We start from the raw sequence: 55,369 nt of genomic DNA, 5'->3' as shown, positions 1-55,369 counted from the left end.
CCGCGCGGCCCCGGGGTTTGGGGGGGGGGGGGGGTTCGGGCGGGGGGGGGGGGGGCCCCCCGCGGGGCCCCCCCCCCCGGGGGGGCCCCCCCCCCCGGCGGGCTATGAGCGGCTGCCACGGTTGTGGCAGCATCGGCACCGCGGCTGCCGCTCCGGGGGCAGCGCCTCCCCGCGCGTGCCGGGGTGCTCCGTCCTGCCGCGACTTCGGGAGACCAGCCGGTGACAGCAGCCTTCTCCGCATCCGCCGCGACCGCCCCGCAACCGGCCGACTCCGCCGAGCGGATCGCCGACCTGGGGGCCAAGCTCGGCCGGAGCCGCGAAGAGGTGCTGGTCCCGCAGGAGCTGCACCTCGCCTCCGGGGTCCCGCTCGACGTCGTACGGGCCCTCCTCCAGGGGCGCCCGGCCGGCGAGCCGGACATCCACGAGCGGTTCCGGCAGCGGCTGGACCTCCTCCACGGGACCTTCCTCAAGGACAACGGCCGCCGGTTCTCGCACGGCGAGATCGCCCGGCAGAGCGGCATCTCCCGGCAGCAGGTGCAGGCCCTGCTCGGCGGGGACCGCCGCCCGACGATGGACCACTGCGCCCGGCTGGAGCGCTTCTTCGGGCGGCCGGCGGGCTTCCTCCAGTCCGAGGACACCGAGGCACTGGGCTGTGCGCTGGCCGCCGTCGAGAAGGCGCTGCTCCAGGAGTACCAGGAGCACAGCGAACGCGGCCTGGCGAAGGGCCTGGCCGGCGCCGGCCGGCCGAGCCTGTACGAGCGGCACGGCGTCGACGGCATCGCCCTGCGCGCGGCCCTGCTGCCCGACCAGGGGCGCACCAGGCTGCTGGAGTGGCTCGACAACTACATGGACGAGCGTGCGGCCGAGGCGGAGCAGGGCCCGGCCGGCGACGCGCGCTGACCGGGCGCGGGCCGATGGGGCATGAGGAAACAGGGGCATTGGGGAGAAGCGTGTTCAAGCAGCGGGACGTCGTCCGGCAGTCCGTCGGCGCCCTCGTGGTACGCGAGGACGCGACCGGAGACCACCAGCCGGAGCCCGGGCACCGCCGCCGGTCCGCGGGGGAGTCGAGATGAACAACGTCTACTACTACTTCCCCGCCGCACTCCTGCTCGTCTCCTTCGCGATGAGGCTGCCGGGCCTCGTACGCCACTGGCGCGACCCCCTGGTCCGCTCGGTGGGCGTCGTGATCCCCGTCGGCGCCGTGGTGTTCTTCTGCGCCGCACCGCTGACGGTCTCCCAGGTGAACCGGCTCACCGGCGTCGCCAACTTCTCGGCACCGCTGGTCTTCGCGCTGGTCACGGCCGGGAGCGCCAGCGTGATCATCCTGATGCTGACGTGGCGGGGCGGACCGGAGCAACAGCGCCGCAGGGCCACCCGCTGGTGCGCCGGTGTCTACGGGGCGGTCATCGTCGCGCTGCTCACGCTGTTCGCGCTCGGGGACGCCCCCGACGAACGCCTGCTGGACTTCGACACGTACTACGCCACCGCGCCGTTCCTGCGCGAGATGATCGTCCTCTACGTCCTGGGGCACGCGGTGGCGACCGTCGTGCTGTCGGTGCTGTGCCGGCGCTGGGCGCGCGAGGTCGGCGGCCTGCTGCGCGCCGGGCTCGTCCTCATCGTCGCCGGGGGAGTCCTGAACCTGGGCTACGCCGTGCTCAAGCTCCTCGCGGTCGGCGCCCGCTGGACGGGCCACGACTGGGACGCCGTCAGCACCACCGTCGCCCCTTCCCTGGCCGCCCTCGCCTCCCTGCTCCAGTGCGTCGGGTTCGCCCTGCCCGCCGTCGGCCAGGGCCTCGTGGGGTGGTGGCGCCGGAGGGACCGCTACCGGCGGCTCGGCCCGCTGTGGGAGGCCATGCGCGAGGTCATCCCGTACGAGCTGGTGCGCATACCGTGGTGGTCCTCGCTGAGCAGGCGCCACCTGCGGCGCACCTGCGACATCCGGGACGGCCTGCGGCTCCTGGCCCCCTACCTGGAACTGGGCGCGGGGCCGGACGGCCGGACGCCGGAGAAGGGCCCCGGCGCGCTCACGCCGCAGGCGGCGGCCCGGGCGGCGCTGGTCATCGCCGCGTTCGACTCCCTGCGCACCCAACAGGGCGGCGGCAGCCTCAAGTCCCTGACCGAGAGCGACGAGGGGCTCGCGCGGTTCTCCGACGCGGTGCACGCCGCATCGCTGCTCGACGGAGCCGACCGGCGGCGGTCGGCGCAGCCCGCGCAGGTGCCGCCGGTCCCTGTCGTCCCGCAGGTCCCGCCCGTGGTCCCCGCCCCCGGGGACGTGCCGCCGGCCCGCTCCGGCCGGGCCGAGTGACCCGCCCCTCCCGGCGGGCCGGGGCGCGCGCCGTCGTCATCGGCGGCGGCCTCGCCGGGATGCTCGCCGCCGCCGCCCTGCGCGGCGCGGTCGACGAGGTCCTCGTCGTCGAGAACGACCGCTTGCCCGACGGGCCGCTGCCCCGCAAGGGGCTCCCCCAGGCCCGGCACGCCCACATGCTCTGGAGCGGTGGAGCCCGCGCCGCCGAGGCCCTGCTGCCCGGGATCACCGAGCGCTGGCTGGCCGCCGGGGCCAACCGCATCCCGGTCCCGACCGGCATGGTCGCGCTCAGCGGGCAGGGCTGGTTCAGGCGCTGGGACCGCGAGACCCACATGCACGCACAACTCCCGCCGCTACTACGAGCGGGTGCGGGACTGGCCCGAGCGCTTCGTCGTCCTGGGCGACGCCCTCGCCGCGTTCAACCCCGTGTACGGGCACGGCATGTCGGTCGCCGCGCAGTCCGCCGCCGTGCTGCGGACGGGGGCCCGGACCCGCGGCGTGGACGCCCCCCACCTCGCCCGGCAGGTCCAGCGGGCCATGGCGAAGCGGGTCGACGCCGCCTGGGACCTGGCCACGGGGCAGGACATCTTCTACCCCGGGGTGCGGGGCGGCACCCCGAACCGCCGGGACCGGGTCCTGGCCCGCTACGTGGACCGCCTGGTGGCGACCAGCTGCGGCAGCTTCTCCATGGTCGAGGACCTCACCGACGTCACCTCCCTCCAGACCCCGCTCGCCACGCTGGCCAGGCCGCGCGTCCTGCTGGGAGCCGTACGGGGCCCCCGCCGCCCGCCCCTGACCGGCCCGCCGCTGACGGCCCGCGAACTGGCCCTCGTCCACGCCCCGGAGCGGGGGTGAGGGCGGAGAAGCCCGTTGCGGCCCGGCGGCGGAGGGTGTTGGCTCTGGATCATGGTCGGCGACCGTGCCGGCCACGTGACCAGGGGGGAACCACCACATGCGCAAGCACCGAGTCCGCATCACCGCGGCGGCCGTCGCGGCGTCGGGCCTGATCGCCGGGATCGCGCTCGCGACCGGCATGGCCCAGGCCGACCCCACGACGCCGGACCCGATACCGAGCCAGAGCCCCGGTCCCGGCCCCAGCCCCACGTGCGCGTCACCGACTTCGGCCCCGACCCCGCCTCCGACCCTCGCGCCGACCCCGACCTCGGCCCCGAGCACCGCTCCGACCCGCACGCCGGCCCCGTCGTACGCGCCGACTCCGGCCGCCTCGGTTCCGACCCCCACGGCGGTCCCGACGTACGCGCCCGCGCCGGCCTCGGTCCCGGCGTACGCGCCGACCCCGGCCCCGACGCCTCCGCCCACGGCGGCCCCCGCCTCCGCACCGGCCCCGACGTCGGTACCGCCTTTGTCCCCAGCCCCCACGTGCACGCCGGCCCCGGCCTCCACCCCCGCGCCGACGGCGAGCCCGTCCGCCTCCGCGCCGACCCGCGGGCCGGTTCCGACGCAGGCCCCCACCCGCGTACCGCCGACGTCCGCCCCTCCGTCAGCGGGGTAGCGCGGGCCGCGCAAGCCCCTGATCGGGTGCCGGGCGGCGCCGACCACTCGAACGTGTGGGTTCAAAAGCGGGCGGGCAGGCGGCTGCTGACCGGCACGCCGGGTCCGCATTCACGTTCGAGGGGTTCGCCCGTCCGGGGCCGTTACGGGCGCGGAACCGGGGCGTTCTTGGAGCACCAGTGCCAACCGGCCGCCCAGATGGAGGACACCGTGCATCCCGGACCCGCACCCGCCCCCTGCCGCCCCGGATTCGAACAGCGGCGGCGGACCTCCCCCGCCGCCCGCCCCGCCCGTCCGCAGCCGTCCGGCATCCGCGCGCACCGCGCCGTACGAGCGGACACGAGGTGGGCGGCATGACCGAGCCCACCGTCCCGGGCCCGCGGTCCGCACCGCCGTCCCCGCCCCCGTCCCTGCCGCTGCCTCCCGCGACGGTGCCCGCCGGGCCCGAGGACGGCGACGTGACCGACGGCCTGGAGGAGGCGTACTGGTCCGTCCACGACGGCGCCGCCGCGAGCGCCACCGTGCGCCAGGTGCTCGCCCGCCTCCCCCGGATCACCGCCCTCATCGGCCGCCTCGCCTGGGGGGCGGACCGCCGGGCCACCCTCGCGGCCGTCCTCTGCCAACTGGCCTCCGCGGCCATGACGGCCTTCGGCCTGATCGCCTCCGTCCGGGTCCTCCAGCAGCTGTTCGCGGAAGGCCCGACCCCCGACCGGGTCCGCGCCGCCGTCCCCGAGATCCTCCTCGTGGCGGGCTTCCTCTCCGCCCGCGCGCTGCTGGAAGCGGCCGTGGCGGTGGCCCAGGCACGCGTCACGCCGAAGATCCGCACCGCGCTGGAATGCGAGTTCCTCCACCTCACCGCGCACGTGCGCCTCGAAGCCGTCGAGGACGCCGACTGGCACGACGAGGTCCACCGCGCCAACGACCGCGGGCTGTTCTACGCCCGCATGATCGTGGGCCAGGTCGTCTCCCTCGCCGCCGCGGCCCTCTCCCTCCTCGGCACCGCCGGCGTGCTCGGCGTCCTCCACCCGCTCCTCCTGCCCCTGTTGCTGCTGTCCGTCCTGCCCGTGGGCTTCGCCGCCGTGAGCAGCGCACGGGCCCGGTTCCGCTCCTTCAAGCGGTGGAACGCCCTGCAACGCCGCGTCCGCGTCTTCTCGTGGCTGCTGCTCGACGTGGACGCGGCCGCGGAGCTGCGCTCCGACACCGCCCAGGGCGCCCTGCTCGCCGAACACCGCCGCCTCACCACGAGGATCGCCGAGGAGGACACCCGCCTCGGCGTGAGCTCCGCCCTGCTGGGCCTCGCCGGGCGGGCCGTGGGCGGGACCGGCACCGGCATCACCTACGCGGCCCTGGCCGCCATGCTGGTCGCCGGCTGGCTGCCCCTGGCCGCGGGCGCCGGCGCGGTCCTGGCCATCCAGGCCGGGCAGTCCTCCCTCACCCGGCTCATCGAGGTCGCCCACCTCGTCTACGAACACGCCCTCTGGGTCGACGACCTGCTCGCCGTCCAGGAACGCAGCCGCCGCCTCCTGCCCCGCACCTCCGACGTGCGGGCACCGGACCGGGTGGCGGAGATCGCCGTCCGGGACGTCCACTTCACCTACCCCGGCAAGGACGCGCCCGCCCTGAACGGCGTCTCCTTCACCCTCCGGGCCGGGGAGACGGTGGCGTTCGTCGGCCTCAACGGGTCCGGGAAGTCCACCTGCGCCAAGCTCCTGGCCGGCCTGTACGAGGCCCAGTGCGGCAGCGTGAGCTGGGACGGCGTCGACGTGCGCGAGATGGACGCCCGGTCCGTCCACGAGCGGGTCGCCTGCGTGCTCCAGGACCCCGTCCGGTTCCCCTTCAGCGCCCTGTCGAACATCACCGCCGGCGCCGGCACCCTCACCGAGGCCGACCCCCGGCGCGCCATGGCCGCCGCCCGGGCCGCGGGCGCGGACGTCGTCGTCGCCGCGCTGCCGGGCCAGTGGAAGGCGCTGCTGTCGAAGCGGTTCAAGGGCGGTCAGCAGCTCTCGGGCGGGCAGTGGGCGAAGATCGCGGTGGGGCGGGGCCTCTACCAGGAGGCGGTGCTGCTGCTCCTGGACGAGCCGACGGCGAGCATGGACCCGCCGTCCGAGCACGCCGTGTACGAGGCGGTGCTGCGCGGCCGGCTGCACCCGGACCAGATCACGGTGCTGATCTCCCACCGCCTGGCCAGCGTCGTCGACTGCGACCGGATCCTCGTCTTCGACGCGGGCCGCATCACCGAGTCTGGTTCCCACGAGGAGCTGATGGCCCTGGACGGCGAGTACGCCGCCATGTTCACCCTCCAGGCCAGCGGCTACCGCACCACGGAAACGGGGGCCTGACCGACCCCGGCCGGCCGACCGCTCCCGGTCGGCCGGCCGCTGACCGCACGCTCCTGCACGGATACCCTGGCCGGAGCCCTACCGGGAGGACACCGTGATCACACGAGACTGGCCGCAGATGAGCCGCGAGGCCTTCGAAGCCATCGCGGAAGCCGCCGCACGGCACGACGTCAAGCTCGAACTCGTCAACGGAGAACTGGGAGTCAAGCCCGTGCCCGACGGCGACCACGGCGAGATCATCATGTGGCTGCTGGAACACTGCCTGCGGCAGCGCCCCGACCTGCGCCTGTACCCGGAGCAGGGCCTGCGCGTGGAGGCGTACGGGAACGGCAACGCCCGCCCGGACGGCGTCCTCGCCCCCAAGGGCTACTTCGCGGGCCAGGGGGAGTGGGCGGCCGCGGACGGCGTCGTCATGGTCCTCGAAGTCACCTCGTACGACGCGAGGACCGACCGGCGCGACCGCCAGGACAAGCCGCGCGCGTACGCGGAACAGGAGATCCCGGTCTACCTCCTCGTCGACCGCGACAACGGCTCCCTGGTCCTGCACGCCGACCCGGTCAACGGCAGGTACCACACCCAGACGTTCTTCTTCGGCGACACCGTCCGCATCCCCGCACCGGTGGACATCACCCTGGACGACACGGACATCCTCAAGAACCACGTCCGCTGAGCCCGGCCGGGTCCCTAGGGTTCGAACTTCGTGACGGTGAGGCTGATCATGCTGTCCCCCTCCTGGAGGGCGGAGATGGCGTCCGAGCCCATGGCGGCGAGGAGCAGTTTCCAGTCGCCTTTCTGGTACCGCAGGACGCTGTCGCTCGCGGGGACCTTCTGCCACCCGAGGCGTTCCAGCTCCGGGCCGACGGCGGCCAGGGCCGGCCCGGCCTCCGGGGTCTTGACGGTCCCCATCCAGTCGAACATGTCCGGCCGCTTCGTCCCGTTGCGGGTCGTGGTGGACCCGCCCGACGACGGGTCGATGCCGGCCTTGCGGAGTGCGGCCACGACGTCCGCCTCGACGGTGTCACGCGTCGCCCCGGCGGCCGGGGGCGTGTGCGGGGCGGATGCGGAGGGGGCGGCGCCGGCAGGGGAGTCGTCCTTCGGTCCGGCGGATCCGCAACCGGTCAGGACGGCGGCCGCCGTGAGCACCGCCAGGCCGTGCCTGGTCAGCAGTCCGGTGCCTCTGTGCATGGTGTGCTCCCCCCGAAAATGATCAACACGAGAGTGTCGCACCGGGAGCGGCGGGGGGCACGTGTTTTTCAGCCGCCCTCAGGCCCGGCCCGGCGGCCGCTCCGCGTCGCCGAGGAGCCGTGTCGCGGCGGCTTCGAGTGCGGCGCGGGCCACCCGTCGGCATTCCAGCGGTGCGCACACCTCGAAGGGAAGCCCGCGGACCTCGCCGGACAGGAGCACCTGGAGGTACTCGGGCCCGCCCGTTTCCGCACGGCCCAACAGCACTTCCACGGTGAGCAGGGTTCCGTCCGCGAACCGCTGCGACCCGCTCTGCGGTTCACCGTCGAGCAGCAGGAACTCCTCCTCGTACCGCCCTGCGGGCGCGGGCGCCAGCAGCCACCGCGCGAACCCGGCGGCCAGTGGCGCGCCGCCGGGCAGGGGCGTGCGCCCGATGAAGCAGGCGTCGAGGGACCAGCCGCCGTCCGGATCCCGGCCGACCGCGAGCCACATGTCGTCGGCGGGCACGCCCGGGTGGTGGCTCCCGCGCCAGCCGAACCGGAACCCGGCCTCCTCGCGCCCCGCGGACACCATCGCCCGACCCCTTCCTGCGCCTATGCGGCGGTCGCCCTCTCCGCGTCCACTTCGGCGAAGAAGGCTTCGGCGACGGCCCGGCCGCGCTCGCCGTCCGTGAGCGGCTCGCCCAGGATACGGCCGGCCAGTTCGGTGGCCAGGCCGAGCACATCCTCGCGGAGTTCGGCCTCGGCGACGGTCCGGTCCGCCGCGAGCCGTACGGAGGCGCCCCCGACCAGTTCCTCACGCGCCCGCTGCCCTTCCGCGCGGACGGCGGCGAGCAGCGCCGCACCCTCTTCCAGGGCGGTCTGGCGGATCCGGGCGGCTTCGTGCCGGGCGGCGGTCAACTCGGCCTGGTACACGGCCAGTACGCGCTGAGCTTCCAGTGTCGTCTCCTCGGCCAGCCCCAGCATGCCCTCGGTGGCCTCCTCACGCGCTGCGAGCGTCTTCGCGATGCGGGGGAGGAGGACCTTCAGCATGACGGTGAAGACCGCCAGGAAACAGATCAGGGCGAACAAGAGGTCGATGAGGTTCGGCTTCAAGGGTCCCATGATCGGATCATATGTGCGCAACTGGCTTTCTGTGCGGGCATTTTGCCAGCGGCCCGTTCCGGCGGCCCGTTCCGGCCGGCCGTCGATGCCGAGCGGTGCGGGCCGCTGTCGGTGCTGGGTGAGAGGATCCGTCCATGCCGCTGCCCCAGCCCGATGACCTGACCTCACTGGTCGTACGTACCCACTTCGGCGACGAGGGGGCCTGGGACGCCGTCCGGGCCGCGCTCGACGCCGCCGGTGGCGCGTACTCCAACGCCACCTACGTCAGCGACCCCCGCTTCACCGACGTGGACGTCCCGGTGCTGCTGGCCGAGGAGGCCGCTGCGGAGGAGGACGAGCTGGTCGTCCACCTGTTCCTGGCGGACGCGACGACGATGGCGGATCCGGCGCGCCCGCTCCTGGCCGTGGACCTCTGGGAGGAGCCCGGGCGGACGTTCAGGGTGCCGGCCCGGTGGTTCCCCGACGTGTCCGCGAACCTCAGCATCGCGAACATGGACTTCGCGGAGTTCGCGGACGCCGCCGACGGGTCGGGGACCTTCCGCGGCTTCGGCGAGGAGTGATGCCCGGTCCGGCCGTGCCCGCGCCCCTGCCCGCCGGATGGACGGTCGAGCGGCTCCGCGCGCTGTCGGGGGACCGGACCGCCGCCCCGCTCACCCTCGACCGGCTCGTGGTCGTCGAGGAACACGGCCGGGACGACTACGAGGTCCTCCGGCCGGAGGCGATCCTCGGGTTCCACGACCTGTGCCTCGTGCTCGACGGCGGCGAGTGGTTCATGGGGCAGCTCGACACCGACGGATCGGTCGTCTGCTGGGCCTCCTACGGCAGCGACCTGGGCGAGGCCGTCCGCGGTCTGTGAGCCGCCCGCCCGTCAGCTCCGCACGGCACCGGTCAGCGGGGACAGCAGCTGCCAGCCCATCGTCTCGTACAGGGCCCGGCCCTCCGGGGTCGCGACCAGTACGCCCTCCGTGGCGCCCTCGGCGGCAGCGGCGTCGGCGAGGGCGCGCATCATGACGCGGCCCAGGCCGCGGCGCTGGTGGGCGGGGTCGGTCTCCACCTGGTCGACGACGAAGGCGCTGCCGGTGAGGCCGGCCTGGCCGCGGGCGGCGAAGGCGCCGTCGGCGGTGCGGACCAGGACGCGGGCGACGCCGCCCCGGGTCCAGGTGTCCAGCCGGTAGCCGTCGGCGATCCGCGGGGCGGGCCCGGTCCGGGCGGTGTGCGGCGGGGCGGCCATCAGGAAGCCGGCGCCGCCGGCCAGGGACCAGCCGGGGCCGAGCCAGGAGGCGAACTGCTCCGGCTCCGCGGGCGCCTTGAGCCAGGTGCCGGGTGCGGCCGGGCCCCCGGTGATCCGGCGGACGGCCGCCTCGTCGGCGGCCGGCAGCACGTGGCGCACGACGTGCCCGGGGAGCCCGACGTCGATGCTGAAGCCGCCGGGCGTCGGGACGGGCTCGGCCGCGCCGCGGGACACGGTCCAGCCGTGGATCCACGTCCGTACGGCCCCGGCCGTGTCGTGGTCGTGGGTGCTCATCAGGTGCGTCCCCTCGTGGAGCGGGTGATCGTTCCGGCGCAGCCCAGCCTGCCCTTGTTGCGAGCGATGTGCAATAAGGGCGAGGGCTGGAGGTGCTGTGTGTCAGGCCACCTCCACGCCGTCCAGTTCGGCGAAGTACGCGCCCTTGGAGAGGCGGAGCGTGTTCCAGCCCTCCCGCAGGGCGACGGTGGTCTCCGTCGTCGCCCACTCGTCCCAGCCGGTGTGCCGGTAGTGGACGGTGCCCGCGGGGCTGCCGTTGACCGTCAGGCCGTGCGTGGCCTCCGCCGGGGATCCCGTGCCGTCCCGGGAGCCGTTGCCGAACCACACCGACAGCCGGTGTTCCCCCGCCGAGGCGGCGAAGACCGTGAACTCCACGTGGCTGTCGGCGTGGTCGATGCCGCCGACCGCCCTGCCGTCCGAGGCGGACGGTGCGTCGCGGACCGCGGCGTGGTGCACGAGGGCGTGCTCCGCCTGGTAGACGACCTTGCTGCCGCGCACCACGGGGTAGCCGTTCGCGAAGCCCAGGTCGGCGGCGTACATCACCCGCCGGCGCGGGTCGTCGCGCCAGCCGTGGAAGACGATGCGGTCGCGGCCGTCGGGGCCGGTCACCACGTCCTGCCCGCCGGGGCCGCGGACCGTCCCCGAGAGGGTCTCCGTCGTCATCAGCGGCCTGGCCGCCTTGGTGTACGGGCCGGTCAGGGCCGGCGCCACCGCGTAGCTCGTGCGGTACCGGTCGCCGCCGTAGTCGTCGGCCGAGTAGAACAGCACGTAGTGGCCCGCGCGCCTGACCAGGGTGGGGGCTTCGACCAGGTCGCCGTCCTGGAGGGGGTCCTGCCTGATCAGCCCGACCGGGTCGCCGGTGGTACGGGTGCCGTCCCACGAGACGGGCTGCAGGTACAGCCAGGTGTCCCGGCCGCAGCAGTTGCCGTCGTTCTTCCACAGCAGGTAGCGCTGTCCGCCCTCGGTGTAGGAGGAGGCGTCGATGGCGCCGCCCTGCTCGGCCGGGCACACCAGCGGGCCGTCCCCGACCGGCCGGAACGGTCCGTCCGGCGACGGCGACAGCGCGACGCCGATGCACTGCCGGTCGCTCGCCCGGTCGCGCGCGGTGTAGTGCAGGGTGAAGCCGTCGCCGTTGTCGTACACCTCCGGCGCCCACACCAGGTCGCGCCGGGGCACCGCCCACGCGCCGAGGACGGGCAGGACGTCGCCGGTGTCGGCCTTCCACCGTGTGAGGTCGCGGGAGGTGGCGTGCTGGACGTTCTTGCCGTCGCCGTTGGTGGCGTACGCGTGGTACGTGCCGCCGACCTTCACGACGTCCGGGTCGGCGAACTCCCGGTCGAGCACCGGGGCGGCCACGGCCTGGCCGAGGGCCAGGGCCAGGGCGGCGGCGACCGCGCCGAGTGCGAGGCAGCGGAGGGGGCGGAGGGGGCGGGGCGGCGGCACGGGGGCTCCGATCCCGCGCGACCGGGTCCGTAACGGCCGGGTCCGTACGGCCGGCCGGTCGCGCGGCGTCGTCGATGTCGGGTGGTTCCGACTGCCCAACGCGTCAGAGAGCTCCGGGTTGCACCCGCCGGCCCGCTAGCGGGCCGTCAGGCCCAGGAACTTCGCCGGAGCCAGGTCGAGGAACTTCGACATCCCGGTGGCGAGGGCGGCCGCCTCCGGGCCGTCGGGGTCGCCCGCCAGGCTGCGGAACGTCAGCTCCAGGGCCCGGTCGCCGTGCCGCACCAGCAGGGTCGTGATCCGGGCCTGCTGCCCGGGCGCACCGGCCAGCATCGTGCGCATCAGGGCCTCGTCGCCGAACCGCTGCTCCACCTTGAGCGGCTCGCCCGGGTCGTCGGCCGGGTCCACCACCTGGATGGTGATCTCCTCGTCGCCGATGCTCATCGTCCACGAGGCGCACTCGGTGTACACGCGCCGCATGTCGGCCATCCAGGCCGCGGCCGCACCGGGCACCCGCTCCGAGACGCCCTCGTCGACGACTATCGAGGAGTCGGCGTTCATGAACGAGGTCCTGGCCTCCCGAGCGGCCTTGTCGCCGAAGGCCCGGTTCAGCACGGCCGTGAGTTCCGGCGTCGCGGCGGTCATCGGCGGCGGGTCCTCGTCGGACGAGGGGGATGCCAGCTCGGTGAAGTCGTCGAGGCCGGCCGCGGGCAGTTCCGCCGCCGCGACCAGCAGCTGCGCGAGGTCCGCGAGGGAAGCGTCGTCCCGTGTGCTCACAAGTTGCCTTTCGTCCAGGGGTGTTGGGTCGGTCGGGTTGGTGCGTGGTGGCGTCACCGTAGCCCGCCGCGCCGCCGGGACGATCGCGGATCCGCGCAGTGTTTGAAGTCGCGGCCCGAGCGGGTGCCGCCCGCTCGGGCCGTAACGTCGGGTCAGGCCGGGTCAGGTCAGGAGACGGTGATGAACTTGGCGGTGCTCGGCACCCCCTGGGCGTCCAGGGCGAAGAGCATGTAGGTGCCGGGCAGGACCACGCCCTTGTCGGCGGGGACGGACACCGTGTACGTGCCGGCCCCCGCCGGAGCGGACACCAGCGGGACCCGCCGCTGGTCGTTGTCCGTGGAGTGGGTCGCGGCCGCGGCCCGCATCAGGACGAACGAGGCCACCTGCCCCTCGGCGGTGACGGTCAGCGAGCTGCCGGCCGCCGCCCGGGGCGGTACGCCGCCGGTGATGACGGGACGCGGCTTGGCCGAGCCGTCCGCGTTGAGCAGGTACGGCGGGGTGAACACCGCTCCGTCGGCGTGGTTGGTGGCGCAGTCGCCGCACAGGCCGCCACCGCCGGAGAAGACCCGCCCGTCGGGCAGCAGGTTCGCCACGCTGTGGTAGTTGCGCGGGACGGCCATGCTGGAGAGCGGGGTGAAGGTCCCGGTCGCCGGGTCCCACAGCTCGGGGGTCAGCACGGACGTGGCGTCGCTGAACGGCACCGGGTACGCCTGCCCCCCGAACACGGCGACCTTGCCGTCGGGCAGGACGACGCTGTTGCCGAACGCGCGGGCGTGGGCCATGTCGCCGGTGCGCGCGGCCTGGACCCGGTCGCCGTCGATGCTCACGGTGTACGCGCGCCGGGTGGCGGGCGTCTTCTCGTACGCGGGCGAGCCGCCCAGGGTGAGCAGCTTGCCGATGTCGTACGCGACGGCGTTGCCGGTCATGGCGTCCTGGCTGTCGGCCCGGGGGCCGGCGGAGGTGATGCCGCCGTTCCCGCCGGTGGTGATCCAGTTCATCTGCTTGCTCGGGCCCAGCTGGAGCACCTTGCCGCCCGAGGTGGCGTGCAGCCACATGTGGTTGTCGGCCCGGTAGGCGCCGGCCGGGTCGGCCGTCAGCGCCGCGGAGGCGGGGACTCCGGGGAGCCTGCGCCAGGTGCGGGTGTCCGGGGACCAGACCTCGCCGGCCTTGTCGCCCGCGGCCCCGCTCCAGGAGCCGCCGAGGACGAAGGCCTCGCCGGTGGAGAGCAGGGTCATGGCCTGGTAGCCGCGGGCGATGTTCATGCTGGTGGTCGCGGACCAGGTGTCGGCGGCCGGGTCGTAGATGCTCGCCTTCTCCGCGTTGCTGCCGCCGGTGACCAGCACCCGGCCGTCGGCGAGCATCGCTATGCCCGGGCAGAACATGTCGTGGCCGGTGTTGTCGATGCGGCGCTGGGTGACCTTCCCGGTCTTCAGGTCCAGGATCGCGGTCTGGGTGTAGCCGTTGCTGCCGCCGAAGCGGTCGACCGCGTACGCCGACCAGGCCAGGAGTTTGTCGCCCGGCAGGACGGCGGTGGCCACCGGCACCAGCGGGAAGCCGGTGATCCGGTCCCAGGAGCCGTGGGCGGCCGGGTTCGCCGGTCCGCTCAGGCGTATCTCGGCGGCGGAGGTCCAGGGTCCGCGGTTGCCGGCTTCGCCGGTCACGGTCAGGCGTATGTAGCGGGCGTTCTCGGTGCGGGTGAAGGTGGCGGTCTTGACGGTGTCGTCGTCGCGCCAGGTGCCCGCGGAGACCGGGGTGCCGAAGGTGGTGCCGTCGGTGCTGGTGGTGACGGTGTACGCGCCCGCGCGCCCGTTGGGGCCGTCGTTGCGGGGCTGGTAGACGAGGGCGGAGACGGCCGCCGTGCGGTGCATGTCGACGGTGATGCTGTGCGGCAGCGGGGCCGGGGTGCCCGTCCACTTGCTGTGCCAGAGGGTGGCGGCGTCCCCGTCGAGGACGTTGGCCGCGCGGCCGCTCTCCCCGGTGGTCTCCTCGTCGCTCGCCGTCGCCGTCCATCCGGTCCGGGGCAGGTCGACGGTGGCGGCGGGGGTGCCGGGGTCGCCGAGCAGGTTGAGTTCGGCGGCCGAGGTCCACGGGCCGCGGTTGCCCGCCTCGGTGGCGGCGGTGAGCCGGACGAACCGGGCGCCCTGCGGGGCGAATCCGAGGGTCTTGGCACTGGCGTCGTCCGCGAGGGTGCCGGTGGCGACCGGACTGCCCCAGTTCTGCCCGTCGGCGCTCACGCTGATGCTGTACTCGCCGACGCGCCCGTTGGGGCCGTTGGTGCGGGGCTGGTAGACGAGGGCCGAGACCACCGCCGTGCGGTGCATGTCGACGGTGATGCTGTGCGGCAGCGGGGCCGGGGTGCCCGTCCACTTGCTGTGCCAGAGGGTGGCCGTGCTGCCGTCGAGGACGTTGGCCGCGCGGCCGTTCTCGCCGGACGTCTCCTCGTCGCTCGCCGTCGCCGTCCAGCCGGTCCGGTCGAGGACGGGGGCCGTCGGTTCCATGGCGTTCGCCGGGGCCACGCCGTGGTGCGGCGACGCCTTGGCCGTCTGCTGGTCGAGGGCTCCGGGTGCCGGCCGGGGCGCCGGGCTCGCGATGCCGAGCCAGGGGGTGATCCCGACGAGCAGCGAGCCGAGGGCGAAGGCGATGAGCAGGTGGGGGCGGCGTAACGCCCGGGTGAGGATGCGGACGCGTCTGGGCTGCAAGATCGGACCTCCTGGGCCGGCCGTGGAACGTCAACGGTGAACCGTGAAGCGTGAACCTGAACCGTGAACCGTGAACCGATGAGTGCCCCTAGAACATAGGTCAGGGCAGATCAACTCGACCGTCGAACAGAGGAGTTGGCGCGAATGCGCGCCGCGGTGCGCACCGGCGCCACCTTCGAGTGGTGTCGCACACATCCGGTACGCGCGGATTCCAAGGCGTGGGCGGGAGGTGGCACTTCGATCCCCAGGACGAAACGGGACGGCCGACCCGGTTTCCCGGGGATGCGGGTCCCGGCGCGACGCACCCGGGACGGAAACCACGGGGCCGTTGTCGGAGGCGGGTGGCACCATCTGGGCCGTTGGTGCCATCGGCTACAGGGGGTAGGCATGGAGAGCACGACGACGTACGCATGGCCGCGCGGCGCGGAGGCGGCGGACGCCGAGGCGCTGGAGCGCTGGCTGGCCGGCCACGGCTGGGAGGTCGACCCGACGGTGTTCATGGCCGGCGGGCTGGGCCCGGCCGTCCAGGTCCGGCCGATCGGGTCCGGGCCCGAGGGCGAGGGCGCGCCGGACGGCGAGGCCGGGCCGGCGGGCGAGGCCTGGCCGCAGGGGGGCGAGGCCGGGCCGCAGGGTGGGGCCTGGCCGGACGGCGAGGCCGGGCTGCTGATCCTGCCGGGCGAGACGGTGGAGTTCGCCGGGGCGCGGATGCGGATCGCCCGCCCCGCCCCGGCGTACGCGGGCTGACGGCCGGGGCCGGCCCCGGATCCCGGCCGTCCCGCCGGATCCGCAGGGCCGGCCCCGCCCGTCACACCCGTACCCCGGCCCGGGTCAGCCCGCCGTGCGGGCCATCCACGCCTCGACCTCGTCCGCCGAGCGCGGCAGGCCCGCCGAGAGGTTCTCGTTGCCGTCGGCCGTCACCAGCAGGTCGTCCTCGATCCGGACGCCGATGCCGCGCCACTCCTCGGGCACCGTCAGGTCGTCCGGCTGGAAGTACAGGCCCGGCTCCACCGTGAGCACCATGCCCGGCTCCAGCACGCCGTCGACGTACTCCTCGTTGCGGGCCTCGGCGCAGTCGTGGACGTCCAGCCCGAGCATGTGGCCGGTGCCGGCCATGGTGAAGCGGCGCTGGAGGCCGAGCTCGTAGGCGCGGTCCGCCGGGCCCTCGATGAAGCCCCACTCGACGAGCTTCTCCGCCAGGTACCGCTGGGCCGCCACGTGGAAGTCGCGGTACGCGGCCCCCGGCTTCACGGCGGCGATGCCCGCCTCCTGGGCCTCGTACACGGCGTCGTACACCGTGCGCTGCACGGGCGTGAACGTGCCGCCGATCGGCAGGGTGCGGGTGACGTCGGCGCTGTAGAGGGAGTGCGTCTCCACGCCGGCGTCGAGCAGGAGCAGCTCGCCGGGGCGCACCGGGCCGTCGTTGTCGGTCCAGTGCATGATCGTGGCGTGCTCGCCCGCGGCGCAGATCGAGCCGTAGCCCACGGCGTTGCCCTCCAGCCGCGCGCGGCGGAAGAAGGTGCCCTCGATCCACCGCTCGGAGGACGCGACCGCCCGCGAGAGCTCGCCGACGCAGTCGGTGAAGCCGCGGACGGTGGAGTCCACCGCCTTGCGCATCTCGCCGATCTCCCAGGCGTCCTTGACGAGCCGCAGCCCGCTCAGCGCCTCCTCCAGCTCGGCGTCCCGGTCGGCGTCGGTGGTGACCGCGGCCTCCAGCGCCGGGTCCACGCCGCGGACGATGCGGGTGGGCACGCCGGGAGCGGCGGCGAGGTCCTGCGCCGCGGTGCGCACGTCGCGGCAGGACAGCCCGAGCACCTGCTCCGACTCGGCGAGGGAGCGGCGCCGGCCCATCCACAGTTCGGCGGTGTAGCCGATCCAGAACTCGTCGGTGTCCCGGCCGTCGCGCGGCAGCTGGTAGCAGTGCGCGTCGTGGCCGCCGTCCGGGCGGGGTTCGAGGACGAGCGCGCAGTCGCGGGCCTGGTCCCCGGTCAGGTGGACGTAGCCGGTGTAGGGGCGGAACGGGTAGGTGTCGTCGTTCGAGCGGACCTTGAGGCTGCCGGAGGGGATCACCAGCCGCTCGCCGGGGAAGTGCGCGGACAGCGCCTCGCGGCGGCGGGCCGCGTACGGGGCCTGCGCGTCGAGCGGGAGGTCGTGCCGTTCGGTGTCGGCCCAGCCCGTCCTCATCAGGGCGGACAGCTCCTCGGAGATTCCCGAGTAGAGGCCGTTCTTGCGACCCTTCGCCACGTCGTTCTCCTTCTCCCTCTTCGTTCTTGCGGATGGGGTGCGCCCGCCGGGCCCGCGGCCGGGGCCGGGGAGCGGCGGCTCCCGGCGGACGGTACTGCGGTACGGCGGGCCCGGGAGGTCCGGTGGTGCCAGTGGCACCGATCGGCCACCGGCGCCCCGGCGGCCGTCGATAATGCGGTGCATGGCGAACGCGAAACTGGCCGAGGCCCTGCGGATGCTGGGCATCGGCCCCGCGGCGGGCCGCGTGTACCTGGCCCTGCTCGAACGGGCCCCCGCCCCCCTCACGGAGATCGGGGAGGCGGCCGGGCTGGACGGCGCCGGGTTCGCGGCGGCGTACGCGGAGCTGGTGGACGCCGGGCTGGCCAGCGCGGCGACGGAGGGCGCGGACGTGGTGGCGCCGGTGCCGCCCGCGGCGGGCCTGGAGATCCTCGCCCGGCACCGGGCGGCGGAGCTGGAGGGGTCGCGCATCGCCGTGGGCGGCGCGTTCGAATCGTTCCGCCGCCAGCGGCTGGCGGCGTACAACGACAACCTCGTCGAGGTGGTGACCGGCGACGCCATCGGCCCGAGGATGCGGCAGGCCTGGACCAGCGCCCGCGCGCAGATCCGCCAGCTCGACTCGCCGCCCTACTTCCCGCTGGCCGGAGCCCTCGACGACGCGCTGGGCACGCTCGCCCGCGGGGTGACGCAGCGGGTGGTCTACTCGAAGGCGTCGCTGGAGATGGCGGGGCAGCTGGAGACGGCCATCGAGCCGTGCATCGAGGCCGGCGAGCAGGCCCGGGTGGCGCCGACGGTCCCGGTCAAGCTGGTGATCATCGACGAGGCGTACGCGCTGGTGTCCCTGTCGATCAGGGAGGCGGACGTGCACAACACGATGCTGGTGGTGCAGCCGTGCGGACTGCTCTCCGCCCTTCTCGCCCTGTTCGAGCAGACCTGGCAGCAGGCCCTGCCCTTCCACGGCCGCACCACCCGCCCGGCCGGCCTGCCGCCGGCCGACCGCCGGCTGCTCCGTCTCCTCGCCGGCGGCGCGAGCGACGAGGTCATCGCCCGCGAACTCGGCATCAGCCGCCGCACCTTCTTCCGCCGGCTCCAGATCCTGATGGCCCGCCTGGGTGCGGAGAACCGCTTCCAGATGGCCCTCCAGGCCCAGCGCAGCGGCTGGCTGTGAGCGGCGGGCGCGGGCGGGCCGGCGGGCCGAACCAGTGGTGGAGTGCCTCGGGGAGTCCGTCGGGGTGGCCGTCGGGGTCGTCGTGGGCCGGGGTGTGCAGCCAGGCGGTGTGGCCGTCCGGGCGTAGGAGGAGGGCGTGGAGTCCGGGGTGGTCGGGGCAGGCCGCGGTGACGAGGTCGACCCGGTCCGCCCAGCCCGCGGCCGCCTCGCGGACGGCGTCCCCTCCGGTCAGGTCGAGCAGCAGCCCGCGTCCCGGGGCGAGCAGCGCGGCCAGGCGCGTACGGCCGTCGCCCGTGGTCAGGGCGAGGTCGGGGGCCAGCCGGCCCAGCCAGGGGTGGTCGGCCCCGGGGTGCATCCGGTAGCGCGTGTCCAGTCCGGTGACGGTCTCGGCGAAGGCCCGGTTCCCGTGGGGGTGGCCGGCGACGCGGGTCAGCAGGTCGGTGAGCGGCCCGAGCCGGTCGCCGGCCTCGGCGAGCAGCACCTGGGCCCGGGTACTGGCCAGGACGCGCGCACCGGCGGCGTGGCGTTCGGCGTGGTAGCTGCCGAGCAGGTGCGCCGGTGCGGTGCCGCGTACGGTGGCGGCCAGTTTCCAGCCGAGGTTGAAGGCGTCGTCCAGGGCGACGTTGACGCCGATCGCCCCGGCCGGCGGGTGGACGTGCGCGGCGTCCCCGGCCAGGACGACCCGGCCCCGGACGTACGCGGCCGCCTGCCGGGCGGCGTCGCCGAACCGGGTCAGCCAGCGTGCGGAGCGCAGTTCGACGTGGCGGCCGAGCGCGTCGTCCACGGCGGTCTGGAGCAGGTCCAGGGTGACCGGGGTGTCCTGGTCCGCGGGGGGCCGCCGGTCGGCGGTGATGATCCGGACGTACCCGGGGCGGGGGATGGCGAACACGGCCCCGCCGGGGCCGGCGGTCGTGCCGAACGGCAGGGCCCCGGGGTCGGCGAGCTCGACGTCGCCGAGCAGGGAGAAGCGGGTCGCCGCGGTGCCGGGGAAGTCGATGCCCGCCCGTTTGCGGACGGTGCTGCGGCCGCCGTCGCAACCGGCCAGGTACGCGGCCCGGAGGCGGTACTCGCCGTCGCCGGTGGCGAGGGTGGCGGTGACGGACTCGGCATCCTGTTCCAGGGCGCGCAGTTCGTGTCCGCGCCGGATGTCGGCCCCCAGGGCGAGGGCGTGCTCCTCCAGGATCTCCTCGACCCTGGTCTGCGGGATGCCCAGCGTGTACGGATGGCCGGTGTGCGTGCCCGTGAGGGTGAGCGTGACCGGCAGGCCGGAGAACGCGGCGTGCGGGACCTGCCGGCCCTCGCCGACCATCCGCTCCGCGAGACCGCGCCGTTCCAGCAGGTCCAGGGCGCGGGCGTTGAGGTTGAAGCCCCGGGAGAAGTCCGGGCGCCGCGCGTGCCGTTCGACGACGACGGTGTCGACGCCGGCCAGGCGCAGTTCACAGGCGAGCAACAGCCCGGCCGGGCCCGCTCCCACGATCAGCACGCCGGTCATAGGCTGCTTCCCTCCGGGTCGGTGGGGGCGGCGGAACCGGTCCAGCCCGGTGCGGCCGGTCCCGTCGGTGCGGCCCCGGGCCAGCACAGGCTGCCGTCGCGGATCTCGGCGATGGTCCGCCGCGTCCAGGCCAACTCGGCCTCCCAGGCGTGCAGCGCGCACTCGACTTCGATCATGAACAGCCGGGGGACCACGCCGGAGCCGACCGTGTCGGCCAGCACCGCGTTCGTCTCCTCGATCCGCCGGGCCAGGTGCCCCGCCCGTTCGGTCAGTGCCTCGGCCGCCCCGTCCGGGCCGAGTGCGCCGAGGTAGGACACCGCGGCCATGAACTTCGGGTACTCCGCGACGGGTACGCGCAGGAGTTCGTCGATCCAGCGGACGAACTCGCTCTGGCCCTGCCCGGTCACCGCGTACACGGTCCGCTCCGGTCGCCTGCCCTCGCGCGCCGTCTCCACGGGCTCGATCCAGCCGTGCCGGACCAGCGTCTGGACCGTGTCGTACAGCGACCCGGAGTTGACCTTGAAGCTGCTGTCCTTGTGCCGCTCCCGCAGGGTGGTCGCCATCTCGTACGGGTGCATCGGCTGCTCCTGCAGCAGGCCCAGCACGGCCAGCGCCAGGGTGTTGGAGATCTTCCGCTTCGTCATCCGTCATCACCGACCTCTCTTAGTCGGAACCGACTATACGGATCCGACTAAGAGACGTCACGCCGTTTGCAGGCACTCCGCGGCCCGGATCCGTGCCCCGGTCCCCAGTTCCAGGCGCTCCCCGGAGAAGCCGGACCGGAGCCTGCGGTCGTGGCTGACGACGATCAGGGTCCCGGTGTAGGGCGCCAGCGCCGCCTCCAGGTCCTCCACCACCCCCGGCGCCAGGTGGTTGGTCGGCTCGTCGAGCAGGAGCACGTCGTACGGCCCGCCGGCGACGAGCCGGCCCAGCTCCACCTTGCGCCGCTGCCCCGCGGACAGCTCGCGCAGCGGCCTGCCCGCGTCGGCCGTGCCCAGCAGCCCGAGCCGCACCAGGGCTTCCGCGACCCCCTCCCCGAACGCCCCCGCCGCGCAGCGGCGCTCCGCGCTCCAGGGGTCGTCCTGCCGCAGCAGCCCGACCCGTCCCGGCACCCGTACGCTGCCGTGCCCGGCCGGCACGAGACCCGCGAGCACCTGCAACAGGGTCGACTTCCCCGACCCGTTGGGGCCGGTGAGCAGCATCCGCTCACCCGCCGCCAGCCGGAACGACACGGGCGCGAGCCGGCCCGGCACGGTCAGCCCCTCGACGCACACCCCGCCGGACGGGCCCGCGCCCCCGCCCTTGTCCCCGTTCCCGTTCCCGTTCCCGTTCCCGTCCCCGAACCGCCCGGTGAACCGCAGCGGCTGCGGCGGCGGCGGAACCGGATGCTCCGTCAGCCGGGCCAGCCGTTCCCGCGCGTTGCGGATGCGGCTCATCGCCCCGTGCGCCCGCGACCGGGCGCGGAAGGCTCCCGCGCCGCTGAACGCGGCCGGCGCCTTCCGGGGGATCTGCGCGAGCCGGCCGATGTTGCCGTCGGCCAGCCGCTCCACGCGCCGCGTCTCCTCGACCCACTCCTCGTACTCCCGCTCCCACCGGGCCCGTGCCGCGGCGCGGGCGACCAGGTGGCCGGCGTAGCCGTTGCCGTGGCGCCGGACGGTGAGCCGTTCGTGGTCCACCTCCAGGACGGCGGTGGTGACCCGGTCCAGGAACATCCGGTCGTGGGTGACGGCGACGAGGGTGCCGGTCCGCCGCAGCAGATGGTCCTCCAGCCATCCGACGGCCTCGTCGTCCAGGTCGTTGGTGGGCTCGTCGAGCAGCAGCAGCTCCGGGGCGGCCGCGAGCGCCCCGGCCAGCGCCAGGCGCGAGCGCTGCCCGCCGGACAGCGTCCCGAGCGCCCGTCCCCGGTCGAGCGGCTCCCGCTCGCCGAGCCGCCGCAGGACGGTGGCCACCCGCCGGTCGGCGTCCCGTCCGCCGCGCACGTCGTACTCGGCGACCAGCCGCCCGTACGCCTCGAGCTCCTCGGGTCCGGCCAGGTGGAGCCGCTCCTCGGCCGCCCGGATCCGCCGCTCCAGATCGCGCAGCCCGGCCAGTGCGCGGTCCACCGCGTCACCGACCCGTGCGCCGGGCGGCAGGGCGAGGGTCTGGGCCAGGTACCCCACCCCGCCGGGCGCCCGTACGGACACCTCGCCGGCATCGGCCCGCTCCTGCCCGGCGAGCAGCCGCAACAGCGTCGACTTCCCCGACCCGTTGTCCCCGACGACCCCGACCCGCTCCCCGGGCCGCACCGAGAATCCGACCCGGTCGAGCACCGTCCGGGTTCCGTACCGCTTGCCGACCTCGGCCAGCACGACCTGACCACCAGCAGCAGCTGAGGCACGCACAGGCAACCCTCCCTTGTTCGCAACGAGACGTCTCGTCTCGCTGAACAGTAGGGCAGCCTCCGGGGTTTGGCAAGACGTTCCGTCTCGCCAAAGGTGCGGGGATGCGGCGGCCGATGGTCGCGACTGGGCCTGATTCCAGGAGAGTTCGACAAACTTCCCCGGAACTACGCGAGAACTGGATAGAGTTGCCTATAGTTCGTCCAACAGAGGGGGAGAGCGATGAAGTTGACCGTGTTCCAGTTCGAGGGGACTCCTGCGGAGCTCGACGCGTCCCAGCTGCTCCAGCAGCTGGTCACCCAGGGGGAGGGGGCGTCCGCCGGCGTCCTCGTCAGCGGGATCCCCGCTCCGTCCGCGGGGTCCGGTCCCGGCGAGGTCCCCGGTGTCGCACTCGAAGGGCAGGCGGCGGTGCGCGCGCTGCTGCGCGGCAACCCGGCCGCCGAACACTTCACCGCCTTCCTCGCCGAGGCCACCGCCTGGCCCGACGTCAGGGTGCACGGCGTCAAGCGCCACCGGGCCGGGTCGGACGCGCCGCTGGACTACGGGGACTACCTGCGGGTGCGCCGGCAGGGCTCGCCGAAGGGCGCCTTCGCGTACGTGTACGCGCACAACGGCGTGGTCAACCTGCGGCTCCCCTACGACACGGACGACGAGCTGCTCGGCGCCCTCGCGCCCGCCGCCTACCGCCTCGAAGGCGGCAACAGCCAGTACCGCATCAGCGTGCAGATCGTGGACGAGAAGACCCGCGACCAGGCCGTCCGGCTCGCGAAGGTCGCCTTCGAGCGCACCTGACGGCCCGTTGGCGCGACTGCCGTGACAGGGGGTGTCGGCGGGCGGTACCGGAGGAGCCCGTCCGGGAGGGGGGAGCGTGAGCGGCCGGTGGAACCGCGCAGGCCCAACCCGACCCGGTCCCGGCGAAACGCAACCCTCGGGTTGCACCCGGCGGGCTGAGGTGCAACTCTGGAGTTGCATGAAACGTCCGGGGTGGGATGAGAGCGGTGGAAGGGGTTCCCTCATGAGCGAGGACCGGATCGAGCGCGAAACCCTGATCGAGGCCTCCCTGGAGCGGGTCTGGTCGCTGGTGGCCCAGCCCGGATTCTGGGTGGCCGACAAGGCGGGCCTGCCCGGCACCGTGGCCCGGGAGGGTGAGGAGACCGTCGCGAGGAACCCGGAGTACGGCGACTTCCCGGTACGGGTGGAGAAGGCCGAACCGCCGACCTACCTCGCCTACCGCTGGGCGAGCGCGTTCCCCGGGGAGGAGCTGCGCGCGGACAACAGCACCCTCGTGGAGTTCACCCTGACCCCGGAGGGGGACCGGACGCGGCTGCGGGTGGTCGAGAGCGGGTTCGCCGCACTGGCCGGCTCCGAGGAGCTGCGCGGCCGGGCGGTCGAGGACAACACCGGCGGCTGGCGCCAGGAGCTCGACGCGCTGAAGGCGCGCGCCGAACAGCCCTCCGCGTGACCGGCGGACCCGACGCCGCCGGGGCGGTCGACACCGTCCTCACGGCACTGGCCGACCCGACGCGGCGCCGGCTGCTCGAACTGCTCGCCGCCGAGGGCGAGGCCACCGCGACGACGCTCGCCCGCCAGCTGCCCGTCTCCCGTCAGGCCGTGGTCAAGCACCTGGCCGTCCTGGACGCCGCCGGGCTGGTGACCGGGGGCCGCGTCGGGCGCGAGGTGCGCTACGCCGTACGGCCCGCCGCGCTCGACGCGACGGCGCGGTGGATGGCCTCGCTCGCCGCCGACTGGGACCGCAGGCTGGCCCGCATCAAGCACGTCGCCGAGGCGGCCGAGCGGGCCGCCCGGGCCGAACACGGAGATCCGTAACGGGCTGCGTCCACCGGCGCGGCCCCGCAGAGGAGCACGATCATGTCCATGGAGCAGAGCCACCTCACGCACGCCCCCGCCGCGTACGCCTGCATGCTGGTCCGCAGGCCCGCCGCGGAGGCCTTCCGGGCCTTCGCCGACCCGGCCGTCACCACCCGGTTCTGGTACAGCGGCAGCAGCGGGCCCATGACCGCCGGTGCGGAGCTCCGCTGGGAATGGGAGACGTACGGGGCGTCCGCCGACGTCCGGGTCCTGGAGGTCCGGGAGGGGAGCCTGATCCGGTTCGAGTGGGGCAACTACGAGCAGCCGACCGCGGTCGAGCTGGCGTTCACCCCGCGCGGGGCCGAGGCCGCCTTCGTCGAGGCCACCGAGACCGGCTTCCGGGGCTCGGGGGACGACACCGTCCGCTGGGTCAACGACACCGTCGGCGGCTTCACCACCGCCCTGTGCGCGATGAAGGCCCTGCTCGAACACGGCATCGAGCTGAACGCCGTCCCGGACCACCACCCGGCCTGACCGGGCCCCGGCGGTGGCCGACGCGGGTACCGTACCGGTCGTGGCCCTCGATCCGGATCGAGTGCGCCTGGCAGGAGGAGGTCGGGATGCGCGCAGGCGTCGTGGTCGGTGCCCGGCCCGGGGTCGAGGAACTCGCCGTACGGGCCGAGGAGCTGGGCCTGGACAGCTTCTGGGTCAACGACACCCCGATGGTCCACGGGGACCCCTTCGTCGCCCTCGCCCTGTGCGCGAAGGCCACCCGCCGCATCCGGCTCGGCATCGGGGTGACCTCCCCGGCGCTGCGCTCCGCCCCGGCCGCCGCGAGCGGGCTCGCCAGTCTCAACGCCCTGGCGCCGGGCCGGATCGTCTGCGGGGTCGGCACCGGGAACACCGCCCGGCGCACCCTGGGCATGCGGCCGGTCACGTCGGCCCGGCTGGAGGAGTTCACCGCCGCGCTCCAGGAGCTGTGCGCCGGACGCCCGGCCGCGTACCGCGAGGGCGACCGGGTCCGCGAGGTTTGGTTCCTGCACGCCGCGGGGCACGTGAACACCGCCGACCCGGTCGAGTTCGTCGTGGCCGCGCTGCTCGGGCCGAAGGCCGCCGCCGTCGCCGGCCGCCGCGGCACCGGCCTCGTCTCCTTCGGCCTGCTCGACCCCGCCGCCTGGCGGGCGCTGCACGAGGTCCGGCGCCGCGCCGCCGCCCCGGAGGAGGAACCGGGCGGCCCCGGCTCCTACCTGGTCACCGCGCTCCACGTGCTCGACGGGGACGAGGACCGCCACGGCGACGCGGCCCGGGACGCGACCGGCCACCTGGTCCTGTCCCTGCTGGCCTTCGCCGCCGACACGGCCGCCGAGGACCCCGCCGTCGCCGACGGGCTCGGCCCGGGCGGACGCGAGGCGGTGCGGCGGCTCCTGGAGCGGCGCGGCACCACCGCCACCGCCCCCGACCGCCACACCCGGCTCTACCCCGGCTACCTGGGCCGCATCGCGCCGCAGGACCGGGACCTGGTCCTGCCCCCGCTGATGGACGCCCTCGCCCTGGTCGGCACCCGCGACGAACTCCTCGCCCGCATCGCCACCCTGGAACGGGCCGGCGTCGACGAACTCCTCGTCCAGCCGGTGGTCGACCCGCCCGCCGAGATGGCCCGGCTCGCGGAACTCCTCGCCCGCCCGTGACCGGCCGCCGTCCGGAGCCGGGGGAAACGGCACGGCTGCGCCATGGTGACGGTTCGGCATATGCATGTAATGTGCAAGGAGTTACGTGATGTCCGCATCGCAGCCGAAGGCGTGGAAGGAAGCCCCCGTGGACACAGAATCCCGCACCGGACGGGCGCCCCGCGGACCGCTGATCGGGGCCGTTTTCGGAGCCGGCTGGTTCCTCGTGGGCCTGGGTGCGCTGCACGGCTCGGCGCGGGCGGTCGCGGCCGCCGCCGGTGCCCTGATCCTCGTTGCCGTGACCTTCGCCGTCCTGCGCCCGGGCCGCCGGCCGGCCCCCGCCCCGGCCGCCCCCGGACCGCCGCGCGGGCGCGCCTTCGTCCGGCTCCTGGTGGTGCAGGCCGTCCTGCTCGGCGTCGGGGCCGGGATCATCAACAGCCGCCTGCACGCGCACCAGTTGGTCTTCTCCTGGGCCGCGCTGGTGGTCGGCGGCCACTTCTTCCCGCTCGCCCGGATCCTCGGGGCCCCGCTGCTGCGCGTACTGGGCGCGGTGATGGCCGGGGTGGTCGCGCTGACCGCCGCCACCGCCCTGGCGGCGCCGGACACCACCCCGTGGATCTGGCAGGCCCTGCCCGGCCTCGGCTGCGCGGGCGCGCTGTGGGCGGCCGTCCTGGCCACCGGCGCCGGGACCCGCGCCCGTACGCCCCGGAACGCCTGAGGGATCCCCGCCCCGCCCGCCAGACTGGTACCCCCCGACGGAGGTGCCGAGTGCCGATGGACCGACGACCGATGGATCTGGACGCGTACACCGAGCGGGCGCGGAGTGGGCCCTGCTTCGTCTGTGCCTTCCTCGCAGGGAACGGCGTCCTGGCCGTCCCGCCGGAGGAGTCGGCCGCACTGGCGGCCCGCCTCCACGAGGCGGTCCGTGCCGGGCGGCGGGGTTCACCGTGAACCGGTACCGGGGCACGGTCAGGGGTGCGTGGGGTCGCCTTCGGCTGAGGTGTGGTGTCCGGCCCGCAGCCGCTTGCGGTGGCGGTGGCGGCGGAAGGCCGTGACGAGGGCGAGGACGGTGCCGGTGGTGATGCCGAGGACGGGGAGGGCGACGGCCACCACCAGCCAGCCCGCGAGCGTGAAGAGGCCTCCGGAGTCGCCGATGGCGTAGGCGGAGTCCGCGTCGGACGAGCAGGTGACCGTGTAGTCGCCCGCCCGGGGCACGTCGATGGTGTGGAGCGGGTTCCAGGTCTCGTCGCGGGTGAGGAACACGTCGATGCCCGGGTCGGTGAGACGGGGGTCGCCCGGCCCGGTGATGCTGCACTTCGGGTCGGCGGCCGGGCCGAACTCCTCGTCCCTGATCCAGATGCTCTTCCCGCTCCCCGGTTCGAGCCCGAGGGTGACGACGTCGCCGTTGGCGAACCGGTGGTCGGTGTCCACCGCGTCGATCGCGCTGTCGAACCGGAAGGCGCCGATGGCCGCGCCCGCCACGATCAGCACGGCGGCGATCGCGCCTGCCGCGGCGTACCAGCGGCGGCCGGGCCGGAGTTCGGCCGCCGGCGTCCGTGCCGACGTCTGCGCTGGTGTTCGTGCTGGTGGGGAGGGGGTCACGAGCACACCCTAGATCGTCCTGTCCGGCGTACGGGCCGCCGGGTCCCGACCCCCGGCCGCGCTCGGAGGCCACCCCGCCGTCGAAGCCAGCCCCGCCGCCCGGCAGTTGCGCCTGCACGGCTGGTACGACGACCTCGCCGGCGGCACGACCGCCCGCTACCGGCCCGGGACCGGCACCTTCGTCCCGCTCTGACCGGGCCGGGCGGCGGCGCCCGCCCACACGGCGGGCCTGCGGTCCGCCCAGGGAGCGGCCCGCTCCAGCTGCGCGGCGAGCCGGAACAGGGTGTCCTCGCGCCCGTGGCCCGCGGCGAACTGGACGCCGACCGGCAGGCCGGTGGCCGGGTCGGACGCGAGCGGCACCGACATGGCGGGCGTCCCGGCGACGTTGAACGGGGCGGTGAACGGCGAGCGGTGGAACAGGTGCTCCACCCAGCCCCGCCCGTCGGCGCCCTCGGCGCCCCGGCCGTAGGTGCCCAGGAGGACCGGCAGTTCGGGGAGGGCGGGGGTCAGCAGCAGGTCCTGGGCCTCGAAGTGGGCGCCGACCGAGCGGGCGACCCGGTTGCGGACGTCCAGGGCGTGCACGAACTCCGCGCCGCTCACCTTGAGGCCCCAGTCGTAGGCCGCGAGCATCTCGGGTTCGACGGTGGACCCGTCCACGGGTCGGCCGGTGGCCCCGGCGAGGTCGTCGATCCACTTCACCAGGTTCGCGGTCCACAGGCGGGCGTTGGCGAGGACGAACTCCTCCCAGTCCACGCCGAGGTCCACGGTGGTGGCGTCGACGTGGTGGCCGAGCGATTCCAGCAGCCGGGCGGCGGCCAGGGCGGCCGCGGTCACGGGCGGCTCCACCGCGCGCCCGCTCCAGGGAGCGGTGAGCAGTCCGATGCGCAGCCGGCCGGGATCCCGGGTGACCTCCTCGCCGTACGGGCGGCGGGGGCGCTCGGGGTAGTAGGGGTCTCCGGTCTCCGGGCCCTGGATCAGGTCCAGCAGGGCCGCGCTGTCCCGTACGGTCCGGCTGAGCCCGCCGTGCACCGCGAGGCCGTTGAAGACCTCGTCGGCGTCCGGCCCCAGGGAGACCCGGCCGCGGGTGGGCTTGAGCCCGAACAGCCCGGTGGCGGCGGCCGGTACCCGGATCGATCCGGCCGCGTCGGTGGCGTGCGCGAGGGGGGTGATCCCGGAGGCGACGGCCGCGGCCGCGCCGCCGCTGGAGCCGCCCGGTGTCCGGGCGGGGTCCCAGGGGTTGCGGGCGGCGCCGTACAGGAGGGGCTCGGTGGTGGTGCTGAAGGCGAACTCGGGGGTGGCCGTGCGGCCGAGCGTCACCAGGCCGGCCCGGCGGAAGCGCCGCATCAGGAACGAGTCCTGCCGGGCCGTGTTCCCGGCGGCGAGGCGGCTGCCCAGCTCGACGCGCCTGCCCCGCATGGACACGGCCAGGTCCTTGATCAGGAACGGCACCCCGGCGAGCGGGCTGCTGCCCGGGACCGGTTCGTCCTCGGCGGGCCAGCTCTCGACGACGGCGTTGAGCTGCGGGTTCACCGCTGCCATGGCGGCCCGGGCCGCGTCGGCGAGCTCCGCCGCGGTCACCTCCCCCCGCGCCACGAGCCGGGCCAGTCCCACGGCGTCGTACTGGGTGTACTCGTGCAGTTCCACGGCGCTCCACCTGCGTTTCCGATCGGTCCCGTGCGATACCGATCGGTATCACTTGAGGATGATCGGTAACGTAACATGGCCGGGAAGGCGCCGACGGGCGGGACCGAAGCGAGGTACGGCATGACGAGCAGTCCGACCAGCCCGAGCGGCCCCCCGAGGCCGGGCCGGGACTCGCGGATCGCCCGCCTACCCCCGCGCGAGCGCATCCTCGACGCGGCCGAGGAGCTCTTCCTCCTGGAAGGCGTCCGGGCCGTCGGGGTCCAGGCCATCGCCGAGCGGGCGAACACCACGAAGATGGCCCTCTACCGCCACTTCGCCACCAAGGACGCCCTGATCGAGGAGTGGCTGAGGATCGTCGCGGCCGGGTACGCGAGCGCCTTCGACCGGGTCGAGGCCGAGCATCCGGAGGACGGGCGGGCGCAGGTGCTGGCCGTCGCGCGGTTCGTCGCCGACGGGCTGCCCGACGTCGCCCGCAGGGGCTGCCCCTTCGTGAACTCCATCGCGGGCCTGCCCGACGCCGGCCATCCGGCCCGCCGGCTGGTCGAGGAGCACAAGGCCCGTCAGCGGCGCCGCCTCACCGCCATGTGCGAGCGGGCCGGCGCGACCGCGCCCGACGACCTCTCCGCGGAGATCACCTTCCTCCTGGAAGGCGCCCAGGTGAGCGCGCAGAACGGCAGCGTCGACCGCGCGGGGGACCGGCTCGTGGCCATGGTCGCGGCGGCCGTCGACCGCGGGGCCGCGGCCCCGTAGCGCCGGCTCCCCCAGGGGATTCGCCACCCCGCCCTGGCCTGAACGCCCGAGTCGCCGGCCGCCGGCCGCCGGGCACGAGCCGCGAGGCACGAGGCCCCTGCGCCGCCGAACACCGCGATCGGTGCGCAGGGGCCTCCTGCGGTGGGCACCGTGGCGGGGGAGCCGCTCTCCGCCCCGGGCCGATGCACCCCAGTCAACCAACGCGTGCACCGGTGGGGCGACTGGATCCGGACACGGAATCGAGCCCGTCCGGCCGGTGCGGCTCCGGTCGAACATCCAAGAGGTGAATCTGCCACAATGCCTCGCATATGCGAGGCAGGGGCCTCATGTGATGGGGAAGCCGAGGTGCGTGGTGCAGGGTGAATCCCTCCCTCCGGGACAGCGCACGGTCAGGGGCTGGCCGGTCTCCCACTACGGCCCGGTCCCGCGGTTCCGGCCCGAGCGCTGGAACCTCCAGGTCTTCGGTGCCACCGCCAGCGGCGAGAAGTACTCCTGGACCTTCGAGGAGGTCATGGCCCTCCCCGCCGTGACGATCACCGCCGACCTCCACTGCGCGTCGGGCACGACCACCACCGGCCACGAGTTCTTCGGCGTGCCCGCGGCCGCCCTGCTGGAGCTGGCACCCCCCGCCCCCGCGGTCACCCACGTCATGGCCTGGGCGGAGTACGGCTACAGCGCGAACCTGCGCCTCGCCGACTTCACCGCCGCCCGTACGCTCATGGCCACCCACCACGACGGCGAGCCGCTCACCGCCGAGCACGGCTTCCCGCTCCGCCTCGTCGTCCCCCACCTCTACGGCTACAAGGGGCCGAAGTGGCTGCGCGCCATCGAGTACATGACGCAGGACCGGCGCGGGTTCTGGGAGGAGCGCGGCTACCACAACATCGCCGACCCGTGGACAGGCCGGCGCCACTCGTACCAGGAGGACGAGGACGCGTAGCCGCGGCCGGCGACGCCGGGACGTACGTTCCGACCACGCTCCCGCCCCGCGTTCGGAGATTCCCCAGAACCTCGGCGTAGCCCTGGGCAGATGCCGTCTGTTCGATATCTTTCTCCATGCATCTGCCAGCCGGGTGCGGCGATCAAGTGTGCATGCGCGGTCGGTTCCGACCGGCCGCCGCGGGGATCGGTGCGGCCCGGCCCGAGAGGGGAGTCCCTGCGTGAACCGTCGCCCGAAGCTGCCCGCCGTCACCGTCGGCGCCGTCGCGGTCCTGGTCCTCGCCGGGTGCGGCGGCAACACCCCGGAGAAGGCCGCCGGTCCGACGCCGCCCCCGTCGCCCGCCCCGGCCGCCGGATCCTCGCCCGCGCCGTCCGCCGCACCCGCGCTGAAGCCGGGCGAGGTGCGGGTCGCGGGCCAGGTGGACAAGCCGTACACCGTGACCCTGGACTCCCTGCGCGGCCTGCCGCAGCAGTCGGTGGAGGTGGAGTACACCAGCGCCAAGGGGCAGCAGAAGCACAGCTACCAGGGCGTCCTGCTGCACGACGTGCTCAAGGACGCACAGCCGCGCTTCGACGCCTCGAAGAAGAACGGCCAGCTGCGCGGCGTGGTCGCGGCGACCGGCGGCGGCGACTACCGGGCCGTGTTCGCCTGGGCGGAGCTGGACCCGGCCTTCGCCAAGTCCCAGGTCCTGCTCGCCGTTTCCGAGGACGGAAAGCCCTTCGACGCCGCCGGCGGTCCGCGGCTGGTGGTCCCGCAGGACACGAAGGGCGGCCGCTACGTCTCGGAGCTGAACCAGCTGTGGGTGGGCACCGTCGACGCCGCCGTCGACAGCGGGGCCGACGGTGCCGGCCGCTGACGTGCCCCCGGCGGCGGACGGATCCGCTCCGGTACCGGGCCCCGGCCGGCGGCCCTCCCGCCGGACGCTGCTCACCGCCGGCGGCCTCACCGCCCTGGCCGGGGGAGGGGCCGCCGCCGGCCTGGCCCTGCGCGGCCTGGCCCTGCGCGGCGGGGACCAGGGCGGCGGGGACCAGGGCGGCGGGGACCAGGGCGGCTCCACCGCCGTCGTCCCGTTCCACGGGGCCCAGCAGGCCGGGATCCTGACGCCCCGCCAGCGGTACGTCCGGCTGGCCGCCTTCGACTTCGGGGCCCGCACCGACCGGGCCCGGGCGTCGGCGCTGCTGGCGCGCTGGACCGCCGCCGCGGAGCACCTCGTACGCGGGGAGGCGGTGCCCCCCAACCTGGAGCCGCCCGGCTCCCGGGCCGCCGAGACCGGGGCGCTGGACGGCACCGCCCCGGCCCGGCTCACCCTCACCTTCGGGCTCGGCCCGAACTTCTTCGACCGCACCGGCCTGACCGCCGCCCGTCCCGCGGCCCTCGCGCCCCTGCCGCAGTTCTCCGAGGACCGGCTCGACCCCGCCCGCAGCGACGGCGACCTGCTGGTGCTGATCGGCGCCGACGACGCCTTCGTCACCGCGCACGTCCTGCGGACCGTCCAGCGCCTGGCCCACGGCGAGGCCGGGCTCCGCTGGACCATGACGGGCTTCACCGCGGCCGACGGCCGCCGCAACCTGATGGGCCAGGTCGACGGCACCAACAACCCCGACCCCGTAGCGGCCCTGGTGACGGGGCCGGACGCCCCGGCCTGGCTCGCGGGCGGCTCGTACGTCGTCATCCGGCGCATCCGCATGCTCCTGGACCACTGGGACGCCCTGCCGCCCGGCCACCGCGAACAGGCCCTGGGCCGGCGCGCGGCCGACGGCGCCCCGCTGACGGGCGGCACCGAGCACACCCCCGTCGACCTCGCCGCCGCCCGCCCCGACGGGGTCCCGGTGATCGCGGCCAACGCCCACGTCCGGCTCGCCGCGCCCGCCTCCAACCACGGCGCCACCCTGGTCCGGCGCAGCTGGTCGTACCACGACGGCCTGCGCGGCGACGGGACCCCGGACGCCGGACTGCTGTTCACGGCCTGGCAGCCCGACCCGCGCACCGGCTTCGTCCCCGTCCAGCGGCGACTCTCCCAGGGCGACGCGCTCTCCCGCTACCTGGTCCACGAGACCTCCGCGCTGTTCGCCATACCCGGCGGAGTACGCCCGGGCGGGTACGTGGCGCAGGCCCTCCTGGAAGGCTGACCCGGGGCCTGCGGGTCAGAGCAGGCCGAGGAGCCCCTTGTGCGAGCCGCCGAGGCCCGCGTGCTCGTCCGCCAGGTGGACCTCCAGCAGCCAGTGGGCCTGCCAGCCGCCGGCGGTGGTGCGCCGGAGCGGCCGGTCGTTGTCCGGCCCTATGTACGCGTCGGCCCGCGCGCACAGGGGGTTCGCGGCGGGCGCCTCGCCCACCAGGTGGCCGGCGTGCCATCCGGCCAGCGTCCAGCCCGCCTTGCCGGCGAGGGCCCGCAGCGCCTCGTGCAGCTGCCGGCCGGTGATCCCCGGGTCGGCGTGGAACAGCTCGCGGCCCGCGGCGAAGATCCCGGGCAGGTCCCGCAGGAGCCGCCGCCCGGCCGGGCCGTCGCCCAGGACGGCGGTGCGGGTCAGGTCCGCCCCGTGCCCGGGGAGGAGCGGGCCGAAGTGGGCCGTGACCGTGTCGTCGGCGCCGATCATGCGGTCGGCGGCCGGCTCCTCGCCGTACGGGAGCAGGGCGTGCGGCCCCGAGCGGACGATCCGCCCGGGCCACCGGGTGCGCGTGCCCCACACCTCCCGTGCCAGGTCCCCGATCCGGTCGGTCACCTCGAACTCGCTGCGGCCGGCCGCTATCAACCCGCGACGGGTGACCTCGGCGAACAGGGCCCGCGCCCTGCGCTGCCCCTCCACCAGGTGCAGCGCCCGCAGCCGTTCGTCCATCCGGTCGGGTATCGCCATCGTGCGTGTCTCTTTCCTGCGTCGTCGTGCCGTGGTGCTCAGGGGGTGGCGCGCACGATGACGAGCGAGCCTTCGTAGGTGGGCTGCCGGCGGAGGTGGCCGAACTCCCCGTCCCAGGCGCCGGAGTCCAGGTCGTCGCGGAGCGAGGTGTCGAAGCGCTCGCGGACCCGGTCGTCGACGAAGCTCCAGGCCGAGCAGGCCTGCCGGGCGCCGGGGTCGAGCAGCATCTCGGGGCGCCCGTAGTAGGCCTCGTTGAACCCGTCGGTGCAGTGGAGCGGGATCGGCACGGTCTGCACGGCCCCGTCGCCGCCGAGGCCGGACGCCAGGTCCTGCACGCTCGGGTAGCGGCGGGCCTCGGTGTCGAGGACCTCGGGCGCGTACCGGTGGAGCCAGAAGTCGCGCACCCGGGTGGGGTCGCAGGTGAGGATGACCACGGGGCCGCGGGTCACGCGCCGGATCTCCCGCAGCCCGGCCGCCACGTCGCTCCACTGGTGCACGCTGAACAGCGCCATCGTGGCGTCGAACTCCCCGTCCGCGAACGGCAGGTCCTCCGCGACCGCGTCGATCGCGCGGGTGAGCCGCGCCGGCCGCTGGGCGCGCATGGACTCGGAGGGCTCGACGGCGGTCACCGTGCGGGCCGCGCCCTCGTACGAGCCGGCTCCGGCCCCGACGTTGAGTACGGACCGGGCGTCGCCCAGGGCCCGGGCGATGAACCGGGCGACGTGTTCGTCGGGCCGGCGGTAGGAGGCGTAGCCGCTGCCCGCGGTCCCGTAGTCGACGTCGCCGGCGCTGCCGTCCTGGGTCCGTGCCGCCATGGTGATACCTCGCTTCGTGAGCAGGGAGGGGAGGGGGATGGGTGCCCGCACGCTCTCATCCTGCATCTACGGCGGATATTCGACAATCACCTGGCAAATGCTTGGCATATGACCCAAAGGAAGCCGCGTCTGAGGAGATGATGTTGGAGTTTGGTACGAGCCCCGGCGGACGCCTCACCGCTGCGTGCGGCCGAACTCGGCGGCGAACCCGCACCGCTCGGCGATCGTGCGCAGCTGGTCGTCGGGCAGGCCGCCGGGCAGGGCCAGGACGGCCGCCATCCCGTCGGCGTCGAGCCCGAGGCCGGCGGCGATGCCGAGGTCCCCGGCCGGGCGCGGGCCGGACGCGTCCTCGCCGGGCGGGTCGGCGTGCAGCGCGTCCAGGGCCTGGGCGGCGAGCGTGTGCCGGCGCGCGGCCCGCGCGTCCGACAGCAGCAGGCCGGTCCCCTCCGGCGCGGAACGCAGGACCAGGAAGAACGACTCGTCGGCGTTGAAGAGCCCGAACACCGCGTCCGGGGCCCCGACGGCGCGTACGGCGGCGACCGCCTCGTCGAGGCCCGTGAGCGCGGTGCGGTCCAGGCGGGTGCACTCCCAGCGGCCGTCCCGGCGGGCCACGGCGACGGCGTACCGGTGCCTCTTGTGTTCTGTCACGGCCCACAGGTGCCCCGCCGGAGCGCCCGGTAGCCGCACCGGGGCCGGGTGTGGCCCGCACGGAGCACACCCCCGGTGGGCCGTCCGGCCCCGGGCCTCGGGCCCCGGACGCGGCGTCGACCTCGGCGATCAGGCCCTCGACGAGGCCCTCGATCCCGTCGCGGAGGGGGCGCACGGCCTCGACGCCCTGCCCGGCCGGGTCCTCCAGCTGCCAGTCGAGGTAGGTCTTGCCGGGGAAGTACGGGCAGGCGTCCCCGCAGCCCATGGTGATGATGTAGTCGGCCGCCCGGCCGCCCGGCCGCCATCTGGGAGCGGCCCGCGTTGTGGAGCTCACCAGCACACCGGTCCCGGCTCCGCTTGGGTTCGCGGAAAGAACACCGAGCGCTCGCCGACGCCGAACACGCTCGCCTGGTGTTGTCTCATCGGTCGCGATCGGGAGATGTGTGTCGATCCAGCGGGCGGTGGGGCGGCTCAATGGGCGATCTTGTCCTGTTCGGCGGAGAATCACCGTGACGAATAGCCTCACCCGATGTCGGCATGCGCGAACCGGCGGTCCGAAGGTCGTGGGATATGGAACCTGCAACGCTCCAGGGCGTGGACCGGACCGGGACTTCACCCGCCATGGAAGATCCCGGGGCGCGGACCACGGAAGAGTGGTCACCCACCCCGGAGGAGCTCGCGTTCATCCGGACGACTGTGGCTCGGCTGAAGGCGGCCTACCCGTCGGTCGACGCGGACACCGTGGAGGCGACGGTCGAGGCCGGTTACGACGCGTTCCGGCAGGCCAGGGTCAGGAAGTACGTCCCGATCCTGGCCGAACGCCGCTCCCGGAAGGCGCTCGCCGGCCGCCCCCGGGAGCACCCCGGACACAGTGGGGGACGGGCTGTGACCGCCGGGGGCCGGGGAAGGGGCGAGCGCTGATGTCCGACGAGAGAGCCGAACGCATCGCGGATTTCATCGAGCCGCTACGGGTACGGCCGGGTTCGAAGGTGCGCCTGGAGCGGGACTTCGACCCCCGCTTCAAGGCCGGCATGAAGAAGCTGGAGGGCGCCGAGCTGCTGCGGACGGGGGTGTCCTTGCTCGCCGAGTACCAGGAGCGGCTCGCCGCCCAGGACACGTACGGCGTGGTGCTCTGTCTCCAGGCGCTCGACGCCGGGGGCAAGGACGGGACGATCCGCCATGTGATGAGCGGCGTCAACCCCCAGGGCGTCCGGGTCAGCAGCTTCAAGGTGCCCTCCTCCGAGGAACTGGACCACGACTACCTGTGGCGTTACGCCCGGCGGCTGCCCGAGCGCGGCGAGATCGCCATCTTCAACCGCTCGCACTACGAGGAGGTCCTCGTCGTACGGGTCCACCCCGAGGTCCTCCTGCGCCAGAAGCTGCCGGACGGCACGCTCGGCGAGGGCATCTGGGACCGCCGCTACCGGGAGATCAACCGTTGGGAGCACTACCTCACGGACAACGGGTTCAAGGTGGTGAAGATCTTCCTGAACCTGTCCAAGGAGGAGCAGCGCACCCGCTTCCTGAAGCGGATCGACCGGCCGGAGAAGAACTGGAAGTTCTCGGCGGCGGACGTCCGGGAGCGGCGCCGGTGGGACGACTACCAGCACGCCTTCTCCGAGATGCTGTCGGCCACGAGCACGAAGTGGGCGCCGTGGTACGTCGTACCGGCGGACCGGAAGTGGTTCGCGCGGCTCTGTACGGGTGCGGTGCTCGCTCACACCCTGATGGATATCGATCCTCAGTACCCCGATGTGGGACAAGAGGCCCGCAAGGACCTGCTCGTCACCAAACGGGCGCTGGAGAAGGAGGCGCCCGCCGGCGCCCCGGCCGATCCGTACGCCGCCCGGCACGGCAAGCGGAGGAGCAAGCCGAAGAAGAAGCGTGGCTAGCGGCTCTCGGGCGGCGCGCGGCCGGTCGGGACGTGTCCGCGGCCCCGGATCGGAGGCACCACCATGACGGCACGGTCGGATTCCGCGGCGGAGCAGCCCCGGGCTGCCGGAGACGGCTGGTACACGCGCTCTCCCGAGGAGGTCGTGGCGGCGTTCGGCGTCGATCCCGCGGCCGGTCTGTCCTCGGCGCGGGCCGCGGAGCTGCTGTCCGCGCACGGCCCGAACGCGCTGCCCGAGGAGGAGCGGACTCCGGCGTGGCGGCGGTTCCTCGCGCAGTACCGCAGCTACATGCAGATCGTCCTCGTGGCCGCGGCGATCGTCTCGATGGTCATCCAGGAGTGGACCACTGCGATCCTGCTCGTCGTGCTGACGCTGCTGAACGCGGTCGTGGGCCTGCGCCAGGAGGGCAAGGCCGAGAGCGCCATGAACGCGCTGAAGTCGATGATGAAGGCGACGGCGCGGGTGCGCAGGGACGGTACGGAGGCCGAGATCCCCGCCGAGCAGCTCGTACACGGCGATGTCGTGCTCGTCTCCGCAGGCGACCAGGTGCCGGCGGACGGACGTCTCATCGAGGCCAGCGCCCTGCAGATCGACGAGTCGGCGCTCACCGGTGAGAGCGTTCCCGCCGCGAAGGACACCGGCCCGCTGGCGGGCGACCGGCTCTCGCCCGGCGACCAGACCAACACGGCGTTCATGAACACGCCGGTCACCCACGGCAGCGGTGTCATGATCGTCACCGCGACCGGCGCGGACACCGAGCTCGGCAAGATCTCCGGAATGCTGTCGGCCACCGAGAAGGAGGTGCCGCCGCTGACCAGGGAGCTCGACCGGCTGACGCTGTGGATCACGGCGGCGGCGGGCCTCACCATGATCGTGATGTTCGCCCTGGGACGGCAGCGGGACCAGGCCTGGGACGTCCTGTTCGTCAGCGCGGTCTCGCTGGCCATCGCGGCGATCCCCGAGGCCCTGCCGACGGTGACCCAGGCCATCCTCTCCGTCGGGAGTCTGAACCTGGCGAAGCGCCACGCCATCGTGAAGGAGCTGCCCTCGGTTGAGACGCTGGCGTTCACGTCGGCCATCAACTCGGACAAGACCGGCACCCTGACGATGAACCAGATGACCGCCGTCGAAGTGCTGAGCCCCACCGGCCGGTACACCGTGTCGGGCACCGGCTACGGACTCGAAGGGAAGATCCACCATGCCGCCGGGTCCGCAGCGGGCATCGAGGACGCGATCCTGCCGTACGTGGTGGCCAGCGACGCCAAGCTGGTGGGTGGCGAGGTCGTGGGCGACCCCACCGAGGGCGCGCTGCTGGTGCTCGCGCACAAGGCCGGCCTGGACACCGACGCCACCAGGGACGCCCTTCCGCGGCTCGCCACCCTCCCGTTCGATCCCGAGTACAAGCTGATGGCCACCTTCCACTCGGCGGAGGACGCCTCCGGGCGGCAGGTCGTGCGCTGCTTCGTCAAAGGGGCGGCCCCGGCGGTGATGGAGCGGGCCGCGACCGCGCTCGCGGCGGGCGAGACCGTCCCCTGGGACGCCGATCTGCTCGCCCGCGCCGAGGCGGCGAGCGAGCGGATGGGCGGCGAGGGGCGCCGGGTGATGGCGGCGGCCACCCGGGACCTGGACCCGGCCGGCTTCGATCCGGAGGGCGATCTCCTCTCGTACGTCACCGGTCTGCGGATGACCAGCCTCGTCGGCATGGTCGATCCGCCGCGCGAGGAGGCCAAGGCGGCGGTGGCCGACGCACAGGCGGCGCACATCCGGGTCCGCCTGGTGACCGGGGACGACGTCACCACCGGGGCGGCGATCGCCCGGCAGATCGGCATCCCCGGCGAGGCCGTCCTCGGCGCCGACTTCGCCGCCATGAGCGAGGACGACCAGCTCTCCCGCATCGAGGCGATCGGCGTGGTGGGGCGGGTCGCTCCGGAACACAAGGTGTTGCTCGCGAACACGCTCAAGAAGAAGGGCGAGGTCGTGGCGATGACCGGGGACGGCGTCAACGACGCCCCCGCCATCAAGGCCGCGGACATCGGCATCGCCATGGGCAGCGGCACGGACGTGGCGAAGAACGCCGGCCGCATGATCCTCTCCGACGACAACTTCGCCACCATCGTCTACGCCGTGGAGCAAGGCCGGACGATCTACGACAACCTCACCAAGTACATCCGGTTCGTACTGCTCCTGCTGGTCACCTTCGTGCTGACGTTCCTCGGGGCGACGGTCTTCAACATCGCCGCCGGTGAGCCGTTCACCCCGCCGCAAGTGCTGTGGATCCACTTCGTCGTGAACGCCTCGTTCGGCTTCGCCCTCGGCTTCGACCGGGAGAGCGCAGGCCTCATGCAGCGCAGGCCGCGTCCGCGCGGGGAGTCGGTGCTCACCCGTCCCGTGCTCGTCACGGTCGGGCTGGGCGGGCTGGCGATCACCATCCTCCTGCTCGGGCTGATCCAGCTCGGCCGGGCCCGCTACGACAGCGTCGCGACGGGCCAGTCGATCGCGTTCACCGCCTTCTCGCTCTGCCTGATCGTGGCCGCCTTCGAATGCCGCAGCGAGACGGAATCCGTGCTCACGGCCTCCACGTTCGACAGCAAGCAGATGAACTGGGTCGCCCTGGCCCAGTTCGTGCTCTCCGTGCTGGTGACCCAGATCGACGGCTTCCAGCGCATCCTCGGGACCACCGAGATCAACGCGCGGCAGTTCGGCTGGGCGCTGCTGGCCGCCCTCGCGCTCCTGTTGGTGTGGGAACTGGGCAAGTTCACGGCCCGCCGGGCGAAGGCCGCCTGAGGCAGGAGCGTCCGTGACCATCCGGCACGACCGCCTCGGGGCGCCCTCCCGCTTCCGGTTCGTCCCCGGGATCCGCGCGGCCTCGTCCTACCGGCGCGAGTGGCTGGTCAAGGACCTGGTCGCGGGTGTCGTGCTGACCACCTTGCTCGTGCCGCAGGGCATGGCGTACGCCGAGCTGGCGGGGCTGTCGGCCATCACCGGCCTGTACACGTCGATCCTCTGCCTGCTCGGATACGCGGTGTTCGGCCCGTCCCGGATCTTGGTGCTGGGCCCTGATTCCTCGCTCGGGCCGATGATCGCCGCCACCGTGCTTCCCCTGGTCGCCGCGGGAGGGGATCCCGCCCGGGCCGTTGCGCTGGCGTCGATGCTTGCGGTCATGGTGGCGGCGATCATGATCCTGGCCTCGGTGGCCAAGCTGGGCTTCATCGCCGACCTGATCTCCAAGCCGACGATGATCGGCTACATGAACGGCCTCGCCCTGACGATCCTGATCGGCCAGCTGCCCAAGCTGCTGGGCTTCAAGGTCGAGGCGGACAGCTTGATCGGCGAGTGCGCCGGCCTCGTGCGGAAGATCGCCGAGGGGGCGACGGTGCCCGCCGCCGCCGCGGTGGGCCTCGGCGGGATCGCCCTGATCCTGCTCCTGCAGCGCTTCCTGCCGAAGGTCCCCGCGGTGCTCGTGATGGTGGTCCTGGCGATCGCCGCGGCCGCCGCCTTCGACCTGGACGAGCACGGTGTCGGCCTGGTGGGGGTACTGCCCGAGGGCTTCCCGCCGTTCACGATCCCCGACGTACGGGCGGCCGATCTCGTGCCGCTGCTCGGCGGTGCGCTGGGCATCGCGCTGGTGTCCCTGGCCGACACGATCTCCAACGCGTCCGCCTTCGCGGCCCGCACCGGGCAGGAGGTACGTGGCAACCAGGAGATGGCGGGTGTCGGCGCCGCCAACCTGGCCGCCGCCCTCTTCCAGGGCTTCCCCGTCAGCACGAGCGGGTCCCGCACCGCGGTGGCGGAGCGTGCGGGGGCCAGGAGCCAGCTCACCGGAGTCGTCGGGGCGGCGCTCATCGTCCTCATGCTCGTGCTGGCTCCGTGGCTGTTCCGCAACCTCCCGCAGCCGGCGCTGGCCGCCGTGGTCATCACCGCGTCGCTGTCGCTGGCCGATGTACCGGGGGCCGTGCGGCTGTGGCGGCAGCGCCGGGCGGAGTTCCTGCTGTGCTTCGCGGCCTTCGCCGGGGTGGCCCTGCTCGGTGTGCTGCCCGGGATCGCCATCGCCGTGGGCCTGTCCGTCCTGAATGTCTTCCGGCGCGCCTGGTGGCCGTACGACACGGTGCTCGGGCGGGTGCGGGGCCTGGAGGGCTACCACGACATCCGCTCCTACCCGCAGGCCGAGCAGCTGCCGGGCCTGGTCATCTACCGGTTCGACGCCCCGCTCTTCTTCGCCAACGCCAAGACGTTCCGGGACGAGGTCAGGCGCTTGGCCGGCGCTCATCCACGGCCGAGCTGGATCGTGGTCGCGGCGGAGCCGATGACGGACGTGGACACCACCGCCGCCGACATCCTGGAGGAGCTTGACGAGGCGCTCAACGCGGACGGCGTCCACCTCGTGTTCGCCGAGCTCAAGGACCCAGTGCGGCGGAAGATCGAGCGGTACGAACTCACTCGGACCATCGACCCCGAGCACTTCTTCCCCACCGTGGAGGCCGCCGTCGAAGCCTTCCGGCGGCACACCGGAGCGCGGTGGACGTGACTCGGGGGGCAACAGGGGCAACAGGGTGCGGGCAGCCACCGCAGGGACCGTCCGGCCCCGTCAGCGGATCAGGACGGCCTCCCCGGAATTGGGTACGACGGCCGTCCAGCCCAGCTCGTCGTCGATCCGGTCTCCTCGACGTGGACGAGGTAGGCGGTGTGCGGAGCCCGGGCCACGCGCAGCCAGTCGATGATCTGGTAGACCGTCGTGAGGCGGGCGATGGCCTTCTCCTGGGTGGAGAAGCCCGCTTCCTCGGTCTGCTTACCGGCCGCGTTGCGGTAACGGAGGGCCGACGGCATGCGCCCCGCCCTCCTGTCGAGCGGGCTCGGCGCGGCCGCCATCACCGTCGGCGGGTCGCTCCGCGAGGGCTGGAACGCGGCCGTCCTCACCACCAACACCATCTCCTCGGCCGCCGTGTACGCCGTCAGCGTCCTGCTCATCGTGCTGACCCCGCGCGCGCTGGCCGCCCGCGACGAACGCGCCCGGCTGCGCCGGGAACTGGCCGGCGCCCGGCTCAGCCTCGCCGAGGCGCACCGGCTCCAGGGCGCGGCGGAGGAACGCGAACGGCTCGCCCGGGAGATCCACGACACCCTCGCCCAGGGCTTCGCCTCCATCATCGTGCTGGCGGCCGCCGCCCGCGACGCGCTGGACACCGATCCGGAGCGCACCGCCCAGCAGCTCCGCTCGATCGAGCGGACCGCGATCGGACCCACGCCGTGGTCGTGGCCCTCGAACGCGGCCTCCTGCGACGCCCCTGAGCTCCGTGCCGATCATGAGGATTTCGTGAAGGACCCAACCCGCGGGAGCGGTCTGATCATCTTCTCGGTCGAGCCCGTCGCCGCCCCCGAGGCGACGGCTCGTGAACGAGGAGGTCCCCATCACCATGAAGCTCTCCCGAAAACGCCGCAAGGACCGCACGGCCGGCGCGGACCGCAGGGACGGAACGGACGGCCGCGACGGCACCGCGGGCCCGGGGCGGCGGGAGGCCCCGCTGCGCGCCCGCCGCGGCGCGGGCCGCGCCGGGCGCCGGCGGAGGGCCGCCCGCAGGGCCCGGCGGCGCCTCGTCGACTTCCCCCGGCGCGGCCGGCGCGGCTGGCGGCGCTGGACGCCCTCCTGGAAGCTGGCCTCCGGCCTGTTCCTGCTCCTCGCCGGCGGCCTCGCCGGCCTCTTCACCGCCGTCTACGTCCAGGTCCGGATCCCCGACCCGCACGACTCCGCGAGCCGCCAGGGCACCGTCTACTACTGGGCGGACGGCAGCCGGATGGTGACCGTCGGCGACGTGAACCGGCAGGACGTGAAGCTCTCCCAGGTGCCCGAATCCGTGCAGCATGCCGTCATCGCCGCGGAGAACGCGGACTTCTACCGGGACTCGGGCGTCTCCCTGGCCGGCATCGGCCGCGCCGCCGTCAACATCGTCAAGGGCGAGGAGACCCAGGGCGGCTCGACGATCACCCAGCAGTACGTCAAGAACACCTACCTGAGCCAGGAGCAGACCGTCGACCGGAAGGTCAAGGAACTCTTCCTCTCCCTCAAGGTCAGCAACCAGCGGCCCAAGAGCGAGATCCTGGAGGGGTACCTCAACACCTCCTGGTTCGGACGCGACGCCTACGGCGTCCAAGCGGCCTCGTACGCCTACTACGGCATCCCCGCCAAGGACCTGAACCCCGCTCAGGGCGCCCTGCTCGCCGCCGTCCTCAAGGGCGCGGAGAGCTTCGACCCCTCCCTCGGCTACGAGAACCGCCGGCGCGCCGAGGACCGCTGGAGCTGGATCCTGGACCGGCAGGTCACCACGGGCTCGATGAGCGCGGCGGAACGCGCGAAGTACACGGAGTTCCCCGAGCCGAAGCCCCCGGTCAAGCCGACCAGCCAGGCCGGGCAGACCGGCTACCTCGTCGACATCGCCAACAAGTACCTCAAGAGCCGGGCGGGGATCACCGGCAAGGACCTGGCCGCCGGCGGCTACGCCGTCCACACCACCTTCGAGAAGGACAAGGTGCAGGCGCTCGCCAAGGCCGTCGAGCAGGTGCGCGAGGCCCGGCTGGACCCGAAGCAGCGTGCCGAGGACCAGCACGTGCAGTTCGGCGCCGCCTCGGTACGCCCCGGGGACGGAGCGGTCGTCGCGGTCTACGGCGGCCCGGACGCGGTCGAGCACTTCACCAACAACGCGGACACCTCCGGCGTCCCCGCGGCCTCGGCGTTCAAGCCCTTCGTGTACGCCGCCGCCCTGGAACGGGAGCGCGAGGAGGGGAAGCCCCCGACCGCGACTCCCGCCCCGGACCCCCTGAAGCCCGCGCCCGCGGAGCCTGCGCAGGGATCCGCGGGCCTGCACGCGGCGCTGGTGAACTCCGACCACACCCCGTTCGTGGAGAGCGGCAGGAAGACCGGCCTGGAGAAGGTCAAGGAGCTCGCGGTCGCGTCGGGACTGCGTGAGGAGAGCATGGCCAAACTGGAGCCGACCTTCTCCATCGGCACCTCCACCCCCAGCGCCGTCCGGCTGGCCAGCGCCTACACGACCTTCGTCAACCAGGGCCGTTCCATCGAGCCCTACTCGGTGACCAGGGTCGAGCGGAACGACACCCCGGTCGACGGCCTGCGCCCGCCCAAGCCGCGCCGGGCGATGAGCGCCGAGACGGCCGCGACGGTCGGCGCGGCGCTCCGCCAGGTCGGCGGGAGCACGGTCGGACCGCCGCAGGGACGGCCGGACCGGCTCCCGTCCTGGGCGGGCCGGACCGGCCCGAACGACCGCATGAACTCCGCCTGGTTCATCGGAGCGACCCCGGAACTCAGCACCTCGGTCGCGCTGTTCCGCACCCGGCCGGACGTCCCGCAACTGCTGCCCCTGCAGGGCGTCGGCGGACCCGACACCGACCGGGGCAGCGCCCTGCCGCCGCTGATCTGGAAGGCCTACGACGAGACGGCGGGCGCCCCCGGCCGCCCGTGACGCCCCCGCTGCGGTCCCGGTCCGGCACCCGGGACCGCAGCGCACCGGAGCACTCGCTAGCGGCGTGCGTCCACCACCGCCAGCAGCTTGCCGCTGGTCGGGCTGCGGTCCAGCGACGGGCCGTCGACCGCCTCCACCGCCAGGTCCAGCAGCCGCTCCGACACCGCCGAGCGCAGCTCCGGGTAGCCCGACAGGAAGACCTCCCGCAGCCGCTCCGGATCCGTCGCCGGCATCCGCTCCACCCGTACGGTCAGCCGCTCGCGCGCCCCGGTACCGTCGAGCCGGATCTGAAGCTCGCCCCGGTGGCCGCCCCGCTGCCCCGCCAGGGCCGTGAAGCGGCGGTGGTTGAGGAAGTACGTCGCCACCCGCATCACGTCACCGGTGCGCCCCATCAGCTCGAACCGGGGCGCCCGCCGGCCGCAGGGGCAGCGGCCCGGGACCTCCCGGCCGAGGTCGCCGATCAGGTAGCGGCCCAGCTGCTGGCCGCGCCGGGCGTGCGTGCTGAACACCAGCCGGCCCGTCTCGCCCGGGGCCACCGGCCGGTCCTCGGCCAGGTCCACGACCTCCATCGTGTGGAGGTCGGCGTGCAGGTGGTGGACGCCGCCGGAGCTGTCCGTGCACTGGTAGCCCAGCGGGCCCAGGTCGGTGCTGCCGTAGGTGATCGAGCGGATCGTCTCGATGCCGAACTCCTCCTCCAGCGTGCGCCGCTGCTCCTCGGTGAAGTGTTCGCCGCCGTAGAAGACCTTGCGCAGGCCCCCGTACGCGCGCAGCGCGTCCGCCTCCGCGTGCAGCAGCTGCCACAGGTAGGAGGGCATGCCGAAGAGGGTGTCGGCGCGGTGCTCGACGAGGGCCCGGGCCGTGGCCCGGTGGTCCGGACCCGCGGCCAGCGGCAGCTGGACCCCGCCGAGCCGTTCCAGTACGGAGAAGAAGCTGATGAAGCTCCCGTACATGGCCCCGCAGTAGAAGAGGTTGGCGGTGCGGTCCCCGACCGGGTCGTAGCCGGCGGCGAGCAGGCCGCGGGCGGCGGCGTGCATCTGGGTGTCGTAGTCGTCGTAGCTGAACACCGACAGGGCGGGGGCGCCCGTGCTGCCCCCGCTGTGGAAGTACAGCTCGGCGTCGGCCCGGTCCAGCTCCCGGGCCGGCGCCTGCACGTCCTCCTTGCCCAGCAGCGGGCCCGCCGGCGGCGGCAGGAGGACCGGCCGGACCAGGTCGTCGAGGCAGGCGGTGGTCGCGAACCGGGCCGGGTCGGCCTGGACCGCGACGCGGCGGCTGTAGCGCTGGAGGGCGTAGACGCCGTCGTGCGGCTCGCCCGCGTAGCTCGCCTGCATGGCGCCGACCGGGGTGATCCGGGTGACGCCCGCGGCCAGGGCGGTGCGGGCGAGCTCTGCGACGTCGTTCCGGCTGCCGGCCAGGCCCGCCGTCTGGAGGTAGCGGCGCATCGGGCGCAGGGTGGCGATCAGCCGCTCGCGGGGCAGCGGCTTGACCCAGACGCTGCGGTGCAGCGGCGAGGCGGTGAGCGGCGACCGGGTGTCGGCCATGACCCGCCAGGAGCCGTCGGCCGCCGCGAACACCCGGGTCAGGCCGAGGTGTTCCTCCAGCCGGGCCACCAGCTCGGTGGTGGTCAGCTCGGCGGCCTCCGCCGGGTCCGCCGGGCCCTCCGCGGTGGCGCCCGCGGCAGGCGGGCGGGCCGCGAGGACCCCGGCGAACCGCTCGGCGAAGGCGAACACCTCCTGTTCGTCGTCGGTGTCGAGGTAGACCACCTGGGGGCTGGAACAGGCCTGCTGCTCGTACAGGCACACGTCGTCGGCGAGGGCGTCGAGCGCGGCGGCGTCCGACCAGGCGTCGGCCGTCAGGTACGCGAAGGAGATCCGGTGCCCCCACTCCACCAGCCGGCAGCCGGCCGGCACGTGGGCCGCCACCCCCTCGACGGCGCCCTCCCCGCCCCATACGGCGACGGCGTCCGCGGGCGCGCACATCAGCCGCAGCCACTCCTGCCGGGAGGACGGGAAGCGCAGGACGACGACCCGCGCGGCGAGCGCGCCGGTGGGGTCGAGGGCCGCGAGCTCGGCCATCAGGTGCTGGGTGAAGAGGCCGTCGGAGCCGCTCGTCTTCAGGACGTTGACGTTCCCGGCGAGCAGCCCCTCGACGATGCTCAGCGGCGCGACCGTCGCGGCGTTCCCGGGTGCGACGTGGGCGACCAGGCCGACGGGCGCCCACGCCTCGTAGACGGTCTCGCGCGGATCGGCCCGGTCCAGCCGGCCCGGGGTCGCGCCGCCGAGTTCGCGGCGCAGCTTGCGGGTCAGCTCCCGGCGGCCCAGCAGGGCGCCGAGCTCGGCCAGTACGGCCGGGTCCTCCCCCGGAGGCAGGTGCGCGGCGAGCCGGGCGCGCACCGGGTGGGCCGGGTCGCGCAGGGCGGCGGCGAGGGCGTCGCAGGCGGCCAGCACGGTCTCGGTCTCCAGCACCGTGGCCAGCGCGGCCCCGACGGCGGCCGGCAGGTCTTCGAGGCGCCGTCCGGCCTCCTCGTCGCCGATGAACGCGCCCTGCCAGAAGTGGTGCGCGCCGCCGTCGTCGTGCCGCTCGCAGGCGGTCGCGGTCGCGGTCGTGGCCGTGGTTGTGGCCGTGGTTGTGGTTTCCGTCATGGTCACGCCATGCCCTTCATCAGTTCCGCTGCGGCCACCGCGCAGCTGCGGTTGCGGCTCACCCCGGCACGGCCGTGGACGGTGAACCAGGGGGTCGCCAGCTCGCACCCGCAGGCGTCGCCCGGCTGCAGGGAGGCGAGGTCGCCCATGACCACGCTCTGCGCCGGCACCGAGGTGATGTACGGGGACACCAGGTGCAGGTAGCCCCGCTCCCCGTACGGCAGGGGTTCGAGGGTGCGCGTGGAGCGGATCGTGACCCGGGACCACACGGGGGCGTGCAGCCGGTGGTGGTCGCACTCGATGTACGGGATGCAGTGCTCCACCGACCCGAAGGTGTCCCGGATCCGCTCGCCCGGGATGCCGAGCTGCTCGGTGACGCGGGCGTACAGCTCCTCCTTCCCGATCCGCCGGTCGGCGTGCCCCTTCCAGCCGCCGCCGAGGACGACCAGGGAGCCCTCGGGCAGGCGCAGCGGGGGCATCCCCATGGCCCGCATCCGCTCCAGGGTGAAGAACAGGAAGGCCGGGAAGCCGAGGATGCGGACCGGGGCGTCCTCCCGCTCGAAGCGGCGCAGCGCGGCGATGCAGCCGAAGGGGTCGAACTCGTGGTCGCCGCCGGTGTTGCGCAGGGCGTACTCGACGCTGCGCGCGGGGGCGAAGTCGCACAGGTAGTTGTCGGTGAAGGCGGTCCCGAGGTTGAGGGAGGGGGCCGGTTCGTAGCTGTACAGGAGGTAGTTGACCTCCTGGTCCGGGGTGATCCAGCCGTTGCGCTCGAAGATCCGGGCGACCATCCGCTGCGCGGAGCGGATGGTCCAGCGGTCGAAGAACATCTGCGACTTCTGGCCGGTGGTGCCGGAGGAGGTCAGGTGCAGCTCGACGTCCTCGGGCGGGACGGAGAGCACCTCGTGCCGCTTGAAGAAGTTGGCGTGGACGAGCGGAGTCCGGTACGGCTCCCCGCCCGGGGGAGTGGCCTCGTACAGGGAGCGGAAGAACGGGGACCGCTCGACGTGCCAGGCGTTGGCCTCCGCCATGGCGGCGGCGAACAGCTCGTCCTCCGCGGGCCCGGAGGCGTACGGGTCGGTCAGGTCGCACAGTTGCTGTACGTGCGGCAGGAGGGCCGGGTCGGGTACGGCGACCGGCGCGAGATGGGGGTTCATGGGGCGACCTCGGGTGGTGTGGGCAGGTGTGCCGACGCCCAGGCCGACACGTAGCAGTCCAGATAGGGCTGGAGGGGCGGTTCCACGGCGACGCCGCGGAAGTCGATGCGCTCGCTGGAGCGGGACAGCACGGCGTAGTCGTGGAAGCCGTCGCCGTCGGCGCGCATCGCGGGGTAGAGGGCCCCGGCGACGAACCCCTCGGCGAGGAAGGCGGACAGGACCTCGTGGTGCGCGAGCGGCACCAGGGCCTCGACGTAGCCGGCGCCCGCGCGGGCCAGGGCCCGGGTGACGGGTTCCAGGCAGGCGGCCGCGGCGGCCGGGTCGGGGTGGGCGGTCAGCAGGGAGCAGTAGCCGCCGGCGCGGTTGAGGTAGGCGTACACCTCGAACCGGCCGTCCTCGGGCGTGAGCAGCACGTTCGGGGTGTGCAGCGGGTAGAACCAGCCCTCGGCGCCCGGGAACCGCTCGCGGAAGCGGCGGCGTACGAAGGCGGGCGCCTCGATCATCTCCAGCCGTTCCGAGGTACCCCGCGGGCCGGGCCCGGGTGCCGCCGTGGCCCCCGGCGCCGCCGTGGTCCCCCGCACCCCGGGGTAGCCGATGCCCAGCGCCGCCCCGGCGGTGCGCAGCAACGGCAGGAGCGGGGCGGGCACTTCGGTGACGGGGAGCCGGCGGTCCAGCACCCCGGCGGAGTGACGCGCGTAGAGCGCGAGGCTCTCGCGGCTGCGGAGGTCCACCGCGTTGGGCAGGATGCCCAGCGGCCGGAAGCCGTTGCGCGCGACGACGCGCTGCGGGCCGGCGCTGACGGTGCGCACGGTCGCGTACACCGAGTCCAGCCGCCCCGTGTCCAGCATGCCCGCGCAGAGCGCCCCGGTCAGGGCGCCGGCCAGGCCCGACGAGCGGTGCTCGGGGTGCACGGCGATGCCCTCCAGGCGGCCGATGCGGCTGCCGGCCTCGCCGTGGATGGCGGCGGACCCGGTCAGGGCCCCGGTGGCGGGGCAGCGGCCGACCAGCCACAGGGAGTACGGGTCCTCGATGAGCCGGGCCATCTCGGCCGGGTCGGTGCCGAGGGCCACGGGGTAGTGCGGCCCGTAGACGGCGTAGTAGAGCTGGCGCAGTTCGGCGATGTCCGGGCGGGCGGCCGCGGTGATGACGGGGGTGGCGACGGGGCTCACCGCGCACCTCCGGCGGGCCGGCCTTCGGGGGACTTCAGCAGCGCCAGGGCGCAGGCCGCGGGGAGCAGCCCGGCGCCCTGCACCAGGCACAGCGTCTGCGGGGAGAGGAAGTCGCCCGCGGAGCCGAAGGCCAGGGACGCCACCGGCAGGGAGGCGCCCAGCACGGCCTGCATCACGGCGAAGAAGCCGGGCTTGTCGGCCGGCGGCACCAGCCGCTGGAACAGGGCCACGAAGCGGACGCTGACGGCCCCGGCGCACCAGCCGGCCACGGCCAGGCAGCCCGCGACGGCCGGACGGTGCGCGACCAGCCCCGGCAGCGCGAGCGCGAGGGCCATCAGTCCCAGGCACCAGGCACCGGCGACCGTGGGGCGTCCCGGCACCCGGGTGCCGGTGAAGGCGCCGACGAGTGCGCCGGTGCCCAGGGAGGCCTCCAGCAGCGCCACCGTGCCGCCGCCGCCCGCGAGGACGGAGCGGGTATAGAGGGGGATGACGACGAACACGGCCGTGGTGAAGAGGTTCGCCGCGGTGAAGCAGACCAGGATCCGCCGCACGTAGGGGAGTTCCCCGAGGATGCGGCGCAGCGTCCGCCGCTCGGCAGGGTCCTCCGGGGCACCGGCGCCCGGGCCCGGGGCGGCCGTACGGAAGCGGGCGCCCGCCACGAGCGCGGCGGCGCCCAGGTAGGCGGCCGCACAGCCGGCGGCCAGCCCGGCCACGCCGAACCGGTCGACGGCCAGGGCGCCGAGCAGCGCTCCGCCGAGGCCCGCCAGGGACTGGGTGGACAGCTCGAAGCCGGTGGCCGTCTCGATGTCGGCGTCGTCGACGAGTTCGGGCACCGAGGTGGTCAGGCAGGGGTCGAAGAACGCCTGGCAGGCCGCCAGGGCGAGACCGGCGGCGTACACGGAGGCGAGCGGCGGGCCGTCGGCGTACGCCCAGAGCGCCAGGGCGCCCGAGACGGTCCCGGCCAGGGCGGCGGCGGTCCGCAGCACCGAACGGTGCGCGCACCGGGCGACCGCGGCGGCCACCACGGGCGCCAGGGCCACGGCGGGCAGCGTGCAGGCGGCCATGAACAGCCCGGAGGCCAGGCCCCGCGCGCCGTCCACGGCGTAGGCGACGATCCACCAGGACACGCCGACCTGGAACATGCGCACGGCGGCCTGGGTGAGGACCTGGCCGAGCCACACGGCGCCGAAGGCGCGGTTGCGCAGGACCAGCGGAGCGCGTCGCGGACCGGCCCCGGTGTCCGGCACGGCAGGGGTGTCGGTCACGGCCGGGGCGGCGGTCATGCCGTCGGCCTCTCGTCGAGGACCCGGACGAGCTTGCCCGAGCGCGGGTTGACGGCGAGGTCGCGGTGGCGCACCCACTCCACGGACAGCGGGTGCACGAACCCCGCGCGCACGCTGTCCGGATACAGCGGCCGCGCCTTCTCCAGCTCCGCGACGACGGCCCCGGCCAGCTCCGTGCGGCCGTGCTGCTCGCCGGGGGGCGTGGCCAGCCGCAGGACGAGCCCGTCGCGGCCGTCCCAGCGGCGGACGACGAGCTGCATGCCGACCACGTGCCCGCCGGTGTCCGCGGTGGCCACCGCGTCCTGGGCGTCCTGGGTGTAGAGGGAGACCGGCCCCACCCGTACGCCCTCCTCGGCGCGGCCGAGGATCCGGAAGTGGCCGGGTCCGCAGCCGGTCCACTCGGCCCGGTCGCCCGCGGGGTAGCGGATGATCGGCATGAGGCGGCGGAAGAGGCTGGTGACGACCACCCGGCCGGGACGGCCCGGTTCGGTCACGGGCTCGTCCGTGGAGTCGTCGAGGATCTCCACGACCGAGTACGGCGTGAACGCGCGGTGCACCCGGGCGTCGGAGCCGGGTACGGGACGGCCGAGCAGGCCCGCGTCGACGCTGGCGTAGCCGACGGAACGGACCTCGGCGCGGGGGAACGCGGCGGCCAGCAGGCGCCGTTGGTCGTCGAAGAGGGCCTCGCCGCCGAAGAGCAGCAGCTCCACCGCGTCCAGCCGGACCCCGGAGGCCACGGTCTGCTCGGCGAGCCGGCACAGCGTGGTCGGCGTCCCGGTCAGCACCTGCGCGGCGAGGTCGCGCAGCGTGGGGATCGTCGACTCCGGCGGCGCGCCGCCGCCGACGGGCAGGCGGACGTTGTCCACGGGCGCGTGGGCGAGCGAGTCGAGGAGGAAGAGGAAGCTGGCGTACAGCTCCCCGGCGTAGAAGAGGTCGGCGACCCGGTGCCCGGGGCGCAGCCCGGTGTCCACGAGCCCCTGGCCGAAGGCGGTGACGAAGGTGCGCCACTCGTCGCGGGTGAAGACGGAGAACTTGGGGGACCCGGTGGTGCCGCCGGTCTTGTAGACCGTGGCCTCGCTGAGCGGGCCGGTCAGGACGCGGCTGCCGGGCAGGGTGTTGGCCGCCCAGAACGCCCGCTGGTCGACCACCGGCAGGTCGGTGAGGCGGTCGGCGTGCGGCGGCAGGGACGCGTAGAGGTCCCGGTAGAAGGGCGAGTGGTGACGGGCGAAACGTATGAGGTCCGAGAGCTGCTGGGCGGACATGTGCCTTTGCCTAGGTGACGGAGACGTGAACGGGAACGGGACCGGAGCCACTGCGGGGCCCGGTGGGAGCGGGAGCGGGGACCCCCGGTGCCCCGACTCCTCGGTGCGCGCCAGAACATGACGCGCTGTCACGATGATCAAACATCGGTGCGCTCAGGACCAAATCGGGAAAGGATTTCCGGCCACTGTGCCAACATCCGTAAGAATTTCAATCAGTTGGCCGGAACGTGGTCGTCCGGTCACCCCCGCCGGACGGGGGATCAGGCCGCCGCGGCGCGGAACGTACGGGGGCTCAGACCCCGGTGGCGCTTGAACGCGGCGCTGAAGCCGAAGGCGTCGGCGTAGCCGACCGAGCGTCCGATCTGGGCGATGCTGAGGTCGGTGTCGGTCAGCAGTGCCGCGGCCTCCTCCATGCGGCACTCGGTGAGGTAGGCGAGGGGCGGACGGCCCATCAGCGCGGTGAAGCGCTTGGCGAACAGCGCCCGGGAGACGCCGGCCCGCTCGGCCAGCGATCCCACGGTCCAGGCCTCCGCGGGCCGGTCGTGGAAGGCCCGGAGGGCGGGGGAGAGGACCGGGTCGGCCAGCCCCCGGTACCAGCCGGGCGCGTCGGCCCCGGCCCGGTCGAACCAGCTGCGCAGGGTGCACACCAGGGCCCAGTCCAGGAGCCGGTCCATCAGCGCCTGCGAACCGGCCGTGAGCCGGGCGGCGTCGGCGGCGGCCGTCTCCAGCCAGGTGCAGACCTCGGCGTCCTCGCTGACCACCAGCACGGGCGGCAGGGCGCGCAGCAGCCGCTCGTGGCGATGGCCCGAGGCGCGGTAGGCGCCGACGATCAGCGAGGTCGCCTCCTGGGGGCCGTCGCCCCAGTGGATGCCGCCGAGTTCCTCGTCGGTGCACTCGGCGTGCGGGCCGAAGCAGGCGATCTCGTACGCGGCGTGGGGGCCGTCGAGGGTGCCGGGACGGTCCGCGAGGCTGAACGGCGCGGTGCCGTTCACGAGGGCGGTGTCGCCCGCCCGGACCGCCCGCTCGGTGCCGTCGGGCAGCAGCAGCGTGCCCCCGCCGCGCAGCACGCTGACCATGGTCAGGGGGGCGCCGTCGGCGAAGCGGATGCTCCAGGGCGCCGCCAGGAGGGCGTGGCTGACGACCGAGCCCTCGGCCCGGATGCCACTGAGGAGGGAACTCAACGGGTCCACACGGGCAGCGTAGCGTAGACGATCTCCTATGTTCCCGAGTGTTTCTCCCATGGATCATCCACGCCGCCCCGGCTGTACTGGACCCATCGCACCAACCGCACCACGCGGAACCGCACCGAGACCAGCCGGGAGAAACCGTGACGCAGCACGGCAGCGATGCCAGGACAGCCCTCGTGGTCGTCGCACACCACCGCACCGATTCCCTCACCGCCCACACGGCCCGCCGGGCCGCCGAACGGCTCGAAGCCGCCGGGTACCGCATCGACCTGCTCGACCTGCACGCCGAGGGGTTCGACCCCCGGATGAACCTGTCGGACCAGCCGGACTGGGGCAACCGGGAGAAGCCGTACTCGGAGGAGACGCACGCCCACATGCGGCGCATGCTCGACGCCGATGTCATCGTCGCCGTCTTCCCGGTGTACTGGCAGGGCGTGCCCGCGATCCTCAAGGGCTGGATCGACCGCGTGTGGAACTACGGGTTCGCCTACGGGCGCAGCAAGCCCCGCCTCGCCGACAAGCGCGTCCTGTGGCTGGCCCTGGCCGGAGTCACGTCCGACGACCCCATGGTGGAGGGGATGCGGACCGTCCTGGAGGTCACCCTGAACGAGGGCCTCGCCGGCTACTGCGGCCTCGCCCACTCCACCGTCGGCCTGCTCACGGACGCGGAGGAGCGCCCGCAGAGCTTCGACGACGACGGCACCCTCGTGATCGGCGAGGCGGTCGCGGGCGCCGCGCGCGAGGCCCAGTACGCCGACTTCGACCGGCGGGCCCTGGAGTTCGTGGAAGGGCTCGCCGCCGGAGCACTGGTGACGGCCTGACGCAACGGCCGTGCCGGGGCGCTGCCGGGGCCGGGGCGCTGCCGCGCCCCGCGGCCCCGGCCCGCGCCGGTCCCGGCTCGGGGACCTCCGTCCGGCGGTCCTTCGACGCGAGGGGCCCCAGGGCGACGAGGACGACGACGGCCCCCACTGCGTGCTGACCAGCAGCCGTTGGTCAGGGCTGCCAGTAGCCCCTCGGCCGAGGGGTCGTCACCACCTCGTTCGGCCACCTTTGCCGGACCCGTCCGAGCTGCTCGCGCAGTTCGTCCACCCAGCCGGCCCCGGGGTCCAGGACCACGCGGACCGAGACCCCGGACTCGCCGCCGTCGTCCACCGTGACGACGGGGCGGGGCGCCGAGAACCGCCGGTCGACCTCGATCCGGACCTCGGTGTCGCCCATGGCCGTCCAGCGGACGGCCTGCCCGTCGGTGAGCTCGTCCAGGGCCGCCGACCAGTCGTCCACGGCCTCCGGTGACAAGCGCAGCCCGAGGCGCCCGCCGGCGAAGGCGCTCGTGATGACGAGCTCGGCATCGAGGTGGTCGTTGTACGGCGTGTCTCCGGGCCTGTTCCGCCCCAGAACGCGTACCCGGACGCTGCTGTCCGGGTCGGCCAGGTGGATCAGGTCCACATCCTCACCCTCACCCTCACCTTCAGCCTCACTCTCGCCCACGTGCCCTCCCGAATCCTCGTTCTCACATGATCGGGCCAAACCCCTTGCGCAATGGTCAAGAAACGTTGACCATTGAGCCATGCCCACCGATGATCTTCCCGAGACCTTCCACGTCACCACCGACGAACAACTGCGCGCCGTCTCCAACCTGACGCGCCACCGGATCATGGCCGTGCTCCGCTTCGAGCCCGCGACGATCACCCAGATCGCCGAGCGCGTCGGCCTGGCGAAGGGCAGTTCCAGCTACCACGTACGGCTGCTGGAGCGGGCCGGCCTGGTGAAGGTGGTGCGGACGCGGAAGGTCCGCGGCGTCACCGAGCGGTACTACGCCATGGCCGCGCGGTCGATCGTGCTGCCGGATCCGGGCGAGGGCGGCCCGGACGTGCTGATGCGGCACGCGGTGGCCGACCTGGAGGCGGCGCCGGCGGACCGCGAGCGGCACGTGCGGATGGCGCACCTGCGCCTCACCGACGAGCAGTTCGCGGAGCTCGGAGCGCGGCTGGAAGCGCTGGCGGACGAGTACCGCGCGCTGTCCGACCCCTCGCTGCCGGACACCTCCCTCGTCTTCGCCCTCTTCCACCCCGGAGCCGCCAAGTGACCTCGGACGTACGCAGACTCCCGGCCGGCTTCGGACGGCTGTGGACCGCCCAGACGGTGTCCTCGCTCGGCGACGGGGTGTCGCACGCCGCGATGCCGCTGCTCGCCCTGACCCTGACGCGGGACCCGATGGCGCTCGCCGTCGTCACGGCCGCCGGAACGCTGCCGTGGCTGCTCTTCGGCGTGCTCGGCGGCGCGCTGGTGGACCGCTGGGACCGCCGGCGCACCATGTGGATCGCCGACGCGGCGCGAGCGGCGCTGCTCGCGGTACCGGCGGCGGCCGCCGCGCTCGACGCGCTGAGCATTCCGCTGCTCGCCGCCGTCGCCTTCCTCCTCGCCCTCGGCGG

53 protein-coding genes and 3 pseudogenes (1 of these 56 running past the window's edge) are annotated in these 55,369 nt (G+C 74.3%); 31 read left to right on the top strand and 25 right to left on the bottom strand.

The genetic code is table 11. From position 1 onward, the window contains the following. Positions 1–219: 219 nt before the first annotated feature. The 7 genes and pseudogenes from ACIPW5_RS04965 to ACIPW5_RS04935 all read left to right on the top strand — a co-directional run bounded on the left by ACIPW5_RS04965 (position 220) and on the right by ACIPW5_RS04935 (position 6,826). Positions 220–900, top strand: coding sequence for a transcriptional regulator (locus ACIPW5_RS04965; RefSeq protein WP_401240458.1), 681 nt, complete (start codon positions 220–222; stop codon positions 898–900). 50 nt (positions 901–950) lie between these two features. Continuing rightward, a complete protein-coding gene (locus ACIPW5_RS04960; protein WP_401240456.1) occupies positions 951–1,073 on the top strand; it encodes a hypothetical protein in 123 nt (40 codons plus the stop codon). Next, positions 1,070–2,305 (top strand): MAB_1171c family putative transporter, encoded by a 1,236-nt coding sequence (locus ACIPW5_RS04955; protein WP_401240453.1) that lies wholly within the window; start codon positions 1,070–1,072, stop codon positions 2,303–2,305. The genes ACIPW5_RS04960 and ACIPW5_RS04955 overlap by 4 nt, the downstream gene beginning before the upstream one ends. 59 nt (positions 2,306–2,364) lie before the next feature. Then, a pseudogene (locus ACIPW5_RS04950) lies at positions 2,365–3,160 on the top strand (hypothetical protein). A 249-nt stretch (positions 3,161–3,409) separates the two neighbouring features. Next, the gene (locus ACIPW5_RS04945; protein WP_401240451.1) at positions 3,410–4,174 is read left to right on the top strand and encodes a hypothetical protein; all 765 of its coding nucleotides are present in this window, start codon (positions 3,410–3,412) and stop codon (positions 4,172–4,174) included. After that, complete coding sequence (locus tag ACIPW5_RS04940) at positions 4,171–6,156, top strand: ATP-binding cassette domain-containing protein (RefSeq protein WP_401240448.1); 1,986 nt, start codon at positions 4,171–4,173, stop codon at positions 6,154–6,156. The genes ACIPW5_RS04945 and ACIPW5_RS04940 overlap by 4 nt, the downstream gene beginning before the upstream one ends. Before the next feature lie 94 nt (positions 6,157–6,250). Further along, positions 6,251–6,826, top strand: a complete 576-nt coding sequence (locus tag ACIPW5_RS04935; protein WP_401240445.1) for a Uma2 family endonuclease — start codon at positions 6,251–6,253, stop codon at positions 6,824–6,826. A gap of 14 nt (positions 6,827–6,840) precedes the next feature. Here ACIPW5_RS04935 and ACIPW5_RS04930 read toward each other — a convergent pair whose 3' ends face one another. From ACIPW5_RS04930 to ACIPW5_RS04920, 3 genes are all read right to left on the bottom strand, one after another. Further along, positions 6,841–7,341, bottom strand: a complete 501-nt coding sequence (locus ACIPW5_RS04930; protein WP_401240443.1) for a hypothetical protein — start codon at positions 7,339–7,341, stop codon at positions 6,841–6,843. Positions 7,342–7,419: 78 nt separating this feature from the next. After that, positions 7,420–7,911 carry a hypothetical protein gene (locus tag ACIPW5_RS04925; protein ID WP_401240441.1) on the bottom strand — a complete coding sequence of 164 codons (492 nt, stop codon included), beginning with the start codon at positions 7,909–7,911 and terminating at the stop codon, positions 7,420–7,422. A 20-nt stretch (positions 7,912–7,931) separates the two neighbouring features. After that, positions 7,932–8,441, bottom strand: coding sequence for a hypothetical protein (locus ACIPW5_RS04920; RefSeq protein ID WP_401240438.1), 510 nt, complete (start codon positions 8,439–8,441; stop codon positions 7,932–7,934). A gap of 134 nt (positions 8,442–8,575) precedes the next feature. Here ACIPW5_RS04920 and ACIPW5_RS04915 point away from each other — a divergent pair, with 134 nt between their 5' ends. Continuing rightward, the gene (locus tag ACIPW5_RS04915; protein WP_401240436.1) at positions 8,576–9,001 is read left to right on the top strand and encodes a DUF6924 domain-containing protein; all 426 of its coding nucleotides are present in this window, start codon (positions 8,576–8,578) and stop codon (positions 8,999–9,001) included. Further along, entirely contained in the window at positions 9,001–9,297 is a 297-nt protein-coding gene (locus ACIPW5_RS04910; protein WP_401240434.1) for a hypothetical protein, read from the top strand. The genes ACIPW5_RS04915 and ACIPW5_RS04910 overlap by 1 nt, the downstream gene beginning before the upstream one ends. A 12-nt stretch (positions 9,298–9,309) precedes the next feature. Here ACIPW5_RS04910 and ACIPW5_RS04905 read toward each other — a convergent pair whose 3' ends face one another. The 4 genes from ACIPW5_RS04905 to ACIPW5_RS04890 all read right to left on the bottom strand — a co-directional run bounded on the left by ACIPW5_RS04905 (position 9,310) and on the right by ACIPW5_RS04890 (position 14,882). Beyond that, positions 9,310–9,966, bottom strand: coding sequence for a GNAT family N-acetyltransferase (locus tag ACIPW5_RS04905; protein WP_401240431.1), 657 nt, complete (start codon positions 9,964–9,966; stop codon positions 9,310–9,312). Between the two features lie 102 nt (positions 9,967–10,068). Further along, positions 10,069–11,409, bottom strand: a complete 1,341-nt coding sequence (locus tag ACIPW5_RS04900; RefSeq protein ID WP_401240428.1) for a family 43 glycosylhydrolase — start codon at positions 11,407–11,409, stop codon at positions 10,069–10,071. A 135-nt stretch (positions 11,410–11,544) separates the two neighbouring features. Then, positions 11,545–12,183, bottom strand: coding sequence for a hypothetical protein (locus ACIPW5_RS04895; protein WP_401240427.1), 639 nt, complete (start codon positions 12,181–12,183; stop codon positions 11,545–11,547). Between the two features lie 167 nt (positions 12,184–12,350). After that, positions 12,351–14,882 carry a discoidin domain-containing protein gene (locus ACIPW5_RS04890; RefSeq protein WP_401240424.1) on the bottom strand — a complete coding sequence of 844 codons (2,532 nt, stop codon included), beginning with the start codon at positions 14,880–14,882 and terminating at the stop codon, positions 12,351–12,353. Positions 14,883–15,269: 387 nt separating this feature from the next. Between ACIPW5_RS04890 and ACIPW5_RS04885 the strand changes: the two genes are divergently transcribed. Beyond that, positions 15,270–15,626: a hypothetical protein gene (locus ACIPW5_RS04885; protein WP_401240421.1), complete on the top strand. Its 357-nt coding sequence runs from the start codon at positions 15,270–15,272 to the stop codon at positions 15,624–15,626. 84 nt (positions 15,627–15,710) lie between these two features. On the opposite strand, the gene ACIPW5_RS04880 is transcribed toward ACIPW5_RS04885, so the two are convergent. Further along, complete coding sequence (locus tag ACIPW5_RS04880) at positions 15,711–17,123, bottom strand: aminopeptidase P family protein (RefSeq protein ID WP_401240420.1); 1,413 nt, start codon at positions 17,121–17,123, stop codon at positions 15,711–15,713. A 181-nt stretch (positions 17,124–17,304) separates the two neighbouring features. Here ACIPW5_RS04880 and ACIPW5_RS04875 point away from each other — a divergent pair, with 181 nt between their 5' ends. After that, entirely contained in the window at positions 17,305–18,288 is a 984-nt protein-coding gene (locus ACIPW5_RS04875; RefSeq protein WP_401240417.1) for a LuxR family transcriptional regulator, read from the top strand. Here the strand turns inward: ACIPW5_RS04875 and ACIPW5_RS04870 are convergent. The 3 genes from ACIPW5_RS04870 to ACIPW5_RS04860 are packed head-to-tail and all read right to left on the bottom strand — an operon-like array spanning position 18,182 to position 22,161. Continuing rightward, positions 18,182–19,780: an FAD-dependent monooxygenase gene (locus ACIPW5_RS04870; RefSeq protein WP_401240414.1), complete on the bottom strand. Its 1,599-nt coding sequence runs from the start codon at positions 19,778–19,780 to the stop codon at positions 18,182–18,184. The two genes, ACIPW5_RS04875 and ACIPW5_RS04870, sit on opposite strands and share 107 nt — an antisense overlap. Then, entirely contained in the window at positions 19,777–20,424 is a 648-nt protein-coding gene (locus tag ACIPW5_RS04865) for a PadR family transcriptional regulator (protein ID WP_401240412.1), read from the bottom strand. Before ACIPW5_RS04865 ends, ACIPW5_RS04870 begins: the two co-directional genes overlap by 4 nt. Positions 20,425–20,481: 57 nt before the next feature. Further along, positions 20,482–22,161, bottom strand: a complete 1,680-nt coding sequence (locus ACIPW5_RS04860; protein WP_401240410.1) for an ATP-binding cassette domain-containing protein — start codon at positions 22,159–22,161, stop codon at positions 20,482–20,484. Between the two features lie 219 nt (positions 22,162–22,380). Here ACIPW5_RS04860 and ACIPW5_RS04855 point away from each other — a divergent pair, with 219 nt between their 5' ends. From ACIPW5_RS04855 to ACIPW5_RS04825, 7 genes are all read left to right on the top strand, one after another. Next, positions 22,381–22,950, top strand: coding sequence for a hypothetical protein (locus tag ACIPW5_RS04855; protein WP_401240407.1), 570 nt, complete (start codon positions 22,381–22,383; stop codon positions 22,948–22,950). 223 nt (positions 22,951–23,173) lie between these two features. Continuing rightward, positions 23,174–23,620 (top strand): SRPBCC domain-containing protein, encoded by a 447-nt coding sequence (locus ACIPW5_RS04850; RefSeq protein ID WP_401240404.1) that lies wholly within the window; start codon positions 23,174–23,176, stop codon positions 23,618–23,620. After that, entirely contained in the window at positions 23,617–23,985 is a 369-nt protein-coding gene (locus tag ACIPW5_RS04845; RefSeq protein WP_401240401.1) for an ArsR/SmtB family transcription factor, read from the top strand. The genes ACIPW5_RS04850 and ACIPW5_RS04845 overlap by 4 nt, the downstream gene beginning before the upstream one ends. Positions 23,986–24,027: 42 nt before the next feature. After that, the gene (locus ACIPW5_RS04840; protein ID WP_401240399.1) at positions 24,028–24,501 is read left to right on the top strand and encodes an SRPBCC family protein; all 474 of its coding nucleotides are present in this window, start codon (positions 24,028–24,030) and stop codon (positions 24,499–24,501) included. Positions 24,502–24,587: 86 nt separating this feature from the next. Further along, positions 24,588–25,655: an LLM class flavin-dependent oxidoreductase gene (locus tag ACIPW5_RS04835; protein WP_401240397.1), complete on the top strand. Its 1,068-nt coding sequence runs from the start codon at positions 24,588–24,590 to the stop codon at positions 25,653–25,655. An 88-nt stretch (positions 25,656–25,743) separates the two neighbouring features. Further along, on the top strand, positions 25,744–26,352 hold the full coding sequence (locus ACIPW5_RS04830; protein ID WP_401240395.1) for a hypothetical protein: 609 nt from the start codon (positions 25,744–25,746) through the stop codon (positions 26,350–26,352). Between the two features lie 56 nt (positions 26,353–26,408). After that, entirely contained in the window at positions 26,409–26,585 is a 177-nt protein-coding gene (locus tag ACIPW5_RS04825) for a hypothetical protein (protein WP_401240392.1), read from the top strand. A gap of 18 nt (positions 26,586–26,603) precedes the next feature. Here ACIPW5_RS04825 and ACIPW5_RS04820 read toward each other — a convergent pair whose 3' ends face one another. Together ACIPW5_RS04820 and ACIPW5_RS04815 are read right to left on the bottom strand one after the other, a co-directional pair. Further along, positions 26,604–27,236, bottom strand: a complete 633-nt coding sequence (locus ACIPW5_RS04820; RefSeq protein WP_401240391.1) for a hypothetical protein — start codon at positions 27,234–27,236, stop codon at positions 26,604–26,606. A gap of 156 nt (positions 27,237–27,392) precedes the next feature. Then, positions 27,393–28,880 (bottom strand): amidase, encoded by a 1,488-nt coding sequence (locus ACIPW5_RS04815; RefSeq protein WP_401240388.1) that lies wholly within the window; start codon positions 28,878–28,880, stop codon positions 27,393–27,395. Positions 28,881–29,000: 120 nt separating this feature from the next. Between ACIPW5_RS04815 and ACIPW5_RS04810 the strand changes: the two genes are divergently transcribed. From ACIPW5_RS04810 to ACIPW5_RS04795, 4 genes are all read left to right on the top strand, one after another. Then, positions 29,001–29,630 carry a TetR/AcrR family transcriptional regulator gene (locus ACIPW5_RS04810; RefSeq protein ID WP_401240386.1) on the top strand — a complete coding sequence of 210 codons (630 nt, stop codon included), beginning with the start codon at positions 29,001–29,003 and terminating at the stop codon, positions 29,628–29,630. Between the two features lie 331 nt (positions 29,631–29,961). After that, positions 29,962–30,570, top strand: coding sequence for a molybdopterin-dependent oxidoreductase (locus ACIPW5_RS04805; protein WP_401240384.1), 609 nt, complete (start codon positions 29,962–29,964; stop codon positions 30,568–30,570). 220 nt (positions 30,571–30,790) lie between these two features. Beyond that, positions 30,791–31,426 (top strand): molybdopterin-dependent oxidoreductase, encoded by a 636-nt coding sequence (locus ACIPW5_RS04800; protein ID WP_401240381.1) that lies wholly within the window; start codon positions 30,791–30,793, stop codon positions 31,424–31,426. Then, a complete protein-coding gene (locus tag ACIPW5_RS04795) occupies positions 31,413–32,699 on the top strand; it encodes a Dyp-type peroxidase (protein WP_401240378.1) in 1,287 nt (428 codons plus the stop codon). The genes ACIPW5_RS04800 and ACIPW5_RS04795 overlap by 14 nt, the downstream gene beginning before the upstream one ends. Before the next feature lie 15 nt (positions 32,700–32,714). Here ACIPW5_RS04795 and ACIPW5_RS04790 read toward each other — a convergent pair whose 3' ends face one another. The 4 genes and pseudogenes from ACIPW5_RS04790 to ACIPW5_RS04775 form a co-directional block, all read right to left on the bottom strand. Continuing rightward, positions 32,715–33,422 (bottom strand): M24 family metallopeptidase, encoded by a 708-nt coding sequence (locus ACIPW5_RS04790; RefSeq protein WP_401240376.1) that lies wholly within the window; start codon positions 33,420–33,422, stop codon positions 32,715–32,717. A gap of 38 nt (positions 33,423–33,460) precedes the next feature. After that, positions 33,461–34,288, bottom strand: coding sequence for a class I SAM-dependent methyltransferase (locus ACIPW5_RS04785; RefSeq protein ID WP_401240373.1), 828 nt, complete (start codon positions 34,286–34,288; stop codon positions 33,461–33,463). Positions 34,289–34,411: 123 nt separating this feature from the next. Continuing rightward, the gene (locus ACIPW5_RS04780) at positions 34,412–34,885 is read right to left on the bottom strand and encodes a tRNA adenosine deaminase-associated protein (RefSeq protein ID WP_401240371.1); all 474 of its coding nucleotides are present in this window, start codon (positions 34,883–34,885) and stop codon (positions 34,412–34,414) included. 109 nt (positions 34,886–34,994) lie between these two features. Next, positions 34,995–35,174, bottom strand: a pseudogene (locus ACIPW5_RS04775) (phosphotyrosine protein phosphatase); the annotation flags it as partial. A gap of 281 nt (positions 35,175–35,455) precedes the next feature. Here ACIPW5_RS04775 and ACIPW5_RS04770 point away from each other — a divergent pair. The 4 genes from ACIPW5_RS04770 (at position 35,456) to ACIPW5_RS04755 (ending at position 41,302) form a co-directional block, all read left to right on the top strand. Further along, positions 35,456–35,806: a three-helix bundle dimerization domain-containing protein gene (locus tag ACIPW5_RS04770; RefSeq protein ID WP_401240368.1), complete on the top strand. Its 351-nt coding sequence runs from the start codon at positions 35,456–35,458 to the stop codon at positions 35,804–35,806. Next, on the top strand, positions 35,806–36,777 hold the full coding sequence (locus tag ACIPW5_RS04765) for a polyphosphate kinase 2 family protein (protein WP_401240365.1): 972 nt from the start codon (positions 35,806–35,808) through the stop codon (positions 36,775–36,777). Before ACIPW5_RS04770 ends, ACIPW5_RS04765 begins: the two co-directional genes overlap by 1 nt. 63 nt (positions 36,778–36,840) lie before the next feature. Next, complete coding sequence (locus ACIPW5_RS04760; protein WP_401240362.1) at positions 36,841–39,561, top strand: cation-translocating P-type ATPase; 2,721 nt, start codon at positions 36,841–36,843, stop codon at positions 39,559–39,561. Positions 39,562–39,580: 19 nt separating this feature from the next. Continuing rightward, positions 39,581–41,302 carry a SulP family inorganic anion transporter gene (locus tag ACIPW5_RS04755; protein WP_401241415.1) on the top strand — a complete coding sequence of 574 codons (1,722 nt, stop codon included), beginning with the start codon at positions 39,581–39,583 and terminating at the stop codon, positions 41,300–41,302. 68 nt (positions 41,303–41,370) lie between these two features. Here the strand turns inward: ACIPW5_RS04755 and ACIPW5_RS04750 are convergent, their stop codons facing one another. Next, positions 41,371–41,742, bottom strand: a complete 372-nt coding sequence (locus ACIPW5_RS04750; RefSeq protein WP_401240361.1) for a hypothetical protein — start codon at positions 41,740–41,742, stop codon at positions 41,371–41,373. On the opposite strand from ACIPW5_RS04750, the pseudogene ACIPW5_RS04745 reads away from it, so the two are divergent. Together ACIPW5_RS04745 and ACIPW5_RS04740 are read left to right on the top strand one after the other, a co-directional pair. After that, positions 41,717–41,992, top strand: a pseudogene (locus ACIPW5_RS04745) (histidine kinase); the annotation flags it as partial. The gene ACIPW5_RS04750 and the pseudogene ACIPW5_RS04745 overlap by 26 nt on opposite strands. Positions 41,993–42,185: 193 nt before the next feature. After that, a complete protein-coding gene (locus ACIPW5_RS04740) occupies positions 42,186–44,243 on the top strand; it encodes a transglycosylase domain-containing protein (RefSeq protein WP_401240358.1) in 2,058 nt (685 codons plus the stop codon). A 56-nt stretch (positions 44,244–44,299) separates the two neighbouring features. On the opposite strand, the gene ACIPW5_RS04735 is transcribed toward ACIPW5_RS04740, so the two are convergent. The 6 genes from ACIPW5_RS04735 to ACIPW5_RS04710 all read right to left on the bottom strand — a co-directional run bounded on the left by ACIPW5_RS04735 (position 44,300) and on the right by ACIPW5_RS04710 (position 52,991). Continuing rightward, positions 44,300–46,882, bottom strand: a complete 2,583-nt coding sequence (locus tag ACIPW5_RS04735) for an acyl-CoA reductase (protein ID WP_401240356.1) — start codon at positions 46,880–46,882, stop codon at positions 44,300–44,302. Positions 46,883–46,884: 2 nt separating this feature from the next. Then, positions 46,885–48,036 carry an acyl-protein synthase gene (locus tag ACIPW5_RS04730; protein ID WP_401240354.1) on the bottom strand — a complete coding sequence of 384 codons (1,152 nt, stop codon included), beginning with the start codon at positions 48,034–48,036 and terminating at the stop codon, positions 46,885–46,887. Continuing rightward, positions 48,033–49,205 carry a GNAT family N-acetyltransferase gene (locus tag ACIPW5_RS04725; RefSeq protein ID WP_401240352.1) on the bottom strand — a complete coding sequence of 391 codons (1,173 nt, stop codon included), beginning with the start codon at positions 49,203–49,205 and terminating at the stop codon, positions 48,033–48,035. Before ACIPW5_RS04725 ends, ACIPW5_RS04730 begins: the two co-directional genes overlap by 4 nt. Further along, positions 49,202–50,488 carry an MFS transporter gene (locus ACIPW5_RS04720; protein ID WP_401240350.1) on the bottom strand — a complete coding sequence of 429 codons (1,287 nt, stop codon included), beginning with the start codon at positions 50,486–50,488 and terminating at the stop codon, positions 49,202–49,204. The genes ACIPW5_RS04725 and ACIPW5_RS04720 overlap by 4 nt, the downstream gene beginning before the upstream one ends. Further along, entirely contained in the window at positions 50,485–51,750 is a 1,266-nt protein-coding gene (locus tag ACIPW5_RS04715; protein WP_401240347.1) for a phenylacetate--CoA ligase family protein, read from the bottom strand. The genes ACIPW5_RS04720 and ACIPW5_RS04715 overlap by 4 nt, the downstream gene beginning before the upstream one ends. A gap of 260 nt (positions 51,751–52,010) precedes the next feature. Then, complete coding sequence (locus tag ACIPW5_RS04710) at positions 52,011–52,991, bottom strand: AraC family transcriptional regulator (protein ID WP_401240346.1); 981 nt, start codon at positions 52,989–52,991, stop codon at positions 52,011–52,013. Positions 52,992–53,077: 86 nt separating this feature from the next. On the opposite strand from ACIPW5_RS04710, the gene ACIPW5_RS04705 reads away from it, so the two are divergent. Then, positions 53,078–53,758, top strand: coding sequence for an NAD(P)H oxidoreductase (locus ACIPW5_RS04705; RefSeq protein ID WP_401240343.1), 681 nt, complete (start codon positions 53,078–53,080; stop codon positions 53,756–53,758). A gap of 172 nt (positions 53,759–53,930) precedes the next feature. On the opposite strand, the gene ACIPW5_RS04700 is transcribed toward ACIPW5_RS04705, so the two are convergent. Beyond that, positions 53,931–54,383 (bottom strand): DUF5959 family protein, encoded by a 453-nt coding sequence (locus ACIPW5_RS04700; protein ID WP_401240340.1) that lies wholly within the window; start codon positions 54,381–54,383, stop codon positions 53,931–53,933. A 121-nt stretch (positions 54,384–54,504) separates the two neighbouring features. Here ACIPW5_RS04700 and ACIPW5_RS04695 point away from each other — a divergent pair, with 121 nt between their 5' ends. Next, positions 54,505–55,023 (top strand): ArsR/SmtB family transcription factor, encoded by a 519-nt coding sequence (locus tag ACIPW5_RS04695; protein WP_401240337.1) that lies wholly within the window; start codon positions 54,505–54,507, stop codon positions 55,021–55,023. Continuing rightward, positions 55,020–55,369: the beginning of an MFS transporter gene (locus ACIPW5_RS04690; RefSeq protein WP_401240334.1), read on the top strand. Its footprint extends 946 nt past the window's final position; 350 of the gene's 1,296 nt are visible here — the first part of the coding sequence; the start codon lies at positions 55,020–55,022; its stop codon lies off the right edge, out of view. Before ACIPW5_RS04695 ends, ACIPW5_RS04690 begins: the two co-directional genes overlap by 4 nt.

The sequence above is a fragment of the Streptomyces sp. NPDC090077 genome (genome assembly GCF_044747545.1).
GTDB lineage: Bacteria > Actinomycetota > Actinomycetes > Streptomycetales > Streptomycetaceae > Streptomyces.
The sequence above is the reverse complement of the archived record's forward strand: the minus strand, read 5'-3'. Positions and strand labels throughout refer to the sequence as shown.

Coding starts and splice junctions, on each gene's coding strand:
- ACIPW5_RS04870 (WP_401240414.1), bottom strand. CDS start 19,780: ATGACCGGCGTGCTGATCGTGGGAGCGGGCCCGGCCGGGCTGTTGCTC.
- ACIPW5_RS04840 (WP_401240399.1), top strand. CDS start 24,028: ATGTCCATGGAGCAGAGCCACCTCACGCACGCCCCCGCCGCGTACGCC.
- ACIPW5_RS04835 (WP_401240397.1), top strand. CDS start 24,588: ATGCGCGCAGGCGTCGTGGTCGGTGCCCGGCCCGGGGTCGAGGAACTC.
- ACIPW5_RS04730 (WP_401240354.1), bottom strand. CDS start 48,036: ATGAACCCCCATCTCGCGCCGGTCGCCGTACCCGACCCGGCCCTCCTG.
- ACIPW5_RS04720 (WP_401240350.1), bottom strand. CDS start 50,488: ATGACCGCCGCCCCGGCCGTGACCGACACCCCTGCCGTGCCGGACACC.
- ACIPW5_RS04865 (WP_401240412.1), bottom strand. CDS start 20,424: ATGACGAAGCGGAAGATCTCCAACACCCTGGCGCTGGCCGTGCTGGGC.
- ACIPW5_RS04825 (WP_401240392.1), top strand. CDS start 26,409: ATGGACCGACGACCGATGGATCTGGACGCGTACACCGAGCGGGCGCGG.
- ACIPW5_RS04925 (WP_401240441.1), bottom strand. CDS start 7,911: ATGGTGTCCGCGGGGCGCGAGGAGGCCGGGTTCCGGTTCGGCTGGCGC.
- ACIPW5_RS04955 (WP_401240453.1), top strand. CDS start 1,070: ATGAACAACGTCTACTACTACTTCCCCGCCGCACTCCTGCTCGTCTCC.
- ACIPW5_RS04735 (WP_401240356.1), bottom strand. CDS start 46,882: ATGACGGAAACCACAACCACGGCCACAACCACGGCCACGACCGCGACC.
- ACIPW5_RS04750 (WP_401240361.1), bottom strand. CDS start 41,742: ATGAGCAGGACGCTGACGGCGTACACGGCGGCCGAGGAGATGGTGTTG.
- ACIPW5_RS04765 (WP_401240365.1), top strand. CDS start 35,806: ATGTCCGACGAGAGAGCCGAACGCATCGCGGATTTCATCGAGCCGCTA.
- ACIPW5_RS04855 (WP_401240407.1), top strand. CDS start 22,381: ATGAAGTTGACCGTGTTCCAGTTCGAGGGGACTCCTGCGGAGCTCGAC.
- ACIPW5_RS04905 (WP_401240431.1), bottom strand. CDS start 9,966: ATGAGCACCCACGACCACGACACGGCCGGGGCCGTACGGACGTGGATC.
- ACIPW5_RS04830 (WP_401240395.1), top strand. CDS start 25,744: ATGTCCGCATCGCAGCCGAAGGCGTGGAAGGAAGCCCCCGTGGACACA.
- ACIPW5_RS04930 (WP_401240443.1), bottom strand. CDS start 7,341: ATGCACAGAGGCACCGGACTGCTGACCAGGCACGGCCTGGCGGTGCTC.
- ACIPW5_RS04760 (WP_401240362.1), top strand. CDS start 36,841: ATGACGGCACGGTCGGATTCCGCGGCGGAGCAGCCCCGGGCTGCCGGA.
- ACIPW5_RS04850 (WP_401240404.1), top strand. CDS start 23,174: ATGAGCGAGGACCGGATCGAGCGCGAAACCCTGATCGAGGCCTCCCTG.
- ACIPW5_RS04940 (WP_401240448.1), top strand. CDS start 4,171: ATGACCGAGCCCACCGTCCCGGGCCCGCGGTCCGCACCGCCGTCCCCG.
- ACIPW5_RS04810 (WP_401240386.1), top strand. CDS start 29,001: ATGACGAGCAGTCCGACCAGCCCGAGCGGCCCCCCGAGGCCGGGCCGG.
- ACIPW5_RS04875 (WP_401240417.1), top strand. CDS start 17,305: ATGGCGAACGCGAAACTGGCCGAGGCCCTGCGGATGCTGGGCATCGGC.
- ACIPW5_RS04740 (WP_401240358.1), top strand. CDS start 42,186: ATGAAGCTCTCCCGAAAACGCCGCAAGGACCGCACGGCCGGCGCGGAC.
- ACIPW5_RS04885 (WP_401240421.1), top strand. CDS start 15,270: ATGGAGAGCACGACGACGTACGCATGGCCGCGCGGCGCGGAGGCGGCG.
- ACIPW5_RS04715 (WP_401240347.1), bottom strand. CDS start 51,750: ATGTCCGCCCAGCAGCTCTCGGACCTCATACGTTTCGCCCGTCACCAC.
- ACIPW5_RS04915 (WP_401240436.1), top strand. CDS start 8,576: ATGCCGCTGCCCCAGCCCGATGACCTGACCTCACTGGTCGTACGTACC.
- ACIPW5_RS04790 (WP_401240376.1), bottom strand. CDS start 33,422: ATGGCGATACCCGACCGGATGGACGAACGGCTGCGGGCGCTGCACCTG.
- ACIPW5_RS04770 (WP_401240368.1), top strand. CDS start 35,456: ATGGAACCTGCAACGCTCCAGGGCGTGGACCGGACCGGGACTTCACCC.
- ACIPW5_RS04695 (WP_401240337.1), top strand. CDS start 54,505: ATGCCCACCGATGATCTTCCCGAGACCTTCCACGTCACCACCGACGAA.
- ACIPW5_RS04710 (WP_401240346.1), bottom strand. CDS start 52,991: ATGGGAGAAACACTCGGGAACATAGGAGATCGTCTACGCTACGCTGCC.
- ACIPW5_RS04910 (WP_401240434.1), top strand. CDS start 9,001: ATGCCCGGTCCGGCCGTGCCCGCGCCCCTGCCCGCCGGATGGACGGTC.
- ACIPW5_RS04805 (WP_401240384.1), top strand. CDS start 29,962: ATGGGGAAGCCGAGGTGCGTGGTGCAGGGTGAATCCCTCCCTCCGGGA.
- ACIPW5_RS04920 (WP_401240438.1), bottom strand. CDS start 8,441: ATGGGACCCTTGAAGCCGAACCTCATCGACCTCTTGTTCGCCCTGATC.